We start from the raw sequence: 57,671 nt of genomic DNA, 5'->3' as shown, positions 1-57,671 counted from the left end.
TCGACGTCGCGATCCTGAACGCGAACGGCGATCCGCTGCCGCCCGGCGAGGTGGGCGAAATCGCGTGCCGAGGCCGTTTTCCGTACGTGATGAGCGAGGGGTATATCGACTCCGACGGAACGGTCCAGTCGCACCCTGAGTGGTTTCGCACCGGAGACCTCGGCGTGCTCGATGAGAACCACAACCTGACTTACCTGGACCGGCTGAAGGATTCGCTGCGCCGGCGCGGCGAGAACATCTCGTCGGTCGAAATCGAAACCACGGTCATGGCCCACCCGGTAATCGCCGAGGCCGCCGCGGTCGGGGTGCCCAGCGAGCTGGGCGAGGACGACATCCTGCTGATCGTGAGACTGGAACCACAGTCGTCGTTGGATTACACCGAACTGCTGGACTTCTGCTCGGTGCGGATGCCGTACTTCTGCATACCGCGCTACGTCGAGGTCGTCGACGACATCCCCAAGACCATTATCGGGCGGGTACGCAAAGACGTACTGCGCGCCCGAGGTCTGCGGCCCGGGGTCTGGGACCGCGAAAGCCACGGATACATCGTCAGCCGATGACATTGGGAGAACCACGATGACTATGACCTATCAGCAACAGTATGTACTGGACGGTGTTGCGGGTCGCGCCGCGATATTGGATCTCACCGCACGCCACAACCGGTGTTATTCCGACGGCGACCGCCATGGCTGGATTGCGACGTTCCGCCATTCCGGGGCAAGTTTCACTCGCAGCGGTGAACAGTTCAACGATCTAGCCGCTGGTTTCGACGGTGGTGGCGGGCAGCGACTGGTCTGCGTAGACCACGAGATCAATGTCGATGGCGTCGAGGCAACCCAGCGCTGCGTCGCGCTGCTGTTCGCGGTGGGCGACGATGGTGTCAGCACGCTGCTGGCCACCGGCACCTATCGCGACCGACTGGTCTACGAGCGCGGTGGCTGGTACTTCGCTTCCCGTGAGCTGCAATGGGATTCGACGCCCGCCCACGTGTGATGATCCCCCAACTCGCCTTTGGCAGCTATGAGGACGCGCTGCGGATGGTGGGCACGTCAGCCGAGCCACGCACGGCAGAAGCCGTGATCAGTGCCGCGCGAATCCAGTTGTTCGCCTCGATGGTCCGTGACGGTAATCCGTCGTACTGGGACACCGACTTCGCCGGCGAGACCTGGGGAGGGCTGTTGGCTCCACCGGGGCTGCTGATGGGATGGTTGACCCCACCGCCATGGGAACCCACCGACGGACCGCGAGTGTCAGCGATTGCGCTACGGGTACCGCTGCCGGGCACCACGTTCATCAACGCCGCCAACGAAGGTGAGTTTTTGCTGCCGATCGTCGAGGGGGATCGATTGACCGTCGTCGAGCAGGTGGTATCGGTGTCGCCGGAAAAGCGGACCAGGCTCGGCGTCGGCCATTTCGTCGAGACGCTCGACACTTTCAGCCGGCAGGACGGTGCGGTGGTGGCCCGCAACCGAAACACATTGTTCCGCTTCACCCCTGAGCGGACGCCGTGAGTGTGCAATGGCAGCAACTCAGCGTCCCGCTCGAGCTGCCGGAGGTGGTCGACGAGATCGACTACCAGCGTGTGGTGATGAACTCCGGTGCGACCTGGGATTATTTCCCCGGCCACTTCGACCCTGGCTACGCCAAAAGCCACGGTCACCCAACAATTTTCGTCAACACCATGCACCTCGCCGGCTTCGCCGACCGGATGGCCACCGATTGGGCCGGCCCGCACAGCCGGGTGGTGCGCCGAAAGATGACGCTGACCGGTTCCATCTATGCGGGGGACAGCATGGTCGGGCGCGGTCGCGTCGTCGCCAAGCGCTGCGACACCACCGTAGACCCGCCCCGCTACCTGGTGGATCTACAGATCGACGTGATCAACCAGAACGGTGAGCTGTGCTGTCCGGTCGAACTCACGTTGCAGGTACCGGGATAACCGAGATGGTCCATGGCGGAGGAAACCTGCATTTAGCGGTGTGTCGTAGATTTGGCGAGGCGGTTCGCGCTGCGGACGGTAATTGGGATCGTCGCACCCCGTGTGATGCCTGGGATGCCAGACGAGTGCTCGAGCACGTCATCGGTTTTCACGACGCGCTACTGCTACGGCCACTGGGCCTGAAGCCGGAGCGGCCGCGGAACGACCCGCAGGTTCGGTGGGCGCTGACCTACGACCACCTGGAACAGGCGTTTGCTGCCGGGCTGTTCCAACGCGTCGTTGACGTACCCGCGGTGGGCAGCAATCCGGCGACGCGGTTGGACGCACGCGCGCTGGTGCCGAACCTGACCCGCGATGTCGTGGTGCACACCTGGGACCTCGCTCGCGCCGTAGGAGCCGATGACCGGCTCGACCTTCGCTGGTGCGAGCACTTCTACGCGGAACTGCCGGATGATCCCGAGGCTTTGACCGCATCAGGGATGTTCAATGCACCAGTTGATGTCAACGATCAGGCCGATGCGCAGTCGAGACTTCTTGCTCGGCTCGGCCGCGATCCCGCGTGGCAACCGATGGACTAAGACGCGGACAGCGGCGGCATCACCCCCTTGCTGACCACCGTCTGCAACTCGACGTATTCGGCCAGACCCTCCGGACCGAACTCACGTCCGATGCCGGATTGCTTGAAACCGCCGAACGGAGCGCCAATGTCGAGCGTGTACATGTTGATTCCGTAGGTGCCGGTGCGCACACCTGCGGCGATTTCCAAGCCGTGGGCGACATCGGCGGTCCACACCGATCCGGCCAGCCCGTAGTCGCTGTCGTTGGCGATACGCAGCGCGTCGTTCTCGTCGCGGTAGGTCAGCACCGTCAGCACCGGACCGAAGATCTCTTCACGCGCGATGCGCATGTCGTTGGTGGCGTCGGCGAACAGCGTTGGTTGCACATACCAGCCGCGATCGCTCGGGCTGTCCTTGCCGCCGAGCACCATGCGGGCGCCCTCTTCGATTCCCGAGCGGATGTAGTCCTGCACCCGATGTTGTTGGCGTTGAGCCACCAGCGGGCCGACATCGGTCGTCTGATCGGCCGGATCGCCGACCTGCAGACCCGACATCATTTCGGCCAACGCGTCGAGGACGTCGTCGCGGCGCCGCTCGCTCACCAGGATGCGGGTCTGCGCCACGCAAGCCTGTCCGTTGTTCATCAGGCCGGCGGTTTTGAGTCCGGCGACGGTTTTGCCGATGTCGGCGTCGTCGAGAATGATCGCCGCCGATTTGCCGCCCAACTCCAGGCTGACGCGTTTGAGTTGCTCGCCGCAGATCGCGGCAATGCGACGGCCGATGGCGCTCGACCCGGTGAACGCGATCTTGTCCACGCCGGGATGACGAACCAGCGCCTCGCCGACGTCGCGGCCGCCGGTGATCACCGACACCACACCCTCAGGCAGCTCCACCTGCTCGAGCATCTCAGCCAACCACAGTGCGTCCAAGGGCGTTTCCGGCGCCGGTTTGACGACGACGGTACAGCCCGCGATCAGGGCGGGAATCAGCTTGGGCATGATCAAGAACTGCGGCACATTCCAGGGCACGATCGCGCCCACCACCCCGACCGGCGCCCGGCGCAGATGTACTTCGCCGAGCACACCTTGGCGGCGCTCGGCCCACGGAAAGTCGCGCGCGGCCGCCAGCGCGAGGTGCATCATCGACGCCGCCCCGGCCGCCTGGCCCAACCGGCTGAAGCTGCGCGGCGAACCCATCTCGGCGGTGATCAGATCGGCCATCTCGTCGATGTGGCCGGCATAGATTGCGGCGAGTTGCTCGACTTTGGCCATCCGCTCACCCGGGTCGAGCCGCGGCCACGGCCCATGGTCGAAGGCCTGCCTGGCCGCGGTCACCGCCGCGCCGACATCCTCTGGGCCGGCGCACGGAGCCTGGCCGACCGGCTCTTCGGAATGCGGCGAGATGACCGTCAGCCGCTCTCCGGTCGCGGGTTTGCGCCAGCGCCCGCCGATGAAAAGCTCGTCATACGAACGGTGTTCCGTCATCGGGCACCACCTCGGGGAGGTCAAATCTGCTATTGCTGCTAACATAGCAAAAAAACAGACCAACAGGCGATCGTGCGTGCTGCGAAGCCGGGTGCAGCGGGGCGCCGCAAGAACCGAGTGAGGCTGCCGTGAAATCCGACTGGCGTGGCTACCCGTTCCAGTTGGTGCCCGACGACAGCATGCTGGAATTCCCCGCCGCCGAAGGGCAGCACACTGACCACGAGTCGGATACTTGGTTCATCGCCGGGGAACTGACCGCGGCAACTGGGCGATCATTTGCGTTTCTGACCATCTTCAACAAGAACCGTCCCGGTGGGACGGTGGTCGCCGACTTCTACACCATGGCGCTGTTCGACTGTGACGCAGGGACATACGGAACCTATACCGACTACGACATGCCGCCGGCCAACGTGAATACGGACGCGCCCCCCAAGTTGTCGGCCACCGCCGGGTATCTCGACGTTCAATACCGAAGCAGCGCCGGCGCCGCGGCGTGGACGAGTTGCCGCGGCGACGACGGTGAACTGTTGCCCTACACCTATCGACTGAATTTGGTCGGCACGGACCAGGCGGGTCAGACGATGGCGCTGGATTTGACCGTCACACCGACCCGAGCGCCGGTTCCGCTGGGCGCGTCAACATACAACGGGCGCATCGCCTGTTTCGGCCAGCACGACACGTATTCGTATTTCCAGACCCGGATGGCGATGACCGGAAGCCTGCGCTGGGGCGACGTTCGCGAACAGGTCACCGGCAGCGCCGGTCACGTCGATCGACAATGGTTTCCCCGCTACGCGGGCGGAGGGGGGACCGGCGGAGATCCACGCGCCCGCTCACACGAATGGCGCACGATCAACCTGGACAACGGTGTGGATTTGAGCATCTGGCGACAGTTCGACCGCATCAACAACAATGCCCTGCAACCGTTCTCGGGCGTGACGGCCAGCTATCCAGAAGATCAGCCGCAGTGCGCCGAGGATGTCGAGGTCGTCGTCGAGAGTTATGTGCGCTGGCCGGATTCAGTTCGCCCACTGGTCCCGCCGCTGGCCACCGACCGGTTCATGCCCGATCGCCACCGCCTCAGCTGCGCCACACTGCAACTGGATCTGGTGGGCGAGCCGCTGGTGGCCGCCCCGGCGCATGCCTTGCCGATCGAATACATGGAGGGGCCATACCGCTATCACGGCACCTTCCACGGAGAGCCGGTGAGCGGCTTCGGGTTCTACGAGCGCTCGCTGGCGCTCTACCGCGACTGGGAACTGACCGAGGTTCACGCCTAGAACGAGGCGAGCGCCTCCGCCCAGTTGAGGTGACGATGTTGCAGGCCGGGCTCGTTGCGGCCGAACAACACCTGATCGCGTACACCGGACTCGAGGTTGGCTTGCAAGCCTTCCACAAGTCGGTAGTCCTCGTCCCGCACCGTGGCGTGTGCGTAGTCGAAGACAGCTTGCGCGCCGGCGGCAACGGATTCGTCGGCGAGGTCCAGCGGTGTCGAGTTCTGGTGAACGGTAATCGATCTGCCCGGTTTGTCACCTGGGTAGATGCGAAACAGCTCGCCATTGGCGATGGTCACCGACAACACGATGTTGGGAAACAGCGCATAGATCACCACCATGTTCTGGAACGGGTCCCACTGGTCTTCGGGAACGTTCTCCAGATCGAGGATTGAGTTGAGCGGAAAAATCAACCGGTGGTGCGGGCCGAACGCATCGAACACCGTGCAGTTGCTGCGTGCGATGGTGGCGAACGTCTGGCGGTGCACGGTGGCGAAATGGTAATTCTCCGAAAAGGTGTCGACAGCCAGCTTCCAGTTGATCGGCGAGTCGAGCACCTTTTCGCCCAACGGGGACCACCGTCCGATGCCCCACGAGTCGAGTTCCTCGGCCAGTGAACCCAGATGTCCGGCGACATCTAGCGTTGCGCCCGGCTCGAGTGATACCCAAAGGAATCCGGCAAACTCGGTGGCCGCCAACTCGGTGAGCCCGTCCGACTTCACATCCACAGTTGGAAAGCCTTCGCGACCGGGCACCGCTACCAGCCGCCCGGCGTTGTCATAGGTCCATGCATGGTAGGGACAGGTGAACCGTTTCGCGGTACCGCAGCCACTCGCCACCTGCGACTGCCGGTGTAAGCAAACGTTGTTGAACGCCTTGACCGTTCCATCAGAGATCCGCGTCAGCAAGATTGAGCGCCCCATCACGGTCTTGGTGCAGTACGAGCCCGGGGACGGCAACTCGGAGACATAACCGACCAGCTGCGGGCTGGCCAGCAGCATCGCAGTGTCGCGCTCGTGACGGTCGCTCGAGGTGTAATCGCGTGCCTCGACGGTATGTACGGCCGGCGCAAGGTCGGTGGTCTTGTCCCGGGCCAACTTCACCGCACGCCGGGTCAGGTCGATGAGCTGGTCACGGTCCATACCCTTAGTACACACCTTCCGATGGTCGTAGGGTCGGCGGACTGACCTACTTGAGCCGTAGGCCCGGCTCGTGTGATGGCAATGGGGTGGGCGTAGCGGTAGAAGCAGGGGAGGGTGTCACCGACGACGGGGGCTGTTGCTCACCTGGGAAGAGCCACGTCACGAAGATGAAGGTTGCGGCCACCGCCAGTGTCAAGACGACCAAGGTGAGGACGACTGCCCTCCGTATTGGGTGACGTCGACGCAGCTGCCGCCGCTGCCACGGGGCTGGCATCTCCTGCGTTGGGCGCCAAGAGTCAAGCCAGCCCGCATCGCGCGCACCCGATAGATGTCGGACCGGCCGCGTAGGGAGGGCCTCGGGGGGCTGTCGTGCAGTGACGGGGTTGGGCGCCGCGCGCGCCTGCCTGGTGGCCGCATCAGTGTGCGCTTTTGTGGGAGCAGATGAAGCGACATAGCAGGGATCGAGCGCGTTGGCGAAGTCCTGACAACGCGGGAATCTGTCGGCGGGGTTCTTGGCGAGGGCGCGGAAAAGGGCGGCGTCGAAACCGGCGAGCTCCGGCCTGATCTCACTCATCCGCGGCGGTGGCTCGTTGAGGTGCTTGCCGATCATTACGGCCGGGTTGCTGCTTTGGAACGGTGGCGACCCGGTCAACAGGTGAAACGCTGTCGCGGCCAATGCATATTGGTCGGCCCGCTCATCCATTGGATGGCCCATCAGCTGCTCGGGTGCGGCGTAGCTGACAGTGCCGACAGTGGTGTCCGTCTGCGTCAATCCGCTGATGTCGTCGAGGCGACGCGCGACACCGAAATCCGCCAGCAGTATTCGTCGTTTCCCACATTTGGGCCGGCTCAGAAGAATGTTGCCCGGTTTGACATCCCGGTGGCACAACCCGTGACTGTGGGCATAGTCGAGAGCCTCGCCGATCGCGCAAATGATCTCGACAACCTCGCTAGGCGGCATCCCGGTCGGATAGCTGTCGCGCAACAGTCGAGCGGTGTCGGCGCCGTCGACGTAGTCCATCGAAATCCACAGCCGACCGTCGGACTCGCCCCGGTCATGCAGGCCCACGATGTGTGGGTGCCACAGTGTCGCCGCCAAGTCGGATTCTCGGTTGAACCGCTCGCGGAACTCGGGGTCAGCCGATACGTCTGCCGCCAGAACCTTGAGTGCTTCCCGGCGCGGTAACCTCGGGTGCTCGGCCAGGTAGACCTCACCCATTCCGCCGGTGCCAATCAGCCGGATAATCCGGAATCCAGCAGCCGTTGCGCCATTCGTTAACGCCACGGGCAGATTTCCATCAGTTGGCGTGCTCTCCATCCGCTGTCTGCAGGTAGGGGACAGCACCATGCGCTGGTATCGGCCGTTGGTGCACGCCTCGTGACCTCGACCCCCAAGGAACAGTTCCGAAGCCGTCCAGAAAAGGTTCCTAAGCGGCGCGCCGCCCCCGCAACCGCTGTTGTATACCCGCCGCCGGCGGGTTAAACCCAGGCTGGCAGCGAATCCGACGGCCACACGCTCACCGACACCCAGATACAGCTGTGACCCGTGGCGTCAGTGTGGTTAATGATGCATTTGTCGTACTCTGTGACTCGTGTCAATATCTCGGCGCGACGTGCTCAAATACGCGGCCGCGACGCCGGCTCTGCTCGGTTTGGGCGCCGGCGGCTCCGCAGTGTGCGCCGCCGTCGCCTCGGCGAGCCCGCTGGGCATCCTGCTCGACTATGCGGCCGGGGTCATCCCGGCCAGCGACATCAAGGCCGCCGGTGCGGCCGGGGCCATCCGCTACGTCTCGGATCGCCGGCCCGGAGGCGCCTGGATGCTGGGCAAGCCGATTCAGCTGCCCGAGGCACGTGACCTCTACCAGGGCGGTCTGAAGATCGTGTCGTGCTACCAGTACGGCAAGCAGGACACCGCCGACTGGCTGGGCGGCCAAAACGCCGGCGTCACTCATGCCAAGCGTGGATGGCAGTTGCACACCGCCGCCGGGGGGCCGGTGGGCGCTCCGATCTACGCCTCAATCGACGACGACCCGTCCTATGAACAGTACAAACAGCAGGTCGCACCGTATCTGCGCGGCTGGGAATCCGTGCTCGGCCGCCAGCGCGTCGGCGTCTATGCCAACTCCAAAACGATCGACTGGGCCCTGCAGGACGGCCTGGGCTCGTATTTCTGGCAGCACAATTGGGGCTCGCCGAAAGGCTTCACCCATCCGGCCGCCAACCTCCATCAGGTCGAGATCGACAAGCGCAGCGTCGGCGGCGTCGGGGTGGACATCAACAACATCGTCAAGCCGCAATTCGGGCAGTGGAACTGAGCCTGGTCACTGGCGCCGCAACACTGTGGGCAAAGCTGACTCGCGGGTAAGTTCCAGCAAACTTCCGCCGCGCTCTCGGGTTCCGCTGATCGCCAGACGACCAGACAACCGGCGCAGTCACAAGCCGACGCCGCAGCTCAGATTTTGCGCATAACGATTTAATAACAATACTGCCGTGATCTGCACTGTTGTGCCTACTCGACCGTAACCACCTGCATGCAGCAGGTTTGGTCCGGACGCTTCCGGGCGCGGTTCGACGGCGTGTTACCCACGTAACCATTACCCGCGCGTAGAACTCGCTAGTAACCGATCGGCACAGGAAAACGCACCGGTTCTTATGACACTCTTATTGCAGCCGACGCTCGATTTCGGCGCCCCGGTGATGGGCGAGTCAGTCGAGTAGGGCCGGGGATTCCGACGGGGACTCAACGACACCCAGGGCAGCGCCGCTCTGACACCGCAGCGATACGAGCATTACAGGGAGATTGGCAACGTGACGATCCACGAGCATGACCGGGTGTCCGCCGACCGCGACAAGATGACCGCGCAGGCCACGCAGGGCGCTCATGCTCTCGTCGATCGTCTGACCGCCGGCGAGCCCTTTGCCGTCGCGTTCGGCGGCCAGGGCAGCGCCTGGCTGGAGAGCCTGGAAGAGCTGGTGTCCTCGGCCGGTATCGAGTCGGAGTTGACGACGCTGGTCGGCGAGGCGCATCTGCTACTCGAACCGGTCGCCGATGAGCTGGTGGTGGTGCGTCCGATCGGCTTTGAACCGCTGCGTTGGGTCCGCGCGCTGGCCGCCGAAGATCCGATTCCTTCCGCCAAGCATCTGACCTCGGCGGCAGTCTCGCTGCCCGGCGTGCTGCTCAGCCAGATTGCCGCCGTGCGCACGCTGGCGCGCCAGGGCCTGGACCTGTCCGGCAATCCGCCAGTGGCGCTGGCCGGACACTCGCAAGGCGTGCTGGCGGTTGAGGCGCTGAAGACCGCGGGTGCACGTGATATCGAACTGCTGGCGCTGGCGCAGTTGATCGGTGCGGCCGGCACGTTGGTAGCTCGCCGGCGCGGCATCTCGGCGCTGGGGGACCGCTCGCCGATGGTGTCGGTGTCCAATGCTGATCCCGACCGCATCCAGCGGTTGCTCGAAGAGTTCACCCGAGACGTCCGGACCGTGCTGCCGCCGGTGCTGTCCATCCGCAACGGCCGGCGCGCCGTCGTCATCACCGGGACTCCCGAGCAGCTGTCACGGTTCGAGCTGTATTGCAAGCAGATCTCGGAGAAAGAGGAAGCCGACCGCAAGAACAAGATTCGCGGCGGCGACGTCTTCGCCCCCGTCTTCGAGCCGGTGCAGGTCGAGGTGGGTTTCCACACGCCGCGGCTGGCTGATGGCATCGACATTGTCGCCGACTGGGCCGAAAAAGTAGGCCTGAATGTCGACTTGGCCCGCGCCATGGCCGAGTCCGTGTTGGTGAAGCCCGTCGACTGGGTGGAGGAGGTCGCTTCGATCCACGACGCCGGGGCTCGCTGGATTCTCGACTTGGGGCCGGGCGACATCTTGACCCGCTTGACCGCCCCGGTCATCCGCGGCCTGGGCATCGGGATCGTGCCCGCGGCCACCCGCGGGGGTCAACGCAATCTGTTCACGGTCGGCGCCGTCCCCGAGGTGGCGAGGGCTTGGTCGAGCTACGCGCCTTCGGTGGTCAGCCTGCCCGACGGGCGAGTCAAGCTCTCAACGAAGTTCACCCGGCTGACCGGCCGCTCGCCGATCCTGCTGGCGGGTATGACACCGACCACCGTCGACGCCAAGATCGTCGCTGCTGCCGCCAACGCGGGGCACTGGGCCGAGCTGGCCGGCGGTGGCCAGGTCACCGAACCGATCTTCGACGACCGCATCGAGGAGCTCACCGGCCTCTTGGAGCCGGGCCGCACGTTCCAGTTCAACGCGCTGTTTCTCGACCCGTATCTGTGGAAGCTGCAGGTCGGCGGAAAGCGGTTGGTACAGAAGGCCCGTCAGTCCGGCGCACCGATCGACGGACTGGTCGTCAGTGCCGGCATTCCCGAACTGGAAGAAGCCGTCGAACTGATCGACGAGCTCAACGAAATCGGGATCACTCACGTGGTGTTCAAGCCGGGCACCGTCGAGCAGATCCGCTCCGTGATCCGCATCGCCACCGAGGTGTCGACCAAGCCGGTGATCATGCACATCGAGGGCGGCCGCGCGGGCGGTCACCACTCCTGGGAAGACCTCGACGACCTACTGTTGACCACCTACTCCGAGCTGCGGTCGCGGCCCAACATCACCGTCTGTGTGGGCGGCGGGATCGGCACCCCCGAGCGGGCAGCCGAATACCTGACCGGGCACTGGGCCGAGTCCTACGGCTTCCCGTTGATGCCGGTCGACGGCATCCTGGTCGGTACTGCTGCGATGGCGACCAAGGAGTCGACCACCTCGCCGTCGGTCAAGCGGATGCTGGTCGAGACGCAGGGCACCGACCAGTGGATCAGCGCCGGAAAAGCGCAGGGCGGCATGGCGTCCAGCCGTAGCCAGCTCGGCGCGGACATCCACGAGATCGACAACACCGCCTCGCGGTGCGGCCGACTGCTCGACGAGGTCGCCGGAGACGCCGAAGCGGTGGCCGCCCGCCGCGACGAGCTCATCGCCGCGATGGCCAACACCGCCAAGCCGTACTTCGGTGACGTCGCCGAGATGACGTATCTGCAGTGGCTGCAGCGTTACGTCGAATTGGCGATCGGCGACGGCGATTCGACCGCCGACACCGCGTCGCCGGGCAGTCCGTGGCTGGCCGACACTTGGCGTGACCGTTTCGCACAGATGCTGCAACGAGCCGAAGCCCGCCTCCACACGCAGGACTACGGCCCCATCGAGACTTCGTTCAACAACGATCGGCTCCTGGAAAACCCCAACGAGGCCATCGCCGTTCTTCTTTCGAGCTACCCCGACGCCGAGACCGTCCAACTGCACCCGGCCGACGTGTCGTTCTTCGTCACGTTGTGCAAGACGCTGGGCAAGCCGGTCAACTTCGTGCCGGTCATCGACAAGGACGTACGGCGTTGGTGGCGCAGCGATTCGCTGTGGCAGGCACACGATGCCCGCTACGACGCCGACCAGGTCTGCATCATCCCGGGCACCGCCGCGGTGGCCGGTATCACCCGGCTCGACGAGCCGGTCGGCGAATTGCTGGACCGCTTCGAGCAGGCCGCCATCGACGAGCTGGTCTCGGCTAACGGGCAACCGGAGTCGGTGACCGCGCGCCGCCAGGGCCGCGCCGATGTGAGTGGGCCGTTGGCTGTTGTGCTCGACGCCCCCGACGTGCTGTGGGCAGGCCGCGCTGCCACCAACCCGGTGCACCGTATCGCCGATCCGGGCGAATGGCAGGTGCACGAAAACCGCACTGCCACACATTCCTCCACCGGAGCGCGGCTGCACACCGACGGTGATCAGGTCGTGCTGAGCGTGCCGTTATCTGGCACTTGGATTGACATCCGGTTCACCTTGCCGGCCGCCACCGTCGACGGCGGCACCCCGGTGGTCGAGACCGACGATGCGGCGAGCGCGATGCGGTCGGTGCTGGCCATCGCCGCGGGGGTCGACGGGCCCGACGCGCTGCCGCCGGTGCAGGACAGGACGGCCACCGTCACCGTGGGCTGGGACCCCGAGCGAGTGGCCGACCACACCGGCGTCACCGCCACCTTCGGCGAGCCGCTGGCGCCCGGGTTGACCACCGTGCCCGACGCACTGGTCGGCAGTTGCTGGCCCGCGGTGTTTTCCACCATCGGCTCGGCCGTTACCGACACCGGGGTGCCGGTGGTGGAGGGTCTGCTGAGTCTGGTGCATTTGGATCATGCCGCGCATTTGGTCGGGCAGCTGCCCACCGTTCCGGCCGAATTAACCGTTACTGCAACGGCTTCAGCGGCCACCGACACCGAGGTCGGTCGGGTGGTTCCGGTCTCGGTGACTGTCGCGAGTTCAGACGGCACGGTGCTGGCGAAACTCGAGGAGCGGTTCGCGATCCGCGGCCGCACCGGAGCGGTCGAGCTGACCGACCCGCAGCGGGCCGGTGGCGCGGTCTCCGACAACGCCACCGACACCCCGCGGCGCCGTCGCCGCGACGTCGCGCTGAGTTCGCCGGTCGACATGCGGCCATTCGCGGTGGTCTCCGGTGACCACAACCCGATTCATACCGACCGGGCCGCCGCGTTGTTGGCGGGCCTGGAATCGCCGATCGTGCATGGCATGTGGCTCTCGGCCGCGGCGCAGCACGTGGTGACCGCTACCGACGGGCAGGCCCGGCCACCGGCCCGGCTGATCGGCTGGACCGCGCGTTTCCTGGGCATGGTGCGCCCGGGCGACGAGGTGGACTTCCGGGTCGACCGGGTCGGAATCGACCAGGGTGCAGAGGTTGTGGAGGTCAGTGCAAAGATTGGTCCGGATCTCGTCATGTCGGCGACGGCCCGGCTGGCCGCGCCCAAGACGGTCTATGCGTTCCCCGGCCAGGGTATTCAGCACAAGGGCATGGGCATGGACGTCCGGGCCCGATCCAAGGCCGCCCGCAAGGTGTGGGACGAGGCCGACAGGTTCACCCGTGACACGCTGGGCTTCTCGGTGCTGCACCTGGTCCGCGACAACCCGACCAGCATCATTGCCAACGCCGTGCACTACCAACATCCCGACGGCGTGCTGTTCCTGACGCAGTTCACTCAGGTGGCGATGGCGACGGTGGCAGCCGCCCAGGTTGCCGAGATGCGTGAGCAGGGCGCATTTGTCGAAGACGCCATCGCGTGCGGCCACTCGGTCGGGGAGTACACCGCGCTGGCCTGCGTCAGTGGCGTGTTTGAACTCGACGCGCTGCTGGAGGCCGTGTTCCACCGCGGCTCGAAGATGCACGACATCGTGCCGCGTGATGAGTTGGGCCGCTCCAACTACCGGCTGGCCGCCATCCGCCCGTCGCAGATCGATCTGCCCGACGCCGACGTGCCTGGGTTCGTCGCCGACATTGCGGCGAATACTGGTGAGTTTCTTGAGATCGTCAACTTCAACCTGCGCGGCTCGCAGTACGCGATCGCCGGCACGGTGCGTGGTCTCGAAGCGTTGGAAGCCGAAGTGGAGCGGCGCCGCGAGATCACCGGCGGCAAGCGCTCGTTCATTCTGGTGCCGGGCATCGACGTGCCGTTCCACTCGCGTGTGTTGCGAGTCGGTGTGGCCGAATTCCGCCGGTCGTTGGAGCGGCTGCTGCCGCGCGACAAGGATCCCGACCTGATCGTCGGGCGCTACATCCCCAACCTGGTGCCGCGGCCGTTCACCCTGGACCGCGACTTCATTCAGGAGATCCGGGATCTGGTGCCCGCCGAGCCGCTGGACGAGATCCTCGCCGACTACGACGTCTGGCGGTCCGAGCGGCCCAGCGAGATGATGCGCACGATCTTCATCGAGTTGCTGGCCTGGCAGTTCGCCAGCCCGGTGCGCTGGATCGAAACGCAGGACCTGCTGTTCACCGAAGAGGCGGCCGGCGGTCTGGGTGTAGAGCGGTTCGTCGAAATCGGGGTGAAATCTTCGCCGACCGTCGCCGGATTGGCCACCAACACCCTCAAGCTGCCCGAATTTGCCCACAGCACAGTGGAAGTGCTCAACGCCGAGCGCGACGCCCCGGTGCTGTTCGCCACCGACACCGACCCCGAGCCGGAAGAAGCGGACGAGGCGGTTGCGGATTCCGAGGTGGCCGCACCGGTGACCGCAGAGGCGACGCCCGTTCCCGCCGCCCCAGCGCCCGCGACCTCGAGTGGCCCGCGGCCCGACGACCTCTCGTTCGATGCCGCGGACGCCACACTGACGCTGATCGCGCTGTCAGCCAAGATGCGCATGGACCAGATCGAAGCGCTCGACTCCATCGAGTCGATCACCGACGGTGCGTCCTCACGACGTAACCAGCTGCTGGTCGACCTGGGCTCGGAGCTGAACCTGGGCGCCATCGACGGCGCCGCCGACGCCGACCTGGCCGGGCTGCGATCACAGGTCACGAAGCTGGCCCGCACCTACAAGCCTTACGGGCCAGTGCTTTCCGACGCGATCAACGACCAGCTACGCACGGCGTTCGGCCCGTCGGGCAAGCGGCCGGCCGCGATCGGCGAGCGGGTGAAAAAGACCTGGGAACTCGGCGACGGTTGGGTCAAGCACGTCACAGTGGAGGTCGCGCTGGGCACCCGCGAGGGAACCAGTGTCCGCGGCGGCGCGCTGGGCGACCTGCATGAGGGCGCGTTGGCTGACGCCGCGTCCGTCGACAAGGTCATCGACGCCGCGGTCGCCGCGGTGGCTGCGCGGCAAGGAGTTGCAGTGGCGCTGCCATCCTCCGGTGCCGGCGGTGGCGCGACAGTCGACGCGGCTGCGCTGAGCGAATTCACCGACCAGATCACCGGCCGCGACGGCGTGCTGGCGTCGGCGGCCCGTCTGGTGCTCGGTCAGTTGGGCCTCGACGACCCGGTCAGCGCGCCCGCGGCCGCTACCGACGCCGAACTCATCGATCTGGTCACCGCCGAACTGGGTTCCGACTGGCCGCGGTTGGTGGCGCCGGTATTCGACGCCAAGAAAGCCGTCGTCTTCGACGACCGCTGGGCCAGCGCACGTGAGGATTTGGTCAAGCTGTGGCTGGCCGATGAGGACGAAATCGATGCCGACTGGACCCGGCTGTCCGAAAGGTTCGAAGGCGCCGGGCATGTCGTGGCAACTCAGGCCACCTGGTGGCAGGGCAAGTCGCTGGCCGCCGGACGTCAGCTGCACGCCACGCTGTATGGGCGGATCGCCGGCGGCGCGGAGAATCCCGATAAGGGTCGCTACAGCAACGAGGTTGCCGTGGTCACTGGCGCCTCGAAGGGCTCGATCGCCGCATCGGTGGTTGGACGGTTGCTCGACGGCGGCGCTACCGTCATCGCGACCACATCGCGGCTGGACGACGAACGGCTGGCTTTCTACCGCCAGCTGTATCGCGACCACGCCCGCTACGGCGCTGCCCTGTGGGTGGTGGCCGCCAACATGGCCTCCTACTCGGACATCGACGCGCTGGTCGATTGGATTGGCACCGAGCAAACCGAAAGCCTTGGGCCGCAGTCGATTCACATCAAAGACGCACAAACCCCGACATTGCTGTTCCCGTTCGCGGCACCCCGCGTCGCCGGTGACCTGTCGGAGGCCGGGTCGCGCGCTGAGATGGAGATGAAGGTGCTGCTGTGGGCCGTGCAGCGGCTCATCGGTGGCCTGTCGAGCATCGGCGCCGACCGGGACATCGCGTCACGGCTGCACGTGGTGCTGCCCGGCTCACCGAACCGCGGCATGTTCGGTGGTGACGGCGCGTACGGCGAAGCGAAGTCCGCGCTGGACGCCGTCGTCACTCGTTGGCACGCCGAATCGTCGTGGGCGCAGCGAGTCAGCTTGGCGCATGCGCTGATCGGCTGGACCCGCGGCACCGGTTTGATGGGCCACAACGACGCCATCGTCAGCGCCGTCGAAGAGGCCGGCGTGACAACGTATTCCACCGACCAGATGGCCGGCATGCTGCTGGGGCTCTGCGACGTCGAGTCCAAGGCCGCTGCCGCCCAGTCGCCGATGAAGGTGGACCTGACCGGCGGTCTCGGGGACGTCGAACTGGACATGGCCGAACTGGCCGCCAAAGCTCGCGAAGAGACAGCCACCGACGCCACGGCCGACGACACCACGCCCGAGGGCACCATCGCCGCGCTGCCATCACCGCCGCGCGGCTACCGCCCGGCGCCGCCTCCGGAATGGCACGACCTCGACGTCGACCCGGCCGACCTGGTGGTGGTCGTCGGTGGCGCCGAGCTCGGCCCGTACGGTTCGTCGCGCACCCGGTTCGAGATGGAGGTCGAAAACGAACTGTCGGCGGCCGGAGTGCTGGAACTGGCCTGGACCACCGGACTGATCCGTTGGGAAGACGATCCGCAACCGGGTTGGTATGACACCGAATCCGGTGATCTCGTCGATGAAGCTGAACTCGTCGAGCGCTACCACGACACCGTGGTGGAACGGGTCGGGATCCGCGAGTTCGTTGACGACGGCGCGATCGACCCTGACCACGCCTCACCGCTGTTGGTGAGCGTGTTCTTGGATAAGGACTTCGCGTTCGTGGTGTCCAGCGAGGCCGACGCTCGCGCGTTCGTCCAGTTCGACCCAGACCACACCGTCATCCGGCCGGTGCCCGACTCCTCCGACTGGGAGGTGATCCGCAAGGCGGGCACCGAAATTCGGGTGCCACGCAAGACCAAGTTGTCCCGGACGGTTGGTGCGCAGATCCCGACCGGCTTCGACCCGACGGTGTGGGGCATCAGCCCCGACATGGCGACGTCGATCGACCGGGTGGCGTTGTGGAACATCGTGGCCACAGTCGACGCGTTTCTGTCTGCCGGGTTCACCCCGGCCGAGCTGATGCGTTACGTGCACCCGACACTGGTGGCCAGCACTCAGGGCACCGGGATGGGCGGCATGACGTCCATGCAGACGATGTACCACGGTAATCTGTTGGGCCGCAACAAGCCGAATGACATTCTGCAAGAGGTATTGCCGAATGTTGTTGCAGCCCATGTGATCCAGTCCTACGTCGGCAGCTACGGCTCGATGATCCACCCCGTCGGCGCGTGCGCGACCGCGGCGGTGTCGGTCGAGGAGGGTGTCGACAAGATCCGGCTGGGCAAAGCCGAATTGGTCGTCGCCGGCGGGTTCGACGATCTGACGCTGGAAGCAATCATGGGGTTCGGCGACATGGCGGCCACCGCCGACACCGGCATGATGCGCGGCCGGGGCATCAGCGACGCGAAGTTCTCCCGGCCGAACGATCGGCGCCGGCTGGGCTTCGTGGAAGCCCAGGGCGGCGGCACGATCCTGCTGTCCCGTGGCGATCTCGCGGTCAAGATGGGGCTGCCTGTGCTGGCCGTGGTCGGTTACGCGCAGTCGTTCGGGGACGGGGTGCACACCTCGATTCCGGCACCAGGGCTCGGCGCGCTGGGCGCCGGGCGTGGCGGCAAGGATTCGCTGCTGGCCCGTTCGTTGGCCAAACTGGGCGTCGGCGCCGATGACATCGCGGTGATCTCCAAGCACGACACCTCGACACTGGCCAACGACCCCAACGAAACGGAACTGCATGAGCGGCTTGCTGATTCGCTCGGACGGTCCGACGGGGCACCGCTGTTCATCGTGTCGCAGAAGAGCCTGACCGGACACGCCAAGGGTGGCGCGGCGGTCTTCCAGATGATGGGGTTGTGCCAGATCCTGCGTGACGGGGTCATTCCGCCCAACCGCAGCCTGGATTGCGTCGACGACGAGTTGGCCGGCGCCGCGCACTTCGTGTGGGTGCGAGACACCTTGCGGCTCGGCGAAAAGTTCCCGCTCAAGGCTGGCCTGGTGACCAGCCTCGGATTCGGGCATGTGTCGGGTGTGATCGCGCTGGTGCACCCGCAGGCTTTCCTGGCGGCGTTGAGCCCCGAGCAGCGTGTGGAGTATCAGCAGCGCGCTGACGCTCGGGTATTGGCCGGCCAGCGCCGACTGGCGTCGGCGATCGCCGGTGGCCCGCCGATGTATGAGCGGCCCGCCGACCGTCGCTTCGACCACGCGGTGTCCGAGAAGCGGCAGGAGGCGGCGATGCTGCTCGACGCGGCGGCCCGCCTGGGCGATGACGACATCTACATCCGATAGCCTCGGCGCCTATGAGCATCGTCGGAGTGGGGATCGACGTGGTGTCCATTCCGGAGTTCGCCGACCAGGTCGACCAGCCCGGCACGGTGTTCGCCGAGACGTTCACACCGGGTGAGCGGCGCGACGCCTCCGACAAGAGCTCCTCGGCGGCGCGGCACTTAGCCGCACGCTGGGCCGCCAAGGAGGCGGTGATCAAGGCGTGGTCGGGCTCGCGGTTCTCCCAGCGGCCGGTGCTGCCGGAAGGTATCCACCGCGACATCGAGGTGGTCACCGACATGTGGGGGCGACCCCGAGTGCGGCTGACCGGGGCCATCGCCAAACACTTGGCCGAGGTGACGATCCACGTGTCGCTGACCCACGAAGGCGACACCGCCGCCGCGGTAGCGATCCTGGAGGCTTAGTAGTCCTGGGCGCGAGCGTGCGTGTTTGTACACGACACGCCGAAGAAGCGCGTACAACTGCGCACGCTCGCGACTCGCTGGCCGCGCACTAGCCTCGAGGCTATGAGCGAACTGGTCGAACAGGTCCGCGCCGTCCTGCCGTCGGTGCGCCGTGACCTGGAGAACCTGATGCGCATCGAGTCGGTGTGGGCCGACCCGGCGCGGCGCAGCGAGGTCCACCGCAGCGCGCAAGCTGTCGCGGACTTGCTGTCGCAGGCCAGTTTTGGCGATGTGCAGATCGTCAGCGCCGACGGTGCACCTGCCGTCATCGCCCGGCACCCGCCGCCGCCGGGAGCACCCACCGTGCTGCTGTACGCCCACCACGACGTCCAGCCCGAGGGTGATCCCGCCCAGTGGGTATCGCCGCCGTTCGAGCCGACCGAACGCGATGGCCGACTCTACGGACGCGGCAGCGCCGACGACAAAGCAGGCATCGCAACACATTTGGCGGCATTTCGGGCGCACGACGGCAACCCGCCAGTTGGAGTGACGGTGTTCGTCGAAGGCGAAGAAGAGTCGGGTTCGCCGTCGCTGGGGCGGCTGCTGGCCGACCACCGCGACGTATTGGCCGCTGACGTGATCGTGATCGCCGACTCGGACAACTGGAGCACTGACGTCCCGTCGTTGACGGTGTCGCTGCGCGGGCTCGCCGACTGCGTGGTCGAAGTCGCCACCCTCGACCACGGGCTGCACTCTGGGCTGTGGGGCGGTGTGGTTCCCGACGCGCTAAGCGTGCTGGTGCGCCTGTTGGCCAGTCTGCATGACGACGACGGAAATGTCGCCGTGTCCGGACTGCACGAAAGTACTGCGGCCGCAGTCGATTATCCCACCGAGCGAGTACGCGCCGAAACCGGCTTGCTGGATGGTGTGACCGAAATCGGATCCGGTTCGGTGCCACACCGGCTGTGGGCCAAACCGGCGATCACGGTAATCGGCATCGACACCACAACCGTTGCGGCGTCGTCGAATACCCTGATCCCGCGCGCTCGGGCCAAAGTCAGCATGCGGGTCGCCCCCGGCGGTGACGCCGCCGCGCACCTCGACGCGCTAAGCACGCACCTGGAACAGCATGCGCCGTGGGGCGCTCAGGTGACCGTCACCCCCGGCGATGTCGGCCAGCCTTATGTCGTCGATGCGGACGGGCCGGTCTATGACGTCGCACGCGCGGCATTCCGCCAGGCATGGGGCGCCGAACCGGTCGAGATGGGAATGGGCGGCTCGATTCCGTTCATCGCCGAGTTCGCCGCCGCCTTCCCGAAGGCGACGATCCTGGTCACCGGCGTCGAAGACCCGGCCACACAGGCGCACAGCGTCAACGAGAGCCTGCACCTCGGGGTGCTGGAGCGGGCCGCGACCAGCGAAGCGCTGCTACTGGCCGCACTGGGCGATCTACACCGATAGGTCGCGGCGCAGCTTGGCTACGTGGCCGGTGGCCTTCACGTTGTACTGCGCGACGGCGATCTTGCCCTTCTCGTCGACGACGAACGTCGAGCGGATGACACCTTGGACGGTCTTGCCGTACATCTTCTTCTCGCCGTAGGCGCCCCAGGCGCTCAAGACCTCGCGGTCGGGATCGGACAACAACGGAAACGTCAACCCCTCGGCGTCGCGGAACTTGGCCAGCTTGGCCGGCTTGTCGGGGGAGATGCCGACGACGTCGAGTCCCGCGCTGTTGAGCTCCCGCAGATTGTCGCGGAAGTCGCAGGCCTGTTTGGTGCAGCCGGGGGTCGACGCCGCCGGATAGAAGTAGACGACGACGCGACGGCCCTTGTAGTCGGCCAGCGACACCGTATTGCCGTCGGCGTCGGGCAGGCTGAAGGCGGGCGCTTGGTCGCCGGGCTGCAGGCGTGCGGTGTCGGTCAACGCGATCCCTTTCTTTTCACCAGCGCATCGACGTCGGCGCCGGCTGCTCGGGTCACCGCGTGGCGACCCGCTGCGCCCGGCTTCGCCGCGCTTGCGATCGCCACTAGGGTAGTTCGGTAGCACCCGGGCCAGGCCGGTGGTGCGGGAGGACAGGGAGGACAGCGTGGCGGACCGGGATCCCGACACCATCAAGCAGGAGATCGACCAGGCCCGCGACCAACTGGCGTCGACCGTCGATTCATTGGCTGAGCGGGCCAATCCCCGCCGCATCGCCGACGACGTCAAAGCCGGAGTGGTCGCCTTCGTCAAGAAACCCGCGGTCGCGGTTTCGCTGGCCGGGATTGGGGCGCTCGCCGTCGTGCTGGTGGTCCGCAAAATCCGCGATCGCTGACCGGAGCAGAAGCCGCAGCGCTACAGGGCCGTTCGCAATAGCCCGTAGTGGTTAAGCCGACCGCCTCGGCGGAAATTCAGCACGCTTGTGGACGGCATCGAGATAGGCATGCGCCCGTCCTGGGATCGTTGCCAGCACTGCGATGGTGCGACCGCCTCGCCCGTATGCCGCGACGAATTCCCATGCATCGGGATCGCCTTCAACAATCTCGAATGCATCGTAATCGGTTGTTACACCCAGCATCTGAAGCTTGACGTCATACTGATCGGACCAGAAATAGGGCACCTCATCGTAGGTCTCGGCGCCTTCGGGGCCTGCCAACAGCGTGCGAGCGGCCGCTGCGCCCTGACGTCGCGCGTCGTCCCAGTGTTCCGTACGCAGGTAGCGGTCATATAGCGGATGCCACCATCGCGCTACGTCACCCGCAGCGACGACGTCTTTGGCGTCTTCGGCGGCGCCTGTGGCATCGCAGACCACCCCGTCGTCCACACGCAATCCCGAGCCGCTGAGCCAGTCGGTGGCGGGAGTCACGCCCAGGCCGATGATGACCAGATCGGCCGGGACCTGCGACCCATCAGTGAGCCGAACCGCCTCCACTCTGCCGTTACCGACGATTTCGTCGACACCGACGCCGACCCGCAAGTCCACGCCATGTCCGCGGTGCAGTTGGGCCCAGCGAGCTGCCATCTCGTTGCCCAGCGCGGCCAGCAACGGGCCGGCGGCTTTTTCGACGAGCACCACGTCCAGCCCTAGCGATCGGCAACTCGCGGCGACCTCGGCACCGATAAATCCGCCGCCGACCACGACTAACCGGGGACGTGAATCCAAGCGTTCCCGAATCGCCAGGCAGTCGTCGACCGTGCGCAGCATCAACACCCCATCGGGAACCGGACCGCCCGGCCATTGGCGCGGGAGCGCGCCGCTGGCGATCACCAGTCCGTCGAATTCCAACGACAAGTCTTGGTTCTCGTCGCGCAGATGGACGGTGCGGGCCGACATGTCCAACTTGATCGCCGACGCGCCTCTCAGCACGCGCGCTTCCAGTTCGAATTGAGGTGCAAGGTCGACGCCCGCCCTATGCACCTTTCCGGTGAGCAGCTTCTTCGAGAGCGGCGGCCGATGGTAGGGAGCGTGCCGCTCGGCACCCACGATTGTCAGGGCGCCGTCGTAACCGTCCTGTCGGAGGGTCTCCGCCGCTCGTGTCCCCGCCACGCCGGAGCCGACAACAACAACCTGCCTCAGCTGGCGACCGGGCATCGGGTCAGTCCTTCACTGTGATCGCCTGGGTGGGGCAAGACACCTCGGCACCTATCAACTGTTGGCGCAGCTCCGCGCGCGGTTCCTCCTGGAGGAGGTGCAGTCCGTCTTCTTGTACGTCGAACACTTCGTGGCAGATGCTCATGCACACGCCGTTGCCGTCGCAGGTGTCGAGATCCACCGAAACCTTCATCGAACCGTGGTCCTTTCCGGCGACTCTTCGGAACCGGTGATGCCCCGGGGGCTGTCGGGTCCCTCTAACTTTCCTTGCGAGCGCGCTCGCTCGCGCGCGGCTTTCGCCGCCGGCGAGTAGTTCAGGTAGTCGACCGCCATCTGGGTGGACGCCTCGTCGTTTGGATGATGACTGGGCCGCATATACCGGCCGGGCGTCGTTACGAGAAGCTTCCATGGCCCCGGCAACCGGTATTCGCGGGCAGCCCAGAGCCAGTCCCGCCAACGCCACTTGCGATCGATGGTCGGGTCCTGGGCCATCAGGTAACGAGCTCCCGCAATCCACCAGCCTATGAACAGCGGCGCGGTGAACAACATCGAGAACGCCCTGATCCAATAGTTCCCGCAGACGTGCTGGTAGACATCGAATACCAGCGAGCGATGCTCCACCTCTTCAGCGCCATGCCAGCGCAGCAAGTCGAGCATCATGGGGTCGGTACGCGCATAGTCCAGACCCCGGTTCGTCAGCACCCACTGGCCCAGCATCGCCGTGAAATGTTCCAGCGCCGCCACATCGGCCAGGCGCCGGTACAGCCACCATCGCTTCAACGCCGGCGGGAAGAACTTGGGCGGATCACCTAACATCACCGACAACGTCTTGCCCAGCCGATCGGTATACGGCTTGGTCTCGATGCCTTGTTCGGCTAAATGGTCCAGCACTACTTGGTGCGCCCAGGCATGCCAGGACTCCTGCTGGATGAACGGTTTGATGGCCGCTTCCAACTCCGGATCGTCCACTAGCGACGATGCCTCCAAGACCGCCTTGATGAAGTGCCGCTCGCCCTCGGGGAGCAACAAATGCAAGACGTTCATCATGTGCGTCGAGAACGGGTCATCGGGCACCCAATGCAGCGGCGTCTCCGACCAGTCGAAACGCACCATCCGGCGATACTTCGGGTGTCCCTCGTGGTGGAGTTCGACCTCCGGCATCAGAAGCTCCTCCCGCCGGTCGATGGCAACCTCGGTCCCTTCGTTCTCTGAAGGCACGGTCGAGCTGAGGGAAATGCGCCGGGGCGGATCTCCGAATTGCACCGTCCGCATTGGGCACGGCGCTGCTTGGACCGTTCCACCCGCCGTCTACCCGCCCGGGCGGGCGGTTATGCGTACCGGTTGATGCCGGATTCCTGGGAGCTCTCTATTGAGACGGATGACTGCGAGCGATAGCTGTTGATATCGCGATCGACACGGGAGTAAGTGCGCCTGTTCAGAGTCGGTTGATCCTTGACGTTTCTATGTCGGTTGATCCTTGACACTCGTGTTGTGGTTTAGGTCCTGGTGCTTGTGCGCAGGGCCCGTTTGTTTCGTACCTCTCCGCGGCTGGTGCGGGCGGCGGTTTTGACTAGTTCGTCGCCGATCCAAAACCTCAACAGTTCGCCGTCAACATGAACGTCGCAGGCCTTCCCGGCGTGGTGTCGACCCACGCAGACCTGTTGCCAGGACACGCAGACGATCCCGTTGGAGCCCACCCGGCGACTGACCCAATCCCCGCCGGTGTGATCGCGGCCAGCCGGTGGAATCTTCGTCGACGCTAGTTGTGCCCCGGGCGCAGGGCTGAACCGTTGCGCCGGAGTGGCCATATCCAGCGACTGATGCGGGCGGTCGTTGTTGTAGTAATCGACCCACTCGTCAACAGCCTGCTGAGCGGTCTTGAGATTGGTGAAAGGCTTTTGGTCGCTGAGGAATTCAGCCCGCAAACTGCGATGGAACCGCTCGATCTTGCCGGTAGTGGTCGGGCTGCGTGGCTGGGTCAACAGATGCTCGATGCCATGCTCGCGGCAGATCGCATCAAAGAGCACTTCCACCGGCGGATGGTTGTACCGCCCGGTGAATACTTTGCCGTTATCCGTCAGTGCTTGATCGGGCGCCCCGTAGGTGGCCAGCGCCAGACGGAACCCATCACACACCGCCCGGGTGCGCTCGCGGGCCATCAACCGCGCCGACACACACATCCGGGAATGGTCATCAAGGCCGGTCAATGCCTTCGCCGATGTTCCATCGGCGATCGGGAATCCGCCCACCACGTCGAGCTGCCACAGCTCCATCGGCGCGCCGCGCTCCCAGCGTTTCCACTTCCGTGAGCGCCGGTCGCGGTCGGCTGGATCGATCATGCCCGCTCGCACCAAGGCCCGATAAGCCCCGGATTCCGAGGGCACCGGCGCCACCCCACGCTTGGCCAACTCATGGACTAGCCGGCGCGGACCCCAATACGGGCGCGACCGGCGCAACTCCAACAGCGCCGCCTCCACCTCGGCGGGCATTTGATGCGGACAATGCGCGGGCCGATGCGAGCGATCGTTGAGCCCTTCCAGGCCCTCGCTCTCATAGCGCCCCAACCAGGTGTGCAGCGTTTGCCGCGACACACCCACCTTGTCAGCGACCAGCGACACCTCCAACCCGTCGCTGATCACCGCCAACACAGCCTGATACCTCTGCTCAGCCACGCTCAACTCCCTCATTCAGGGAGTGTCAAGGATCAACCGAAGTACCTGTCAACAATCAGCCGAAACACTGTCAGGCATCAGCCGAAGACGAAACGTCAAGCATCAGCCGAGGTAATACACGCTTTGAAGTGCGCCGTCAGGGTTTCGAACCCCGGACCCGCTGATTAAGAGTCAGCTGCTCTACCAACTGAGCTAACGGCGCTTGGATCGTTCTAGACACGCCACAATAACAACTTGCCGCCGTCGGGTGAAATCGCCGACAGTAGGCACTGCGGTCGCGCGTGCAGCACCTAGACTACTGGGCAGTAGTACTGGGTCGGTGGGCCACAAGGGGACAAAGCCAGATGTCAGGTGATTCGATGACGCGCGCGCGTCGCCGTCGGCGCTGGGCGGCAGCGCTGATGGTGCCGCTGGCGGTATTCGGCGTCGCTGCCTGCAGCAGCGGCGGCAACACACCGCCGGCGAACATCATCTTCGACAAGGGCACACCTTTTGGTGACTTGCTGGTTCCCAAGCTGACCGCCTCGGTGACCGACGGCGCCGTCGGGGTGGCGGTGGATAACCCGGTGACGGTGAGCGCTGACGACGGCGTGCTGGCTTCGGTGACCATGGCCAACGAGAACGGCAGGTCGATCGGCGGTCAACTGAGCCCGGACGGCGTGCACTGGAAAACCACCGAGCCGCTCGGCTACAACCGGCGCTACACGATCACCGCCAAAGCGCGCGGTCTGGGCGGTGTGACGACTCGACAGCTGAGTTTCCAGACCCATTCACCGAAGAACTTGACGATGCCCTACGCCGTTCCGCGTGACGGTGAGGTGGTCGGCGTCGGCCAAACGGTGCACATCCGATTCGACGAGAACATCGCCAACCGGGCCGCCGCCGAGAAAGCCATCGCCGTGACGACCGACCCGCCCGTGGAGGGTGCGTTCTACTGGCTGAACAACCGCGAAGTGCGTTGGCGGCCAAAGGAATACTGGAAATCCGGCACCGCAGTCGACGTGGCGGTCAACACCTACGGCGTCGACTTGGGCGACGGCGTGTTCGGCGAGGACAGCATGAGCACGCACTTCACCATCGGCGACGAGGTCATCGTGACCGCCGACGACACCACCAAGATGCTGACCGTGCGGGTCAACGGTGATGTCGTCAAAACGATGCCGATCTCGATGGGCAAGGACAGCACACCAACGGCCAACGGCGTCTACATCATCGGCGAGCGGTTCGCGCACATGATCATGGACTCATCGACTTACGGCGTTCCAGTCAACTCGCCCAACGGCTATCGCACCGAGGTGGACTTCGCCACCCAGATGTCCTACAGCGGCGTCTACGTCCATTCCGCGCCATGGTCGGTGGGCGCGCAGGGCCACAGCAACACCAGCCACGGCTGCCTCAACGTCAGTCCCAGCAACGCCCGCTGGTTCTACGACCACACCAAGCGCGGCGACATCGTCGAAGTCCTGCACACCGTCGGCCCGACGCTTCCGGGCACCGAAGGACTGGGCGACTGGAACATTCCCTGGGATCAGTGGCACGCCGGCAACGCCAAGACCTGACGGCCGCTTGCCCAGTCAGTTACGGTACGGCGCTATCGGGCTCGCCCGTCTCGGTCTGCATGCCGAGGTAGGCGGACAACTCCTCGCGCAACTCGGACGTGATGATGCCGAGCTGCCGCCGTGACGCGCCGGCCCCGGCACGCGCATCGCGCTCGGCAGTCAGCGACTGACCCCACAGAGTCGCGCACGCGGTGATCATCGAGTCACGATCCAGCCCAAGTGCGGCGGCCGTCTGTCCGTCGGCGCGGGCATAGCCGGCAGCCGTGACGACTTCCGCGTCGCTGCGTCCAGCGAGAGCGAAGCGCGGGGGAGTGACCGGGGCGTCGGCGAACAGGCCGGCCGGTGGCACCCCGGCCAAGGCCTGCCGCACGCCATCGCCGTCGATCATCACGCCCTCGGCCAGCGATATCGGAGTCTCGGAAACGACCAGATCAGCCAGTGTGACGCGGCAGTCGGGCTGTGCGAGTCGGTCGAGTGCTGCGCAAATAATGAGGTAGAGCGCCAAAGACCCGGTTACCTCGCCTCGCTCAAAAGCCGCGACGCGCAGGTAACTCCAGGGAAAGCCCAGCGCCGTGACTTCCCTGGCCAGCTGGTCATGCGTCGCGCCCAGGACCTCGGAGCGGATGCGACGCACGTTTGCGCCGACGACGGCCACCAGCGGCCGGGCGGCGTCTGCGGGATCGGTTACGGCGATGGTCACGTCTCGAAACGTATCCAATCTGCGAGTCGTTCTAGACAGCCTGCGTGATTTCAGCTACCTTAGTACTGGATACGAAGACGTATCGGAATTCAGAGACATCCTGATTGTTTTCATGGGGTGCCTCAGCGCCAATGTTCGACGGACTTTTCGCCGGGCAGGGGGATTGGACGACAACACAAGCAGCATCGAACGGAAGGCGAATGGATGATGATTCCGACCAAGCAACCGCACACAACCCCACTCGGTCTGAACGTGATGGCCCTATTGCTCGTGTTGGCGGCCCTGGTGGTGGCATTCGGTTGCTGGTTCGACGACGAAATCCATCGTCATACCGAACGCAACGGCGCGGCGTACCACGGCCTGTCCGGCGTTGCCAATACCGGGCACGCGTTGGGAACGGTCGTCGCCCTCCCGTAGGTGAAGACGACCCAACGCGACAGTTTCGGGGTGGCTGACGGGACTCGAACCCGCGACACCCAGGATCACAACCTGGTGCTCTACCAGCTGAACTACAGCCACCATCGCCGCCAGCCCAGCTGGCAGCGACGTCGATACTAGCGGCTCGGGTGCTCGACGGCCGAATCGATTTCCTCTGGCGCGTCCGTCGCGGGCCCCAACGCGGCGGCCACCGCGGCGATGTCGCTGGTAGCGGGGCCCGGCGGCGCGACGAATGCGGTACGCCGGTAGAACTGCAGTTCGCGGATGGATTCATGGATGTCGGCCAGCGCGCGGTGTGCCAGCCCCTTGGCGGGCTGGCCGAAGTAGATGCGGGGATACCAGCGTCGGCACAGCTCTTTGATCGAGCTGACGTCGATCATCCGGTAGTGCAGAAACGAGTCCAGGGCGGGCATGTCGCGCGCGATGAACCCGCGGTCGGTGGCGATCGAGTTTCCCGCCAACGGCGCCGTCTTGGCTTGTTTGACGTGCTGGCGGATGTAGTCGAGCACCATCGTCTCGGCTGTGGCCAGGTCAACCGCGGAGGCGCGCACCTCGTCGATCAGGCCCGAGCGGGCATGCATGTCGGCGACGACGTCGATCATCGACGACAACGCCGCGTCGTCGGTGTGGATCACCACGTCGACGCCCTCGCCGAGAATATTGAGGTCAGCATCGGTCACGAGCACCGCGATCTCGATCAACTTGTCCGACGCCAGGTTCAGCCCGGTCATCTCGCAGTCGATCCACACCAGTTGGTCCCGCGCCGCATTCACCACGCACACGTTAGCCGTCGCCGCTGCCCGGCACCGTCAGGTGCCACTAATGTCATGGTTTGCCCGCATTACTGGGGACAACTGAGGAGGCATGCTGCACCATGGGCTCTCAAACAACCCCCGCACAGCAGATCGCGGCCGGTTATACCGTCGAGGGCCAGGCTCTGGAGTTGGGCACGGTCGTGGTCGACGGCACCGCCGACCCGACCGCGCAGATCCGTATCCCGCTGGCCACCATCAACCGCCATGGGCTGGTGGCCGGTGCCACCGGAACCGGGAAGACGAAGACGCTGCAGCTGATCGCCGAGCAGCTCTCGGCGGCCGGCGTCCCCGTACTGATGGCCGACGTCAAAGGCGACCTGTCCGGTCTGGCGCGCGCCGGCGAGGGCAACGACAAGACGGCCGCGCGCGCTAAGGACACCGGCGACGACTGGGCGGCAACCGGCTTCCCGGTGGAGTTCCTGTCGCTGGGCACCAACGGCATCGGCGTGCCGGTACGGGCCACCATCTCCAGCTTCGGTCCGATCCTGCTCTCGAAAGTGTTGGGGCTCAACGCGACTCAGGAGTCAACCCTCGGCCTGATTTTCCATTGGGCGGACCAGCGCGGTCTTCAGCTGCTGGACCTGAAGGATCTGCGCTCGGTTATCACCCACCTGACTAGTGATGAAGGCAAAAGCGAGCTGAAAGCCCTCGGCGGTGTGTCCTCGACGACGGCCGGTGTCATCCTGCGGGCCCTGGTCAACCTGGAAGCCGAAGGCGCCGACACCTTCTTCGGCGAGCCCGAGCTCAAGCCCGATGACCTGGTGCGCCTCGACGGCCAGGGTCGCGGCGTCATCTCGCTGCTCGAACTCGGCGACCAGGCGGCACGCCCGGTGATGTTCTCCACCTTCCTGATGTGGGTGCTGGCCGACCTGTTCACCTTCCTGCCCGAGGTCGGCGACGCCGACAAACCCAGGCTGGTCTTCTTCTTCGACGAGGCCCACCTGCTGTTCACCGATGCCTCCAAGGCGTTCCTCGAGCAGGTCGAGCAGACCGTCAAACTGATCCGCTCCAAGGGCGTGGGGGTGTTCTTCTGCACCCAGTTGCCGACCGACATCCCCAACGACGTGCTCTCCCAGTTGGGTGCCCGCGTCCAGCATGCCCTGCGGGCGTTCACCCCCGATGACCAGAAAGCGCTCACCAAGACCGTCAAGACCTACCCGAAAACCGATGTCTACGACCTGGAGTCGGCACTGACGTCGCTGGGAATCGGCGAGGCCATCGTCACCGTGCTCTCCGAGCGCGGCGCGCCCACCCCGGTGTCGTGGACCCGGATGCGGGTGCCGCGTTCGCTGATGGCCGCGATCGGCACCGACGGCATCAAGCAGGCGGCTAAGTCCAGCCCGCTGCAGGCCGAATACGGCGAGACCATTGACCGGGAGTCGGCATACGAAAAGCTGACCGCGGAAAAGGCAGCGCCGCAGGATGATTCGCCACCGGCCAAGGCCAAGGGCAAGCGCACGCCGGCACCCGAACCGCAGCCCGAGCGGCTCGGCTGGTGGAAGCGCTTCACCCGCTGGGTGAAAAACATCTTCGCCAGTCCGGCCGCCAAGAGCTTCGCGCGTTCAGCCGGCACCGCCATGGGCCGCGAAATCACCCGCGGCATGATGGGCACCGGCAAGCGGCGACGCTAGTGGCCGCGAAACAGCACCCAGGGCTGTGATCGTCGCCGGCAGCGCGACCCTGGCTTCTGTCTCGCGGCGCCGGTGCTCACTCGCCCAGCTTCTTGTAGAAGCTGCCGACGATCGGCGAGACGATTGCCCGCGGAGCATATTGGCTGGCCACCGACATGGCCTTCGACGTCACACCGGGGACAATGCGCATCTTGTTGCGCGCCAAAGCATCCAGCGAGACCCGCGCAGTATGCTCGGTGGAAATCCACAAGAAGTCCGGCACCAGCTTTTCGACGAGTGACTGCTCGGCTGGATCCGGAAGATCGGTGCGCACCGGCCCTGGCGCCAGCACCGTGACGTGTACACCGGAGCGGCGCAGCTCACCGCGCAATGACTCGCTGAACGTGTTCACGAACGCCTTGCTGGCTGCATAGGTGGCGTTGTAGGGAATCGGCGAGTTGCCCGCTGCCGAACCGGAAATCAGGATGCCGCCGGCGCGCCGTTCGACCATCCCCGGCAGCACCGCCAACGCAAGATCATGCACCCCAAGCACATTGAGCTGCACCTGCGCCTTCTCAGCGGCCGGATCGAGACCCGAAACCGCTCCGAAGGTGGCGGTGCCCGCGTTGGCACACAGGATCGAGATATTCCGAGTGGCCAGTTCGTCGCAGAGCTTGGCCCGGTCGGCGGGGTCGGCCAGATCGGCGGCACGCACCTCGACGGCAACCCCGTACTGGTCGGCCAAGCGCGCGGCAAGTCCGGCGAGCACATCCTCACGTCGCGCGGTGACGATCAAACTGTGGCCGCGCGCGGCCAGTTCGGTGGCCAACGCTTCGCCGATATTCTGCGAAGCCCCGGTGACAACGACACGAGCATCGGAGCTGGGAGCGGGTACGGGCATGCGGCCGACCGTAATTAAAGTGCGTTGCATGAGCAACCCGGTTGCGGGTTCGCGCCCCGCCGGGCGATCCACAGTGTTCGCGTGGGCGTTGTGGGACTGCGGTACCACCGGTCTGAGCGCGATCGTGGTGACGTTCGTGTTTTCCGTCTATCTGACCGGTACTGTCGGCGTCGGCATCGGCGGTGCTACCACGCCGGCGAGTTGGCTGGGCCGTTCACTGGCGCTTGCCGGGCTGACCATCGCGCTGCTGGCACCGGTCGTCGGCGTCTGGGTGGAAGCCCCGCGCCGCCGGCGCATTGCGCTGACCGCCCTGACCGGTCTTGCGGTGGTGCTCACCGCCGCGATGAGCCTGATCCGCGACCAACCCGGTTACCTGTTTGCCGGATTAGCCCTGTTGGCAGCCACCGCGGCCTGCGGCGATCTCGCCAGCGTGCCCTACAACGCCATGCTGCGGCAGCTTTCCACCCCGCGGACATTCGGGCGGATCTCGGGATTGGGCTGGGCTTCCGGGTACGCCGGCAGCGTGGTGTTGTTGCTGGTGGTCTACCTGGCGTTCATCTCCGGTACCGGCGAGACCCGCGGATTGTTGCACCTGCCCACCGCCGGCGGCATGAATGTTCGCGCCGCGATGCTGCTGGCCGCCGCCTGGCTGGCGATCCTGGCCCTGCCGTTGCTGTTCACCGCGCACCGGTTGCCGGCGACCAACGCTGCCGACACGGCGGCGCCGGGCGGTTACCGCAAGCTGTGGGCGGACCTGAGGGCCGAGTGGCGCCGCGACCACAACCTGGTGTATTTCCTGGTGGCCAGCGCGATCTTCCGGGACGGGCTGGCCGGGGTCTTCACGTTCGGTGCGGTGCTGGGCGTCAACGCCTACGGAATCTCGGCGGCCGATGTGCTGATCTTCGGGGTGGCCGCCAGCGTGGTGGCTGCGCTGGGTGCGGTGGCCGGCGGGCTGGTCGACGATCGGATCGGATCCAAGCCGGTGATCGTGGGCTCACTGGCGGCGATCATCGCGACGGGACTCACCTTGCTGACGTTGTCGGGCCCTCGGGCGTTCTGGATCTGCGGATTGCTGCTGTGCGTGTTCATCGGGCCGGCTCAGTCGTCGGCGCGCACCCTGCTGCTGAGGATGTCGACACACGGCAAGGAAGGCGTGGCCTTCGGCCTGTACACGATGACCGGGCGGGCGGTGTCGTTTTTGGCGCCGTGGCTGTTCTCCGTCTTCGTCGACGTGTTCGGCGCCGTCCGTGCCGGCATGGGCGGATTGTGTCTGGTGCTGGGTACCGGACTAGTGGCCATGCTGGTGGTGCGCGCTCCGCGCCGTGATGCCGCCGCGAATCTGCCGCGAACCACCTAATCCGGTGCGTCGCAGACGGTCACGCCCATACCGGTCTTCTCGCGTACCTGAACACCAGCCACCGTCAGAGTGCAGGTGACGTCGTGGCCGATATTGACGATCGTGACGCTGGCTTTCTGGTTGCCGGACTTCGACAGGCTGACTTCCTTGCTCCACGGCAGTGGCACGTTGAACTCGGTCTGGTGCATGCCGCCGTTGTCCACATAACTGATGCTGATCGCCCGGCCGTCGCCGTTGACGTTGTAGACGACGGAGTCGGTACCGGCCGCGCCGGTCGTCTCACTTGGTTCGGCAGACTGGCTGGGCGCGGCGGCGCTGCTGCTCGGCGATCTCGACGTGGCCGAGGACGGCGCCTTCGAGCCGGACATGGTGGGCAGCGGTGCGACGGTGGTCTGGTTCTTGGCCGAGCCGTTGGCGATCACCAACGCGATCACCATAGCGATGACCAGCAACACCGCTGCGGCGGCGGCAATCCATAACCAGCGCGGCGCTTTCGGACGCTGCGGCGGCTGGTCCTGCGGCGGCTGACCCTGTGACCACTGGTCTTGCATCCAGTACTGCGGCAGCTTCTCGGTGGGATTGGTTTCGGTCGGTCCCGGGCGATGCGAAGGCCCGTAGGACGATTGACCGCCGTAACCGGGATCGCTGTACGGCGGATAAGGCTGACGCAGCCGTTCGGTCGGTTCGGCCTCCTGGCGTGACCCGCGGAAGTGCCCGGGTCGACGTGGATCGTTCATGCCCACCTCATGGTGGCAGGGTACCTGCAGAACGATGCAGGCTATCGACGCACCTGAGCGTCCCGCGTCACTGGCTCTCACCACCGGCAGACAGCGCGGCGACCGTCATCGACCGCATCACCGCGCGGGAGCGCGCGGCCCGGGTGTCGCGTTTCATGCTGTGCGGAGTCGAGTTCAACAGGCCGAACACCGCGTGAGCCATCAGCCGTGCGTCGGCTTCGGGCAGGCCGGGCGCCAGCTCGCGCAGCACGCCCACCCAGACCTCGACATACTGCCGCTGCGCGCTGCGCACTTGCCGCTCGGCGCTGGCCGGTAGGTGCGCCAGGTCGCGGTCCTGGATACGGATCAGATCTTGCTCGCCCAGCGCAAAGTCGAGGTGAAAATCGATGAGGCCGTCCAGCGCCTCGGCGGTGTCGCCGCTCGCGGACCGCACTGCCCGCGCCCCGGCGAGCAACCGGGTACTAATCCCCACCAACAGTTCGACCAGCAGCGACTCCTTGTTGGGGAAGTGCCGGTAGATGGCCGGACCGCTGACACCGGCCGCCGCGCCGATGTCCTCCAGCCGCACCGCCAGAAACCCGCGTTCGGCAAACAGCCGCTCGGCCGCCGACAACAGTTGCGCGCGCCGGTCGGACTTCAACTGGCTGCGACGATTCGGGACCTCGGGGTCGGCCGGGGCAGACGCTGCCATAACGGCCTCCTGGACAGTTCGGTTAATCGCCACTAACATAACACGAGTTAGTCGTCATTAACCGAAATCGGCGGAAGATACATGACCTCTGCGGCGGCCAATCGCGAGGCGCACCGTGCGCTGGTGGCGCAGTTGCACGACAAGCTGGCCGCCGCGGCCCTGGGTGGTTCGCAGCGCGCTCGGGCTCGTCACGTCGACCGGGGCAAACTGCTGCCGCGCGATCGCGTCGACGGCCTGCTCGACCCCGGCAGCCCATTGCTGGAACTAGCGCCGCTGGCCGCCGATGGCATGTACGACGACGAGTGCCCCGGCGCGGGCATCATCACCGGCATCGGTCGAATCTCCGGCCGCGAGTGCATGATCGTGGCCAACGACGCCACCGTCAAAGGCGGCACGTACTACCCGATCACCGTCAAAAAGCATCTGCGGGCGCAAGAAATCGCCGGGCAGAATCACTTGCCCTGTATCTATCTCGTCGACTCCGGCGGCGCGTTCCTGCCGCGTCAGGACGAGGTGTTTCCCGACCGGGAGCATTTCGGCCGGATTTTCTACAACCAGGCCAAACTCAGTGCCGAGGGCATCCCGCAGATCGCCGCGGTGCTCGGATCCTGTACGGCCGGTGGCGCTTACGTGCCGGCGATGAGCGACGAGGCCGTCATCGTGCGCAACCAGGGCACCATCTTCCTGGGCGGGCCGCCGCTGGTGAAGGCCGCCACCGGCGAGGTGGTCACCGCAGAAGAGCTCGGGGGTGGTGATTTGCACTCCAAAACCTCCGGTGTCACCGATCATCTCGCGCACGACGACCGCGATGCGTTGCGCATCGTCCGGCGCATCGTCTCCACGCTGGGCCCGCGGCAACCGCGAGCCTGGGACGTCATGCCAACTGCGGAACCGGTCGCCGATCAGTCCGAGCTCTACGACGTGGTGCCCGTCGATCCGCGGATTCCGTACGACGTGCACGACGTCATCACCCGCGTCGTCGACGGCGGCGAATTCAGCGAGTTCAAGGCGGAGTACGGCAACACGTTGGTCACCGGATTCGCCCGCATCCACGGCCATCCCGTCGGCATCATCGCCAACAACGGCGTGCTGTTTTCCGAATCCGCGTTGAAGGGTGCACATTTCATCGAGTTGTGCGACAAGCGGATGGTGCCGCTGCTGTTCATGCAGAACATCTCCGGGTTCATGGTGGGCCGTGACTACGAGGCGGGCGGTATCGCCAAAAACGGCGCGAAGATGGTGACCGCGGTGGCATGCGCTCGGGTGCCCAAGCTGACCGTGGTGATCGGCGGTTCCTACGGTGCGGGCAACTATTCGATGTGCGGTCGCGCGTATTCACCGCGCTTCCTGTGGATGTGGCCGAACGCCCGGATCTCGGTGATGGGCGGCGAGCAGGCCGCCTCGGTGCTGGCGACAGTGCGTGGCGAGATGACGGCCGAAGAGGAGGACACCTTCAAGGCCCCCATCCGCGCGCAGTACGAACACCAGGGCAACCCGTACTATTCGACGGCTCGACTCTGGGACGACGGGGTGATCGATCCAGCCGATACCAGAACCGTTGTGGGCTTGGCTCTTTCGGTGGTGGCGAACGCGCCCGTGGAGCCGGTTTCCTACGGCGTATTCCGGATGTGAGGGTGATGAGCTTCGATACTGTTTTGGTCGCCAACCGCGGTGAAATCGCCGTCCGGGTGATTCGTACGTTGAAGGCCATGGGCATCCGCGCGGTGGCCGTGTACAGCGAGGTCGACGCCGCCGCCCGCCACGTCGCCGAAGCGGACCTGGCCGTGGCGATCGGACCGGCACCCGCCCGGGACAGCTACCTCAACATCGCCGCCGTCGTCGACGCAGCACAGCGCACCGGGGCACAAGCGGTGCATCCCGGGTATGGGTTCCTCTCCGAGAACGCCGATTTCGCAGCCGCACTGACCGCGGCAGGAGTGACCTTCATCGGCCCGCCGGTGGCGGCCATCCAGACGATGGGCGACAAGATCGCCGCCAAGGCCACCGTGGCGGCGTTCGGCGTCCCGGTGGTCCCCGGTATCGCCCGGCCGGGCCTGACCGACGCCGAGCTGATCGCCGCCGCCGACGACATCGGCTACCCCGTGCTGGTCAAGCCGTCGGCCGGCGGGGGAGGCAAAGGCATGCGGCTGGTCGAGCGGCCCGCCGACCTGCCCGCCGCATTGGCGAGCGCGCGCCGCGAGTCGGCCGCCGCGTTCGGCGACGACACCCTCTTTCTGGAGCGATTCGTGTTGCGGCCCCGGCATATCGAAGTCCAGGTCATGGCTGATGGCTACGGCAACGTGGTGCACCTGGGCGAGCGGGAGTGCAGCCTGCAGCGACGGCATCAGAAAGTCATCGAGGAAGCACCGTCGCCGCTGCTGGACGCCGAGACCCGGGCCCGCATCGGCGCAGCGGCCTGCGACACCGCGCGCAGCGTGGACTACACCGGCGCCGGCACAGTGGAGTTCATCGTCTCGGCTGACCGGCCCGACGAGTTCTTCTTCATGGAGATGAACACCCGGCTGCAGGTCGAGCATCCGGTCACCGAGATGGTGACCGGCTGGGACCTGGTCGAGTGGCAGGTCCGCATCGCCGCCGGGGAAAAGCTGACCGCAGGACAACCGGATATCGCCATGCACGGGCACGCCATCGAAGCCCGGGTTTACGCCGAGGATCCCGCCCACGGCTTTTTGCCCACCGGCGGCGAAGTGCTGGAGCTGGTCAAACCCAACGGTTCTGGCGTGCGGGTGGACTCGGGCTTGCGCACCGGAATGGTCGTCGGCAGCGACTACGACCCGATGCTGGCCAAAGTCATCGCCCATGGCACAGACCGGCCGGCCGCGCTGCGCACACTCGACCGGGCGCTATCGGAGACCGCGGTGCTCGGTGTGGTCACCAATGTCGAGTTCGCCCGGTTTTTGCTGGCCGACCCCGACGTCGCAGCGGGTCGACTCGACACCGGGCTGCTGGACCGGCGGGCCGGCGATTTCGCCGCGGCGCCGCCCACCGACGACCAGTTCATCGCCGCGGCGGCCTGCCGGTGGTTGCGGCTCTGGCCGGCGCCGGTCGCCGATCTGTGGGAGGTGCCGTCCGGCTGGCGCGTCGGGGCGGCCGCGCCGGTGAGCATTCGGCTACGCGCCGGTGACCGCACCGACCACGTCCACCTCACCGGAAGTCCCGCCGGCGCCACGGCGCGCATCGAAGACGGCGAAAACCGTTCGCTGCGGGCAGAATTCAGCGGAAGCCGGCTGGCGATCACCCTGGATGGGATGCGGACCGAGTACACCGTCGCCGAAGCAGACCACCACATTTGGTTGGCCGGCAGCGGCGCTACCGTGGTGCTCGAGGAGGTGCGCGAAGCACCCGTACGCCCTGACGACGCGCACAGCGGTGACGCCGAATTGACCAGCCCGATGCCTGGGTCCGTCGTCGCGGTGGGCGTCGAGGACGGCGCCGAAGTCACGGCGGGGACCGTCGTCGTCACCGTCGAGGCGATGAAGATGGAGCATGCGCTGTCGGCCCCCGTCGACGGCGTCGTGCAGCTTCTGGTCGGGGTCGGCGACCAGGTGAAGGTGGGCCAGCCGTTGGCCCGAATCACGGTGGATACCACAGCAATAACAAAGGATGACCAATGACTGATTTTCTGGCGACCGGGATGCTTCCCGACGAGTATCAACAGCTGGCCAAAACCGTGCGCGATTTCGCGCAGAGCGTCGTCGCGCCGGTCGCGGCCCACCACGACGCCGAGCATTCATTTCCCTATGAGGTCGTCTCCGGGATGGCCGACATGGGTCTGTTCGGCCTGCCGTTTCCCGAGGAGTGGGGCGGCATGGGCGGCGACTACTTCGCGCTGTGCCTGGCCCTGGAGGAACTGGGCAAGGTCGACCAGAGCGTGGCGATCACCCTCGAGGCCGGTGTGTCATTGGGCGCCATGCCGATCTACCGGTTCGGCAGCGATGAGCAGAAGCGGGAATGGTTGCCGCAGTTGGCCAGTGGGCGTGCACTGGGCGCGTTCGGCCTGACCGAACCCGGTGGCGGCACCGATGCCGGCGCCACCAAGACCACCGCGCGCCTCGACAACGGCGACTGGGTGATCAACGGGTCCAAACAATTCATCACCAACTCTGGCACCGACATCACCAAACTGGTCACGGTCACCGCGGTCACCGGTGAACGGGATGGGCGAAAAGAGATATCGTCGATCCTGGTGCCGCGGCCCACCAAGGGGTTCACCGTCGAACCGGCCTACGACAAGGTCGGTTGGAAGGCTTCCGACACCCACCCGCTGACCTTCGAGGACGTGCGGGTGCCCGAGGAAAACCTGCTTGGCGAACGCGGCCGCGGGTATGCGAACTTCCTGCGCATTCTCGACGAGGGCCGGATTGCGATCGCCGCGCTGTCCACCGGCGCGGCCCAGGGCTGTGTGGACGAGAGCGTCAAATACGCGCGGGAGCGTGAGGCGTTCGGCCAGCCGATCAGCCGCTATCAGGCCATCGAGTTCACCATCGCGCGGATGGAGGCGCGCGCCCACACCGCCCGCACCGCCTACTACGACGCCGCCGCGCTAATGCTGGCCGGCAAACCGTTCAAGAAGCAAGCCGCGATCGCCAAGTTGGTGGCCAGCGAGGCGGCGATGGACAACGCCCGCGACGCCACCCAGATCCACGGCGGCTACGGATTCATCAACGAGTTCCCGGTGGCCCGTCACTACCGGGACAGCAAGATCCTGGAAATCGGCGAGGGCACCAGCGAAGTGCAGTTGATGCTGATCGCCCGAGAGGTGGGCCTGTGAGTTCGCATGAGCGCGAAGTGATCCAGCGCGGATTGTGGTTCGAGGAGTTCGAGACCGGCGTGCGCTATCTGCACCGCCCCGGCCGGACGATTACCGAAGCCGACAATGTGTTGTTCACGACGTTGACGATGAACACCCAGGCGCTGCACCTGGACGCCGCGTTCTCCGACGCGCTGCCGCCGTTCAATCAGCGGCTGGTCAACTCGATGTTCACGCTGTCGACGCTGGTCGGATTATCGGTCGCACAGCTGACCCAGGGCACGATCGTCGGCAACCTGGGATTCTCCGAAATCGCGTTCCCCAAACCGCTGTTCCACGGTGACACGTTGTATGCCGAAACCGTGATCACCGAGAAACGGGAATCCAAGAGTCGGCCAGGGGAGGGCATCGTGACGTTCGCGCACACCGGGCGCAACCAGCACGGTGATGTCGTGGCCACCGCGTCCCGCAAGACTATGGTGCGGATGCGCCCGGCCGAGGCCGCCGGCTGATGGGCCTGCAGAATCCCGGACCGGCGTGGCTGTTTTGTCCGGCCGATCGCCCGGAGCGGTTCGAAAAAGCCGCGGCGGCAGCCGATGTCGTGATCCTCGATCTCGAGGACGGGGTCGCTGCGGCGGACAGGCCGACCGCGCGCCAAGCGCTCGTCGACGTCCCGCTCGACCCCGCGCGCACCGTGGTGCGGGTCAACCCATTCGGCACCGCCGACCAGCAGCCCGACCTGGAAGCATTGGCACGTACCCGCTACGACACCGTGATGTTGCCCAAATGCGAAGCGCCCGAACAGGTCGCTGCGCTGGCGCCGCGCGATGTCATCGTGCTGGTCGAGTCACCACTGGGCGCGCTCAGGGTCACCGAGAACGTCCGCGCCGGCAATGCTGTCGCGGTGATGTGGGGTGCCGAAGACCTGTTCGCCGTGCTCGGCGGCACCAATAACCGCTACCCGGACGGTAGCTACCGCGAAGTGGCGCGTCACGTCCGTTCGCAGTCGCTGCTGGCGGCCAAGGCCTACGGCCGCCTCGCGCTCGACTCGGTCTATCTCGACATCAAAGACCTTGACGGGCTGCGCGGCGAGGTCGACGACGCCGTCGCGGTCGGCTTCGACGCTAAGGTTGCTATCCATCCCAGCCAGGTCCCGGTGATCCGCGCCGGCTACGCGCCCTCGGCCGACCAGGTGCAGTGGGCGCGTCGCGTGCTGGCCGCCGCCGCCGATAACCGCGGCGTCTTTGCATTCGACGGCGTCATGGTGGACGCACCGGTGTTGCGGCGAGCGCAGCGGATCGTGAAGCTGGCGGCCGACTCTGGCGCGTAGCAGTCCCAGTCAGTCAGCGTCGGCTTGCAGCACCACCATCGCCCGTGCCTCCACGCGAACGGTGCCGCCAGCGGTGATGGGTTCTTGCTCTTCGCCATTCGCGGCCAACTCGGCAGTGTCGACGACCGGCATCCAGGCCTGGCCGAATTCCGCTGGCGGCAGCGTGAACTCGATCGGCTCGTGGTGCGCGTTGAAGCACAGGAAAAATGAGTCATCGGTCACCCGCTGCCCACGGCTGTCAAGGTCGGGCAGACCCAAGCCGTTCAGGTAGACGGCGATCGACTTACCGAATCCGGACTCCCAGTCCTCGTCGCTCATTTCCGACCCGTCGGGCTGCAGCCAGGAGATGTCGGGCAGCCCTTCGGCGCCGCGGCGCCGTACCGGCAACCCGTTGAAGAAGCGGCGGCGGCGAAACACCGGGTGAGCGGTGCGCAGCGCGGAAACCTGACGCGTGAAGTCGACCAGCTCGGTGTCCGCCTTATCCCAATGAACCCAGGTGAGCTCATTGTCCTGGCAGAATCCGTTGTTGTTGCCGTCCTGAGTACGGCCCAGCTCGTCACCGTGGGAAATCATCGGAACACCTTGCGACAACAGCGTTGTCGCCAGAAAGTTGCGCTGCTGACGAGCACGTAGCACGTTGACGTCGGGATCGTCGGTCGCGCCTTCGACACCACAGTTCCAGGACTTGTTGTTGCTCTCGCCGTCGTTGTTGTCTTCTTTGTTGGCTTCGTTGTGTTTCTCGTTGTAGGAGACCAGGTCCCGAAGCGTGAACCCGTCGTGTGCGGTGACGAAATTGATCGAGGCCACCGGGCGCCGGGCAGTGTGTTCGTAGAGATCCGCCGAGCCGGTCAGCCGGGAAGCGAACTCGTCGAGCGTCGCCGGCTCGCCGCGCCAGTAATCGCGAACCGTGTCGCGGAATTTGCCGTTCCACTCGGTCCATTGCGGCGGGAAATTACCCACCTGGTAGCCGCCCGGTCCGACGTCCCACGGCTCGGCGATCAGCTTGACCTGACTGACCGTCGGATCCTGTTGGACGAGTTCGAAAAACGCCGACAGCCGGTCGACGTCGTAGAATTCGCGGGCCAGCGTCGAGGCCAGGTCGAATCGGAAACCGTCGACGTGCATCTCAATGACCCAGTAGCGCAACGAGTCCATTATCAGTTGCAGCGTGTGCGGATGTCCCACGTTGAGGCTGTTACCGGTTCCGGTGTAGTCCATGTAATACTGCCGGTCGTCGTCGACCAACTGGTAGTAACCGGCGTTGTCGATTCCGCGCATCGACAGCGTCGGACCCAGATGGTTGCCTTCGGCGGTGTGGTTGTAGACGACGTCGAGTATCACCTCGATACCGGCTTCATGCAGGGTGCGCACCATGGCTTTGAACTCCTGCACCTGACCGCCGGGGGTGGTGCTGGAGGTGTACTTGAAATCAGGTGCGAAAAACCCGATCGTGTTGTAGCCCCAGTAGTTTGACAGTCCCTTGTCGACCAGCGTCGAGTCGTTCGCGAAGTGGTGTACCGGCATCAGCTCGATAGCGGTAATCCCCAGACTCTGCAGGTGCTCGATGATCGCCGGGTGCGCGATGCCGGCGTAGGTGCCGCGCATCCGCTCCGGGATATCGGGATGCAGTTGGGTCAGGCCCTTGACGTGGGTCTCGTAGATGACTGTGTCGGCGTACTCGTGGCCCGGCGGCCGATCGGCGCCCCAGTCGAAGAACGGGTTGATCACCACCGCCTTCGGCATGTGCGGCGCGGAGTCGTCGTCATTGCGGCTGTCGGGATCGCCGAAGTTGTAACTGAACAGCGACTGGTCCCACTCGAAGTTGCCGTCGATCGCCTTGGCGTACGGATCGATCAGCAGCTTGTTCGGATTGCACCGGTGCCCGGCGGGCGGGTCATACGGCCCGTGCACCCGATAGCCGTAGTGCTGACCCGGCTCGACTTCGGGCAGGAAGCCGTGCCAGACGAATCCGTCCACTTCGAGCAACGCCACTCTGGACTCAACGCCGTCGGTGTCAAACAGGCACAGCTCCACCTTCTCGGCGACCTCGCTGAACACCGCGAAATTGGTACCCGACCCGTCGTACGTTGCGCCCAGTGGATACGCCTTGCCGGGCCACTGTTCCCATGCGTTGGCCGCCGCCTGCTGGCCGACTGAGTCGACAGTTTCGGTCATGACGCCCCTCCCGGTTGTTCCGAAAGCGGTTACCCGCGCCGCGCCGCGGCCAACCTTGCGGCGAATTCCGGCGACCGAATGGATTTGGCCTGCGGGCCGAGCTCGGTGCGCTTGGCCGACTCGTGCTGCTCGTCGTCGACTGAACCTGGGTTGGCGGTGGCGCGCATCGTGGCCTTGGTCTCCAGCACGACCTCGCGCGGGGCAGACGCAGGTCCGGCGGCCAACTCCAGCGCGGCGGCCACCGGATCATCGGCAATGCTGAGCGCCAACCCGTGGCGCACAGACGATTCCGCGTCAAACCGCATACCGAAGAGCAAGGCAGCGCGGGCGACCTGCGGACCGACCGCCCGTTGCAGCATCCAGGTGGCACCGCCGCCGGGGTGCAGTCCCAGCTTCTGGAACCGGGCGTCGAACACCGCGGCGGGCCCCGCGATGCGCACGTCGGCGGCCAGCGCCAGGTTCAGCCCGGCGCCGACAGCCGCGCCGTTGACCGCCGCGATCGTGGGCAACGTGCACTTGCCGACGGCCATGAAGCCGTCGTAGATCTGCAACAGTCCTTCCTCGGCCGCCTCACCCAGGGCGGTCAGATCAGCTCCGGCGCAAAACGCCTTGCCGGCGCCGGTGACAACGACGGCGTGCACGTCCGGATCGGCCTCGGCCCGCTCGACGGCGGTCCGCAGCTGCGCGGACATCGCGGCGGAGACGGCGTTGCGCCGGTCAGGATCGTTGACGGTGATCAGCGCGACGCGATTGTCGACGGCGTAACGCACGAGATCGGGCACAGGGCACCTCCGTGGGTTGGATCTGGGCGCCTCAAATGCCCCAGCTGTCACATCAGTGTCAGGTCGGCGCCCCCGGCAGGACTCGAACCTGCGACCACAAGATTAGAAGTCATGCGCTCTGTCCAGCTGAGCTACGGGGGCCGGAAAAGTTTTATGCCCAGGTCAGTGTATCCAACGACGCGAAACGCTCAGCCCGGACACGCAACGCCGCGCGAAATCCCCTGGGCCGGAACGACGATTCGCTAGTGTGTGAGCCGCGACACACGTACGCTACCGAAGGCCGAAAGCAGCACGCGGCAGCGACGCGTGTGGCCAATTGCGAGGAGCGGCGGTGTTATGAGCATGGCCATGACGGTGACGACTCGGTGCTCGCGGGCGGGTGCCGAAGCGCTGCGACAGGGACGCGAGTTGGCGGCCGTCCCGATCGACGCCTATCGCACCGGAGCGCTGCTGTTGCGCGGGTCCCCATCGCTGTTGGGCTGGTTCGCGGGCTGGTTGTCGGCGGAATTTCCCCCACACGTAGTGACCGGGCACGCGCTGTCCGGGGTGACTCCCCTCTCGGTAGGCCGGGTCGCGACGACCTGGGCGGCCCAGCGGGCCGACCACATCCTGGGCGCGGCGCTCGAGGAGTCCTTCGGACCGAATTTCCGCGACCTGGTGGCCCACCCCGTCACCGACCGGCCCGAATGTGCCCGCCGTGGCGTGCTGCACGTCGCCGGGCATCGCCGCCGCTACGCGGCCAAGACGTCGAATATCGCCTACGGGCCGGGAGGCCGTCACAACCTGCTGGACATCTGGCGTCATCCCGACTTGGCGGAAGGATGTCAGGCCCCGGTCCTGATCCAAGTCCCAGGCGGCGGGTGGGCCATCAACGGCAAACGGGGCCAGGCCTATCCGCTGATGGGCCGGCTGGTCGAACTCGGCTGGATCTGCGTGTCGATCGATTACAGCAGGAGCCCGGGCAAGGCGTGGCCGGCCCACATCGTCGACGTCAAGCGGGCGATCGCGTGGGTCCGCGACAACATCGCCGACTACGGCGGTGACCCGAACTTCATCGCGGTCACCGGTGGCTCGGCAGGCGCCCACCTGGCTTCGTTGGCGGCGCTCACCGCTAACGACGGCCGGCTGCAGCCCGGATTCGAAGAGACCGACACCACCGTTCAGGCCGCCGCACCCTATTACGGCGTCTACGACTTCACCGACACCGCGAAAATGCACGAGCTGATGCTGCCGTTCCTGGAGCGCTTCGTGATGCAAAAGCGCTATGCCGACGACCCGGGACTGTTCGAATCGGCGTCGCCGATTTCACACGCGCACAATGGCGCTCCGCCGTTTTTCGTCTTGCACGGCGAGAACGATTCGTTGATTCCGCGGGCGCAGGCCCAGACTTTTGCGACCGCGCTACGCGACGCGGGCGCGCACACTGTGTGCCACGCCGAGCTGCCCAACGCTCACCACGCCTTCGACACGGTAGGAACCGTCCGGTCACAGCTGGTGGCCGATGCCGTCGCCGACTTTTTCGGTGTTGTATATGGGCGTTATCTCCGCTCCCGCAGACGTGTTTTGCGCAAACGGGTTACATCGGCGACCCCAATTGCCCGCCGCGCGACCGGCTGAATTACCAATTCCTCCGCCCGCCAGGCTATTTCGCTTGCAATTCCATCGGTGTTCATTCCAGTGAGCCGATCCGCACATTCGGCTACCGCCGCCGCGTCAACCAGACTAGCGTTGTGTGAGCGTGCGAAACGGAGGGCGGAGTGGCGAAGTCAGGGCTGACGCGTCGAGCTGGGGGTGGCCAGGATGGCTGAGTCCGTCGACGCGGCCGGATTGCCCATCGCGCTGGGAGCGGTCGATTATCTGCTGCACCGCGGAGAAGCCAACCCACGGACCCGCTCGGGGATCATGGCACTGGAAATTCTGGACACCACCCCGGACTGGGAGCGTTTTCGGACCCGATTCGACAATGCATCCCGGCGCGTGTTGCGGCTGCGGCAGAAAGTCGTCGTGCCGACGCTGCCGACGGCTGCACCGCGCTGGGTCGTCGATCCGGACTTCAACCTGGACTTCCATGTGCGACGGATGCGCGTCGCGGCGCCGGGCACCCTACGCGAAGTGGTCGACCTCGCCGAGGTGATGCTGCAGTCGCCGATGGACATCGCGCGCCCGCTGTGGACCGCCACCCTGATCGAGGGGCTCGCCGACGGACGGGCAGCCACCCTGCTGCACTTGTCGCATGCCGTCACCGACGGTGTCGGCAGCGTGGAGATGTTCGCGCACATCTACGACCTCGAGCGGGATCCACCGGCCGTGCCCGCGCCGCCGCAACCCATTCCGCAAGATCTGTCTGCCAACGATTTGATGCGCGAAGGCATCAACCAGCTGCCCGGAGCGGTGGTCGACGGCGTGCGGGGCGCGGTGTGGGGAGCGGCGTCGGCGGTCGGCCGGACGATGCTGCGCCCGGCATCGGCGCTGGCCGGAGCGCTGAGCTACGCCCGCTCGGGGGTCCGGGTGATGAGCCGGGCCGCCGAACCGTCGCCGCTGCTGCGCCGGCGTAGCCTGGCCACCCGCACCGAGGCGCTCGACATCCCGCTGTCGGATCTGCACCGAGCCGCCAAGAGCGGCGGCGGATCGATCAACGACGCCTATCTGGCCGGGCTGTGCGGGGCGCTGGGCCGCTACCACGATGCCCTCGGTGTGCCGATTGCCACGTTGCCGATGGCGGTACCGGTGAATTTGCGCGCCGAAGCCGATCCCGCCGGCGGCAACCGGTTCACCGGCGTCAACCTGGCCGCGCCGCTGGGAACGGCCGATCCGGTGGCTCGGATGCGCAAGATCCGCGCGCAGATGACGCAGCGCCGCGAAGAGCCGGCCATGGACATCATCGGGTCCATCGCACCGGTGCTCAGTGTGCTGCCCGCGCCATTGCTGGAGTCGATGACCGGCTCGGTGGTCAGCGCCGACGTGCAGGCCAGCAACGTGCCCGTCTATCCGGGTGACACCTACATCGCCGGCGCAAAAGTCCTGCGCCAGTACGGCATTGGCCCCTTGCCCGGCGTGGCGATAATGGTCGTGCTGATATCGCGGGGCGGGATGTGCACGATCACCGCGCGTTACGACCGGGCCGCCGTCCGGCATGAGGAATTGTTCGCCCGCTGTCTGTTGGAGGGTTTCGACGAGATCCTCGCGCTGGCCGGCGAGCCTGCGCCGCACGCGGTGCCCGCGTCCTTCGCCGCCGTGTCCGCTGAGTCGACCCGATCGGCATCGGGCTCATGACGGCCGCTGAGGAGCGCTCGCCGCGAAAGACGCCCCGTGATCTTCGGTTGCCCGGCTCGGTGGCCGAGATCATGGCCAGCCCGCCCGGCCCCAAGATCGGCGCGTTCTTCGACATGGACGGAACCCTGGTCGCGGGATTCACCGGGGTGATCTTGACCCAGGAGCGTTTCCGCCGTCGCGAGATGGGCGTAGGTGAACTGATCGGCATGATCCAGGCCGGCCTGAACCACCAGCTCGGCCGCATCGAGTTCGAGGAACTCATCCTCAAGGCCTCCTCGGCGCTGCGCGGACGCCCGATGAGCGATATGGAAGAAATCGGCGAGCGGTTGTTCGCCCAGAAAATCGAGAGCCGGATCTATCCGGAGATGCGGGAATTGGTGCGCGCGCATCAAGCTCGCGGTCACACCGTGGTGCTCAGTTCCTCGGCGCTGACCTTGCAGGTCGAGCCGGTGGCCCGGTTCCTCGGCATTCCCAACACGTTGACGAACAAGTTCGAGACCGACGAGAACGGGGTGCTCACCGGCGGCGTGGTGAAACCGATTCTGTGGGGACCGGGCAAAGCCACGGCCGTGCAGGGCTTTGCCGCCGAGCACGACATCGACTTGACGGACAGCTACTTCTACGCCGACGGCGACGAGGATGTCGCGTTGATGTATTTGGTCGGCAACCCGCGACCGACCAATCCGGAAGGCAAGATGGCCGCCGTCGCGCGTCGGCGCGGCTGGCCCATTCTGCGATTCACCAGCCGCGGCGGCGGCGGGATCACCGGGCCGCTGCGCGCGGCGGTCGGCATCGGCTCGATGGTTCCGGTCGCCGCCGGTGCGGTCGGGATCGGTCTGCTGACCCGCAGCCGGCGCCGCGGCGTGAACTTCTTCACCTCAACCTGGTCGCAGCTGTTGCTGGCCGCCAGCGGTGTACACCTCAAGGTCGTCGGCGGCGAGAACCTGACCGTGCAGCGGCCGGCGGTGTTCATCTTCAATCACCGCAACCAGGCCGACCCGGTGATCACCGCGGCGCTGGTGCGCGACAACTGGGTCGGCGTCGGCAAGAAGGAACTGGCCAGCGACCCGGTCATGGGCACGCTCGGCAAGCTGCTGGACACCGTCTTCATCGACCGCGACGATCCGAACGCTGCGGTGGAGATGCTGCACGAGGCCGAAGAGCGCGCCAAAAACGGGCTTTCGATCGTGATTGCGCCCGAGGGCACCCGGCTGGACACCACAACCGTCGGACCGTTCAAAAAAGGCGCCTTCCGCATGGCGATGGCAGTGGGGATTCCCATCGTCCCGATCGTGATCCGCAACGCCGAGGTCGTCGCCGCCCGGAACTCCAGCACGATGAACCCCGGCACCGTCGATGTCGCTGTCTTCCCGCCGATTTCGGTGAGCAACTGGACGCTGGACGCGCTGCCGGACCGGATCGCCGAAGTTCGCCAACTGTATCTGGACGCGCTAGCCGACTGGCCCGTCGACGAACTCCCCGAAGCCGCGTTATACAGCCGGGTCACCAAGTCCGCACCGCGCAAACGCGCGACAAAGTCCCGTAAAGCGCCTGCCAACAAGGCGGCGAAGGCCGAGCCTCAACGACGCGCACCACGGCCGAAAGGACGATCGTGACGTCGGTTGCCGCCGATCCCAGCGCATTCACCACGACCGACGACACCCTGGTGTTGGCGTCGGTGTCCTCACCGGTCGAAGCGGATCTGCTTGAGCGCTGGCTGGACGGACAGCGCACCCGCCACCCGGAGACCAAAATCGTGGTGTTGCGGCTACCGCCGCGCCACGCGCAGCCCGCCGACTTCGCGCAACTCGTCGAGCAGCTCGAGATCGACGAGGACCGGTCGATCGTGCCGGTGCGGGTATTCTGGATGCCGCGTGCCGACGCGTCGGCATTGAGTCGCGTGTCGGCGCTGCTGCCGGGACGGGACCCGTATCACCCCAGCGAGCGCCAGCAGCGGCAGATCGTGCGCTCCGAGCCTTCTCGGGCCCGAGTGGTGGCCGGCGAATCGGCGAAGGTCTCCGAGCTGCGTCAGCAGTGGCGGGACATCACGGTGGGCGAAAATCCACGGGATTTCGCGCACTTCGTCACCCGTCGCGCGCTGTTGGCGATGGAACGCGCCGAATACCGAATTCTGGGACCGCAATACAAATCGCCGCGACTGGTGCGGCCGGAGATATTGGCATCCGCGCGTTTTCGCGCCGGGCTGGAGAAGATCCCGGGGGCCACTGTCGAGAAAGCCGGCGAGATGCTGGATGAACTCGCCACTGGGTGGAGCCGGGTGTCCGTCGACATGGTGTCCGTCCTGGGCCGAATGCTCAGCCGAGGATTCGAGCCGGAAATCGACTACGACGAGTACCAGGTAGCGGCGATGCGCACCGCGCTGGAAACCCATCCGGCGGTGCTGCTGTTCTCGCACCGGTCCTACATCGACGGTGCGGTGATGCCGGTGGCGATGCAGGAAAACCGGCTTCCCCCAGTGCACGTCTTCGCCGGCATCAATCTGGCATTCGGTGTGATGGGCCCATTGCTGCGTCGCTCCGGCGTCATCTTCATCCGGCGCAACATCGGCAACGACCCGCTGTACAAATACGTGCTCAAAGAGTACGTCGGCTACGTCGTCGAGAAGCGATTCAACCTGAGCTGGTCAATCGAGGGCACCCGCTCGCGCACCGGCAAGATGCTGCCGCCCAAACTTGGACTGATGAGTTATGTGGCCGACGCGTATCTGGACGGTCGCAGCGACGACATTCTGCTGCAAGGGGTTTCGATCAGTTTCGACCAGTTGCATGAAACCGCCGAATATGCCGCCTATGCACGCGGCGGCGAAAAGCGGCCCGAGGGCTTCAGCTGGCTGTACAACTTCATCAAAGCGCAGGGCGAACGCAACTACGGCAAAATCTATGTCCGCTTTCCCGAGGCCGTCTCGATGCGCCAGCACCTTGGGCCGCCGGGCGGCTCGATAGCGCAAGACGAAGCCGCCAGACGCCTTGCCCTGCAGAAGATGTCGTTCGAGGTCGCGTGGCGGATCCTACGGGCAACCCCGGTGAACGCCACCGGGCTGGTGTCTGCGCTACTACTGACCACCCACGGCGTGGCGTTGACGCTTGGCCAGCTGCACCACACCCTGCAGGATTCGCTGGACTACCTCGAGCGCAAACAAACCCCGGTGTCTACCAGTGCGCTGCGGCTACGCACCCCGGAGGGTGTTCGCGCGGCGGTGGATGCGCTGTCCAATGGGCATCCGGTCACCCGCGTGGACGGTGGCCGAGAACCGGTGTGGCGCATCGCACCCGAAGACGAGCACGCCGCAGCGTTTTACCGAAACTCGGTGATCCACGCCTTTCTGGAGACCGCGATCGTCGAACTGGCGCTGGCCCATGCCGGGCACGCCGACGGCGATCGGGTGGAGGCGTTCTGGAAACAGGCGATGCGGCTGAGAGACCTGCTGAAATTCGACTTCTACTTCGCCGATTCAGCGGCGTTCCGGGACAACATCGCCGAAGAGATGGCGTGGCATCAGGATTGGGAAGCTCACGTCGCAGCGGGCGGCGACCGGATCGACGCGATGCTCTTCGAGAAGCGACCGTTGATGTCAGACGCCATGCTTCGGGTTTTTTTCGAGGCGTACGAGATTGTCTCCGACGTCCTGCGCGACGCCCCGGCCGATATCGGTGAGAAAGAATTGACGCAGCTGGCGCTCGGCGTCGGCCGCCAATACGTCGCGCAGGGCCGGGTCAGCAGCAGCGAACCGGTGTCGACGCTGTTGTTCGCCACCGCCCGCCAGGTGGTCGCCGACCAGCACCTGTTGGAGCCTGCCGCAGACCTGGCTGAGCGGCGCAACGCGTTCAGGCGCGAGCTGCGAGAGATTCTGCACGATTTCGACCACGTGGCGCAGATCGCGCGCCACCAGTTCGTCGCCCGTGAAGTCGAGGCCCGGCGGCGCGCGGCAAGCTAGCCACCCGCTTCTACCCTGTATCCATGACGGATGCGGCGATTGCCAGCCGGCGGCGCGCTGGGGTGTGGCCGCTGCTGGCCGGCGTCGCTGCACTGGCCGGTTGCACGGCCGCCGGTATTGCGGCGTTGTCGCTGGCCGATGCGCTGATCGCTACCGGACTGCCCAATCCGGGCCCGGGCACCACGCTGGGATTACCGTTCGTACGCGCCGCCGGCGAGATCGCCGCAGTGCTGGCGGTCGGGTCGTTTCTGTTCGCGGCATTTCTGGCGCCACCGCAAGACAACGGGGTGCTCGACGCGGACGGCTATCGCGCGTTGCGGCTGGGCACCATAGCGTCCGGCGGGTGGGCGGTGTGTGCGGCGCTGCTGGTCCCACTGACCATTTCCGACGTCTCCGGTCAGCCGCTGTCTGCCCACCTCAACCCGGTGACACTCTGGTCGCTGGCCGGCCTGATCAACACGGCGGACGCCTGGCGGTGGACCGCAGTGATCGCCGCCGCGGTGATGATTGCCAGTTTGACGGTGCTGCGCTGGTCGTGGACGCCGCTGCTGCTGGCCGGGTCCCTGGTGACGCTGGTGCCCCTCGGCCTGACCGGCCACTCCTCGGCGGGCGGGTCGCATGACCTGGCCACCAACAGCCTGCTCATCCACCTCGTCGCCGCCGGTCTGTGGGCCGGGGGCCTGCTGGTGCTGTTGGCCCATGCCACGCGCGGCGGGGGACACGCCGCGCTGGTGGCGCGGCGGTTCTCCGCCCTGGCCCTGTGGTGTTTCGCCGCGATAGCCCTCAGCGGCGTCGTCAACGCCCTGGTGCGGGTTGTTCCGTCGGATCTGATGACCACCGCCTACGGGCGGCTGGTGATCGCCAAATTCGTCGCCTTGTGCCTGCTCGGTGTCGTCGGCTACCGGCAGCGACGCACCGGAGTCACTGCGCTGCAAAAAGATCCGAGCGCGCGACGCGTTCTGATCCGGCTGGCGCTGATCGAGGCCGCAATATTCGGCGTGACCTTCGGGATCGCCGTCGGGCTGGGCCGCACACCGCCGCCACCGCCGCCGATCATCAGGCCGTCGATTCCCGAGGTGGCGATCGGATACGACTTCGCCGGACCGCCCACTGTCGTCCGGGTGTTGTTCGACTGGCGCTTCGACCTGATCTTCGGCACCGCGGCAATCGTGGCCGCGGCGCTGTATGTGGCCGGCGTGCGTCGACTGCGCCGCCGCGGCGACAGTTGGCCGCGCGGCCGGACGTTGACCTGGCTGCTGGGCTGCGGCGTGCTGCTGTTCGTGACGTCCTCGGGGGTGGGCCGCTATATGCCGGCCATGTTCAGCATGCACATGGCAGCCCACATGGTGCTGTCGATGCTGATTCCGATTCTGTTGGCGCTGGGCGCTCCGGTCAGTCTCGCCCTGCGGGCGCTGCCGGCTGCCGGGCGTGGCGAGCCACCCGGTATGCGGGAATGGCTGTTGGCCGCGCTGCACAGCCGCTTGTCGCGGTTCCTCACCAACCCGGTCGTCGCCACCGTGTTGTTCGTCGCCGGGTTCTACGGGCTGTACTTCGGCGGCATCTTCGACGCCGCAGCCGGCAGCCATGTCGGCCACGTCTTGATGAACGTGCACTTCCTGCTCACCGGCTACCTCTTCTACTGGGTGGTGATCGGCATCGACCCCACACCGCGGCCGATCCCGCCGCTGGCCAAAGTGGCGGTCGTGTTTGCGTCGTTGCCGCTGCACGCCTTCTTCGGGGTGGTCCTCATGGGCACCCGCGACATCCTCGGCGAAAGCTTCTACCGCTCGCTGCAGCTGAGTTGGCATACCGATCTGCTTGGCGACCAACGACTCGGTGGTGGAATCGCTTGGGCAGCAGGTGAAATGCCGCTGGTGATCGTGATGATCGCGTTGTTGGTGCAGTGGAGCCGCAGCGATCAGCGCACCGCCAAGCGGCTGGACCGCGCCGCCGAACGAGACGACGACGCCGACCTGGCCGCCTATAACGCGATGCTGGCCGAACTGGCCCGCCGCGACACGTCGGGCCAGCGCTAGCCGGCTACTCCCGCAGCCCTGCCTCGACGATGGCGTGCGCCTCCTGCTCAGTCTCGACCGACGGTCCGGAACCGGGTAGGCGCTTACCGGCCACCTCCGGGGTAAACCACACCGCGACCACGCCCACCACACCGGCGGCCATCAGGATGTAGGCCGGCACCATCACTCTGCCGGTGCCGGATACCAGGGCCTCGGCGATCAGCGGGGTGGTACCGCCGAACGCCGATACCGAGATGTTGAACCCGATGGCCACCGCGAAGTTACGCACATTGGTGGGAAAGAGCGCCGGCAGCGTCGACGGCGTGACGCTGCTGAAGCACAGCAGCATCATCCCGATGAGCATCACCCCGATAAGCCTTTCCGCGTAGCCCGTGCCATGGCGGATCAGCAGGAATGCCGGGATCGAGGCCACGATGAGCAGGCCACACCCGGTCCACAAGATCGGTTTGCGGCCGATGCGGTCGGATAGCTTCGCGACGGACACCACCGCCACCAGCATCATGACCAGCACCGCCACGATCATCAACAGTCCACTGCTGCCGCTGATGCGGCCCACTTGCTTGAAGTACGTAGGCAAATACCCAGTGAGCATGTAGTTGGTGACATTCTCCGCCAGCACCAACCCCATGACGATCAGCAGCGCCTTCCGATGCTGCACGACCGTCTGCTCGAATTGCTGCCAGCCGCCCTTGCCGGTTTCGCTCTCGCTCTCGCTCATCTGCTCGTAGGCCGGCGATTCCTCGATCCGCAACCGCATGAACAGCGCGACCAGGGCCAACGGGACGCCCAGCAGATATGGGACGCGCCAGCCCCAACTCGCCATCTCGGCGATGGGCAGCTGCGTCTGCAAGCCCGTCACCACTGCCGCTCCCACCACATACCCGCTCAGCGTGCCCAGCGGCAGAAACCCGGCCAGCGTGCCGCGGCTGCGGTCCGGGGCGTGTTCGCTGACGTAGGTCATCGCGCCGACATACTCGCCGCCGGTAGAGAAGCCCTGCAGGACTCGGGTGACGATGAGCAGGACCGGCGCCCAAATGCCGATGTTCTCGTAGCCGGGGAGCAAACCGGTCACCGTGGTGCCTACCGCCATCAGCGTGACCGTCATGACCAGAACCTTTTTGCGGCCAATCCGGTCACCGAGCGAACCGAAGACAACCCCGCCGAACGGCCGCACTGCGAACGCGGCGGCCAGGGTGCCGAAGGTGGCGATCAGACCAACGGCGCTGGAGCTGTCGGTGGGGTAGAACACCCGCGCGATCGTGGTGGCCAGGAAGCCGTAGATGCCGAAGTCGTACCACTCCATGAAGTTGCCGATCGCGGTGCCGGCAATCGATCGACGCATGGCTGCCGGATCAGAAACCCGGATCTCGTCGCGTGCCCACTTCCGGTGGTGAGTGTGTTCATCGCTGTCTCGTCGGCTTGTGGTAGCCACCGCAAGACGGTATATCACACGCCTGGCTCACCCAATTCCTCGACATTCCAGGTGAATACCGCACCGACCAACGCGGCCGGCGTGGCGGGAGCGGTGCCCCCTACGATGTCTGGCATGTCCAGGCTTCTAGCCGTACCGGCCGTTGCAAGCGTCCTTGTTGCCCTTGTCGCCGGCTGCGCTCCCGCGTCCCCGCCGCCGCCGTCGTCGTCAACGTCGTCGGCGCCGTTGTCGTCATCAGCGTCATCGTCGACTTCGCCGTCGAAGCAGGCCGACGAGCCGCTGCCGGACCCGGCGGCATTGCTCAAGGAGTCCAGCACGACGACCAAGGACCTCAAGAGCGTGCACGTGGTGCAATCTGTGGCCGGCAAAATTGCGGAAATGCCGGTCAAGAGGTTGGAGGGCGACCTGTCCAGGGAACCCGGTCCCGCGGCCAAGGGCACCGCCAAGATCATGATCATGGCCGCCGAAGTCGAGATCGCATTTGTCGAATTCGACGGCCGCCTGTATGTGGCGCTGCCCGGTGAGGGCTTCAAAGATTACGGGCCTACGTCCAACGTCTATGACGTTGCGGCGATGCTGAACCCGGACACTGGGCTGGCCAACATGATGTCGGACTTCATCGATCCCAAAGTCGAAGGCCGGGAAACCGTCGGCGGCCAGCAGACAATTCGGGTTTCCGGCAAGGTCACCGCGGACGCGGTGAACAAGATCGTGCCGCTGGACACCACCAAGCGGATGTCGACCACCGTCTGGATCCAGGAAAGCGGAGACCACCAACTCGTGCAGGCCATGTTCGGGCCGAGCAAGGACGACTACATCGAGATGTTTTTCTCGAACTGGAACGTACCGGTCATTGTCGACAGGCCTGCGCTGGCGTGATCGCCGACTAACGGTCGGCGCTTTCGCCGCTGCGCCGCTGCTAGCGGAGCCTTATCCCCAGACAGCAGTTTCTCCACCGCTGCCACCAATTGCGGAGTCTGAGCCGGCCGGAGTGTCGCGCCGCCGGTGCTCAATGTGAGCACACGGGCGGATCACACCGAAGCGACCGCCGCAGCCAGGAAGGGATGAGCAATGTTCGAAACGCCGCTGACCGTAGTCGGAAACATCGTCAATGACCTACAACGCCGCCAGGTCGGCGACCAAGAGGTGATCAAGTTCCGCGTCGCGAGCAACTCGCGCCGACGTGGCCCCGACGGCACCTGGGAGCCCGGCAATTCGCTATTCGTCACCGTCAACTGCTGGGGTCGGCTGGTCACCGGCGTGGGGGCGTCGCTACGCAAGGGCTCGGCAGTAATCGTGGCGGGCCACGTGCACACCAGCGAATACGAGGACAAAGACGGCATCCGACGGTCGTCGCTGGAGATGCGCGCCACCGCCGTCGGCCCCGATCTGTCACGCTGCATCGCGCGGGTGGAGAAGACGGTTGCCGCAGAAACCGACGCGTCATCGCAGCCTGAGGCCGCTGCGGAAGTCGAGACCGGGCTGCCGCTATCGGCCTAAACAGCCCCGCCGCAGCGTTGCCTAGGATGGGCCACGAGCACTTTCGGAAGACCAGAGAGGTAACACTGCTGCATGGCTGAGTTCATCTACACGATGAAAAAGGTCCGCAAGGCGCACGGCGACAAAGTCATCCTCGACGACGTCACACTGAGCTTTCTGCCCGGCGCCAAGATCGGTGTCGTGGGCCCCAACGGGGCCGGCAAGTCGAGCGTCTTGCGGATCATGGCCGGCCTGGACAAGCCCAACAACGGGGACGCTTTCCTGGCCACCGGCGCCACCGTCGGCATCCTGCAACAGGAGCCGCCGCTGAACGAGGAGAAAACCGTTCGCGGCAATGTCGAAGAAGGTCTCGGCGAACTGAAAGTCAAGCTCGACCGGTTCAACGAGGTCGCCGAGCTGATGGCCACCGACTACACCGACGAGCTGATGGAGGAGATGGGCCGGCTGCAAGAAGAGCTCGACCACGCCGGCGCCTGGGACATCGACTCCCAGCTCGAGCAGGCCATGGACGCACTGCGCTGCCCGCCGCCCGACGAGCCGGTCACCCACCTGTCCGGCGGCGAGCGGCGTCGGGTCGCGTTGTGCAAGCTGCTGCTGTCCAAACCCGACCTGCTGCTGCTCGACGAGCCGACTAACCACCTCGACGCGGAAAGCGTGCAATGGCTCGAGCAGCACCTGGCCAGCTACCCGGGGGCGATCCTGGCGGTCACCCACGACCGCTACTTCCTCGACAACGTCGCCGAATGGATCCTCGAACTCGACCGGGGCCGCGCGTACCCGTATGAGGGCAACTACTCCACCTATTTGGAGAAGAAGGCCGAGCGGCTGGCGGTGCAGGGCCGCAAGGACGCCAAGCTGCAAAAGCGCCTGCAAGACGAGCTGGCCTGGGTGCGTTCCGGCGCCAAGGCACGGCAAGCCAAGAGCAAGGCTCGATTGCAGCGCTATGAGGAGATGGCCGCCGAGGCGGAAAAGACCCGCAAGCTCGACTTCGAGGAGATCCAGATCCCGCCCGGCCCGCGGTTGGGAAACGTGGTGGTCGAGGTCGAACACCTGGACAAGGGCTTCGAAGGCCGCCCGCTGATCAAGGATCTGTCGTTCACGCTGCCCCGCAACGGCATCGTCGGCGTCATCGGACCCAACGGGGTCGGCAAGACCACGCTGTTCAAGACCATCGTCGGCCTCGAACCACCCGACAGCGGCACCGTCAAGGTCGGCGAAACCGTCAAGATCAGCTACGTCGATCAGACCCGCGCCGGGATCGACCCCAAAAAGACCGTGTGGGAGGTCGTCTCCGATGGCCTCGACCACATCCAGGTCGGGCAAAGCGAGATCCCGTCGCGCGCCTACGTCTCCGCCTTCGGTTTCAAGGGACCCGACCAGCAGAAGCCGGCCGGGGTGCTGTCCGGTGGCGAACGCAACCGACTCAACTTGGCGCTGACGCTCAAAGAAGGCGGCAACCTGATCCTGCTCGACGAGCCCACCAACGACCTCGACGTGGAGACGTTGAGCTCGTTGGAGAACGCGTTGGAGAAATTCCCCGGCTGCGCGGTGGTGATCTCACACGACCGCTGGTTTTTGGACCGCACCTGTACGCACATCCTGGCGTGGGAGGGCGACGCCGACAACGAGGCCAAGTGGTTCTGGTTCGAAGGCAACTTCGGTGCGTATGAAGAAAACAAGGTCGAACGACTCGGCGTCGAGGCCGCCCGTCCGCACAGAGTGACCCACCGCAGGCTCACTCGCGACTAGTGTCGGCGGCAGCAGCGCTGGTAGGCGTGCTGAGTCAGGAGCCGTCGGCATGACGATTGACCCAGGGGGAAGACCGGAACATCCGGGCCCCGGCAATCGGGGCTATCCCCACCCCGGGTCTCCGGCACGTCCTGCACCGTCGTCAAAGCACGACTTCCAGCTGCCGGCCGGCTGGATCGAATTCGCCGGGGCTGACGACATTCCGTACTGGATTCCGAAGGCTTACACCGCTACCTATCGCGGCCCGCACGGCGACGCGCCCGACACCGACCGGCAGTTCGCTGATACCGCTGTTATCAACCGCGCCGCTGCCGGGGCGGTGACACCGGCGATGCTGAGCGCCCATTTCCGCCTGGCGCAGCACCGCCGCCCCGGCGACACCCGGGTGGCGGTTTATCCGGCCGACGACAGTGCGGGCATCGGCCCCGCGATGCAAGTTGTCACCGAGTACGGCGCCATGCTGATGGACTCCGTCGCGGTCCTGCTGCACCGGCTGGGGGTGGCTTATGTCGGCATCATGAATCCGGTATTCGCGGTGCGCCGCAATCCCTCCGGTGATCTGGTGAGCGTCGGACCGAACAGCGCCGGTGCCGCGCCGGGCGATGGCCACCAGATCATTGAGATGTGGATCCACGTGCAGCTCTCACCGTCGGCACACCGCAAAGCGCTCGCCGAGGCCGAACGACTGCTGCCCAACGTGATGGCCGACGTCCGCCAGGTCGCAGCCGATTCCACCGCGATGACCGCGACCCTCAACGGACTGGCCGACAACGTCGAAAACGACCGGGACGGACGCTTTTCGGACCCGGACCGACGT

At 65.9% G+C, this 57,671-nt stretch carries 43 protein-coding genes, 3 tRNA genes and 2 pseudogenes (2 of these 48 only partly in view); 29 read left to right on the top strand and 19 right to left on the bottom strand.

Annotation, left to right across the window (positions count from 1 at the left end; genetic code table 11):
• The 5 genes in view from AC5Y49_RS03950 to AC5Y49_RS03930 are tightly spaced (at most 16 nt apart) and all read left to right on the top strand, a layout consistent with a single transcriptional unit that may run on beyond the window.
• Positions 1-560 carry the 3' end of an AMP-binding protein gene (locus AC5Y49_RS03950; protein WP_499884449.1) on the top strand. 1,003 nt of this gene lie to the left of the window's left edge, so only the last 560 of its 1,563 coding nucleotides appear in the window; its start codon lies off the left edge, out of view; its stop codon occupies positions 558-560.
• A 16-nt stretch (positions 561-576) separates the two neighbouring features.
• Positions 577-993, top strand: coding sequence for a nuclear transport factor 2 family protein (locus AC5Y49_RS03945; protein WP_499884448.1), 417 nt, complete (start codon positions 577-579; stop codon positions 991-993).
• On the top strand, positions 966-1,511 hold the full coding sequence (locus AC5Y49_RS03940) for an FAS1-like dehydratase domain-containing protein (protein ID WP_499884447.1): 546 nt from the start codon (positions 966-968) through the stop codon (positions 1,509-1,511). Before AC5Y49_RS03945 ends, AC5Y49_RS03940 begins: the two co-directional genes overlap by 28 nt.
• Entirely contained in the window at positions 1,508-1,939 is a 432-nt protein-coding gene (locus AC5Y49_RS03935) for a MaoC/PaaZ C-terminal domain-containing protein (protein WP_499884446.1), read from the top strand. Before AC5Y49_RS03940 ends, AC5Y49_RS03935 begins: the two co-directional genes overlap by 4 nt.
• A gap of 5 nt (positions 1,940-1,944) precedes the next feature.
• Positions 1,945-2,517, top strand: coding sequence for a maleylpyruvate isomerase family mycothiol-dependent enzyme (locus tag AC5Y49_RS03930; protein ID WP_499884445.1), 573 nt, complete (start codon positions 1,945-1,947; stop codon positions 2,515-2,517).
• On the opposite strand, the gene AC5Y49_RS03925 is transcribed toward AC5Y49_RS03930, so the two are convergent.
• Positions 2,514-3,980 (bottom strand): aldehyde dehydrogenase, encoded by a 1,467-nt coding sequence (locus tag AC5Y49_RS03925; protein ID WP_499884444.1) that lies wholly within the window; start codon positions 3,978-3,980, stop codon positions 2,514-2,516. The genes AC5Y49_RS03930 and AC5Y49_RS03925 overlap by 4 nt on opposite strands.
• 128 nt (positions 3,981-4,108) lie before the next feature.
• Between AC5Y49_RS03925 and AC5Y49_RS03920 the strand changes: the two genes are divergently transcribed.
• A complete protein-coding gene (locus AC5Y49_RS03920) occupies positions 4,109-5,260 on the top strand; it encodes a lipocalin-like domain-containing protein (RefSeq protein ID WP_499884443.1) in 1,152 nt (383 codons plus the stop codon).
• Here AC5Y49_RS03920 and AC5Y49_RS03915 read toward each other — a convergent pair.
• A complete protein-coding gene (locus AC5Y49_RS03915; RefSeq protein ID WP_499884442.1) occupies positions 5,257-6,396 on the bottom strand; it encodes an aromatic ring-hydroxylating oxygenase subunit alpha in 1,140 nt (379 codons plus the stop codon). The two genes, AC5Y49_RS03920 and AC5Y49_RS03915, sit on opposite strands and share 4 nt — an antisense overlap.
• 463 nt (positions 6,397-6,859) lie before the next feature.
• A pseudogene (locus tag AC5Y49_RS03910) lies at positions 6,860-7,714 on the bottom strand (serine/threonine-protein kinase); the annotation flags it as partial.
• Positions 7,715-7,988: 274 nt separating this feature from the next.
• Here AC5Y49_RS03910 and AC5Y49_RS03905 point away from each other — a divergent pair.
• From AC5Y49_RS03905 to AC5Y49_RS03890, 4 genes and pseudogenes are all read left to right on the top strand, one after another.
• A complete protein-coding gene (locus tag AC5Y49_RS03905) occupies positions 7,989-8,711 on the top strand; it encodes a glycoside hydrolase domain-containing protein (RefSeq protein ID WP_499884441.1) in 723 nt (240 codons plus the stop codon).
• A gap of 493 nt (positions 8,712-9,204) precedes the next feature.
• Positions 9,205-18,420 carry a fatty acid synthase subunit beta domain-containing protein gene (locus AC5Y49_RS03900; RefSeq protein ID WP_499884440.1) on the top strand — a complete coding sequence of 3,072 codons (9,216 nt, stop codon included), beginning with the start codon at positions 9,205-9,207 and terminating at the stop codon, positions 18,418-18,420.
• A gap of 11 nt (positions 18,421-18,431) precedes the next feature.
• Positions 18,432-18,821 (top strand): holo-ACP synthase AcpS, encoded by a 390-nt coding sequence (acpS, locus tag AC5Y49_RS03895; RefSeq protein WP_499884439.1) that lies wholly within the window; start codon positions 18,432-18,434, stop codon positions 18,819-18,821.
• Between the two features lie 102 nt (positions 18,822-18,923).
• Positions 18,924-20,275, top strand: a pseudogene (locus AC5Y49_RS03890) (dipeptidase); the annotation flags it as partial.
• Here the strand turns inward: AC5Y49_RS03890 and bcp are convergent.
• On the bottom strand, positions 20,250-20,723 hold the full coding sequence (bcp, locus tag AC5Y49_RS03885; RefSeq protein ID WP_499884438.1) for a thioredoxin-dependent thiol peroxidase: 474 nt from the start codon (positions 20,721-20,723) through the stop codon (positions 20,250-20,252). The pseudogene AC5Y49_RS03890 and the gene bcp sit on opposite strands and share 26 nt — an antisense overlap.
• Positions 20,724-20,886: 163 nt before the next feature.
• Here bcp and AC5Y49_RS03880 point away from each other — a divergent pair, with 163 nt between their 5' ends.
• A complete protein-coding gene (locus tag AC5Y49_RS03880; RefSeq protein ID WP_499884437.1) occupies positions 20,887-21,114 on the top strand; it encodes a DUF3618 domain-containing protein in 228 nt (75 codons plus the stop codon).
• A gap of 51 nt (positions 21,115-21,165) precedes the next feature.
• Here the strand turns inward: AC5Y49_RS03880 and AC5Y49_RS03875 are convergent, their stop codons facing one another.
• From AC5Y49_RS03875 to AC5Y49_RS03855, 5 genes are all read right to left on the bottom strand, one after another.
• A complete protein-coding gene (locus tag AC5Y49_RS03875; RefSeq protein WP_499884436.1) occupies positions 21,166-22,371 on the bottom strand; it encodes an NAD(P)/FAD-dependent oxidoreductase in 1,206 nt (401 codons plus the stop codon).
• Positions 22,372-22,375: 4 nt separating this feature from the next.
• The gene (locus tag AC5Y49_RS03870; protein WP_499884435.1) at positions 22,376-22,564 is read right to left on the bottom strand and encodes a ferredoxin; all 189 of its coding nucleotides are present in this window, start codon (positions 22,562-22,564) and stop codon (positions 22,376-22,378) included.
• Positions 22,561-23,532 (bottom strand): metal-dependent hydrolase, encoded by a 972-nt coding sequence (locus tag AC5Y49_RS03865; protein ID WP_499884434.1) that lies wholly within the window; start codon positions 23,530-23,532, stop codon positions 22,561-22,563. The genes AC5Y49_RS03870 and AC5Y49_RS03865 overlap by 4 nt, the downstream gene beginning before the upstream one ends.
• A 335-nt stretch (positions 23,533-23,867) precedes the next feature.
• Entirely contained in the window at positions 23,868-25,058 is a 1,191-nt protein-coding gene (locus AC5Y49_RS03860) for an IS481 family transposase (protein WP_499884433.1), read from the bottom strand.
• Positions 25,059-25,172: 114 nt separating this feature from the next.
• A tRNA-Lys gene (locus tag AC5Y49_RS03855) sits at positions 25,173-25,245 on the bottom strand.
• A 142-nt stretch (positions 25,246-25,387) separates the two neighbouring features.
• On the opposite strand from AC5Y49_RS03855, the gene AC5Y49_RS03850 reads away from it, so the two are divergent.
• Positions 25,388-26,602, top strand: a complete 1,215-nt coding sequence (locus AC5Y49_RS03850; RefSeq protein WP_499884432.1) for a L,D-transpeptidase — start codon at positions 25,388-25,390, stop codon at positions 26,600-26,602.
• A gap of 19 nt (positions 26,603-26,621) precedes the next feature.
• Here AC5Y49_RS03850 and AC5Y49_RS03845 read toward each other — a convergent pair whose 3' ends face one another.
• Complete coding sequence (locus tag AC5Y49_RS03845) at positions 26,622-27,302, bottom strand: hypothetical protein (RefSeq protein WP_499884431.1); 681 nt, start codon at positions 27,300-27,302, stop codon at positions 26,622-26,624.
• A gap of 204 nt (positions 27,303-27,506) precedes the next feature.
• Here AC5Y49_RS03845 and AC5Y49_RS03840 point away from each other — a divergent pair, with 204 nt between their 5' ends.
• Positions 27,507-27,719: a hypothetical protein gene (locus AC5Y49_RS03840; RefSeq protein ID WP_499884430.1), complete on the top strand. Its 213-nt coding sequence runs from the start codon at positions 27,507-27,509 to the stop codon at positions 27,717-27,719.
• Between the two features lie 29 nt (positions 27,720-27,748).
• Here AC5Y49_RS03840 and AC5Y49_RS03835 read toward each other — a convergent pair.
• Both AC5Y49_RS03835 and orn read right to left on the bottom strand, forming a co-directional pair.
• A tRNA-His gene (locus tag AC5Y49_RS03835) sits at positions 27,749-27,821 on the bottom strand.
• 35 nt (positions 27,822-27,856) lie between these two features.
• Positions 27,857-28,513, bottom strand: coding sequence for an oligoribonuclease (orn, locus tag AC5Y49_RS03830; RefSeq protein WP_499884429.1), 657 nt, complete (start codon positions 28,511-28,513; stop codon positions 27,857-27,859).
• A gap of 71 nt (positions 28,514-28,584) precedes the next feature.
• Here orn and AC5Y49_RS03825 point away from each other — a divergent pair, with 71 nt between their 5' ends.
• Positions 28,585-30,186 carry a helicase HerA-like domain-containing protein gene (locus AC5Y49_RS03825; RefSeq protein WP_499884653.1) on the top strand — a complete coding sequence of 534 codons (1,602 nt, stop codon included), beginning with the start codon at positions 28,585-28,587 and terminating at the stop codon, positions 30,184-30,186.
• Positions 30,187-30,262: 76 nt separating this feature from the next.
• Here AC5Y49_RS03825 and cmrA read toward each other — a convergent pair whose 3' ends face one another.
• Positions 30,263-31,066, bottom strand: a complete 804-nt coding sequence (cmrA, locus tag AC5Y49_RS03820; protein WP_499884428.1) for a mycolate reductase — start codon at positions 31,064-31,066, stop codon at positions 30,263-30,265.
• Positions 31,067-31,094: 28 nt separating this feature from the next.
• On the opposite strand from cmrA, the gene AC5Y49_RS03815 reads away from it, so the two are divergent.
• The gene (locus AC5Y49_RS03815; protein WP_499884427.1) at positions 31,095-32,423 is read left to right on the top strand and encodes an MFS transporter; all 1,329 of its coding nucleotides are present in this window, start codon (positions 31,095-31,097) and stop codon (positions 32,421-32,423) included.
• Here AC5Y49_RS03815 and AC5Y49_RS03810 read toward each other — a convergent pair.
• Together AC5Y49_RS03810 and AC5Y49_RS03805 are read right to left on the bottom strand one after the other, a co-directional pair.
• The gene (locus AC5Y49_RS03810) at positions 32,420-33,160 is read right to left on the bottom strand and encodes an MmpS family transport accessory protein (protein WP_499884426.1); all 741 of its coding nucleotides are present in this window, start codon (positions 33,158-33,160) and stop codon (positions 32,420-32,422) included. The genes AC5Y49_RS03815 and AC5Y49_RS03810 overlap by 4 nt on opposite strands.
• 67 nt (positions 33,161-33,227) lie before the next feature.
• The gene (locus tag AC5Y49_RS03805; RefSeq protein ID WP_499884425.1) at positions 33,228-33,851 is read right to left on the bottom strand and encodes an SACE_7040 family transcriptional regulator; all 624 of its coding nucleotides are present in this window, start codon (positions 33,849-33,851) and stop codon (positions 33,228-33,230) included.
• Positions 33,852-33,932: 81 nt separating this feature from the next.
• Between AC5Y49_RS03805 and AC5Y49_RS03800 the strand changes: the two genes are divergently transcribed.
• From AC5Y49_RS03800 to AC5Y49_RS03780, 5 genes are read left to right on the top strand one after another with little or no spacing between them, the layout of a single operon-like run.
• Positions 33,933-35,483 (top strand): carboxyl transferase domain-containing protein, encoded by a 1,551-nt coding sequence (locus AC5Y49_RS03800; protein ID WP_499884424.1) that lies wholly within the window; start codon positions 33,933-33,935, stop codon positions 35,481-35,483.
• A 5-nt stretch (positions 35,484-35,488) separates the two neighbouring features.
• A complete protein-coding gene (locus tag AC5Y49_RS03795; RefSeq protein ID WP_499884423.1) occupies positions 35,489-37,486 on the top strand; it encodes an acetyl/propionyl/methylcrotonyl-CoA carboxylase subunit alpha in 1,998 nt (665 codons plus the stop codon).
• Positions 37,483-38,643, top strand: a complete 1,161-nt coding sequence (locus tag AC5Y49_RS03790; protein ID WP_499884422.1) for an acyl-CoA dehydrogenase family protein — start codon at positions 37,483-37,485, stop codon at positions 38,641-38,643. The genes AC5Y49_RS03795 and AC5Y49_RS03790 overlap by 4 nt, the downstream gene beginning before the upstream one ends.
• The gene (locus AC5Y49_RS03785; protein WP_499884421.1) at positions 38,640-39,134 is read left to right on the top strand and encodes a MaoC family dehydratase; all 495 of its coding nucleotides are present in this window, start codon (positions 38,640-38,642) and stop codon (positions 39,132-39,134) included. Before AC5Y49_RS03790 ends, AC5Y49_RS03785 begins: the two co-directional genes overlap by 4 nt.
• Positions 39,134-39,952 (top strand): HpcH/HpaI aldolase/citrate lyase family protein, encoded by an 819-nt coding sequence (locus AC5Y49_RS03780; RefSeq protein WP_499884420.1) that lies wholly within the window; start codon positions 39,134-39,136, stop codon positions 39,950-39,952. The genes AC5Y49_RS03785 and AC5Y49_RS03780 overlap by 1 nt, the downstream gene beginning before the upstream one ends.
• Positions 39,953-39,961: 9 nt before the next feature.
• Here the strand turns inward: AC5Y49_RS03780 and glgX are convergent, their stop codons facing one another.
• The 3 genes from glgX to AC5Y49_RS03765 form a co-directional block, all read right to left on the bottom strand.
• Complete coding sequence (gene glgX, locus AC5Y49_RS03775) at positions 39,962-42,127, bottom strand: glycogen debranching protein GlgX (protein ID WP_499884419.1); 2,166 nt, start codon at positions 42,125-42,127, stop codon at positions 39,962-39,964.
• Positions 42,128-42,156: 29 nt separating this feature from the next.
• Positions 42,157-42,909 carry an enoyl-CoA hydratase gene (locus AC5Y49_RS03770; protein WP_499884418.1) on the bottom strand — a complete coding sequence of 251 codons (753 nt, stop codon included), beginning with the start codon at positions 42,907-42,909 and terminating at the stop codon, positions 42,157-42,159.
• 67 nt (positions 42,910-42,976) lie between these two features.
• Positions 42,977-43,050 (bottom strand) — tRNA-Arg (locus AC5Y49_RS03765).
• Positions 43,051-43,245: 195 nt separating this feature from the next.
• Here AC5Y49_RS03765 and lipQ point away from each other — a divergent pair.
• From lipQ to AC5Y49_RS03740, 5 genes are all read left to right on the top strand, one after another.
• Entirely contained in the window at positions 43,246-44,526 is a 1,281-nt protein-coding gene (lipQ, locus tag AC5Y49_RS03760; RefSeq protein ID WP_499884417.1) for an esterase LipQ, read from the top strand.
• Between the two features lie 183 nt (positions 44,527-44,709).
• Complete coding sequence (locus tag AC5Y49_RS03755; RefSeq protein WP_499884416.1) at positions 44,710-46,182, top strand: wax ester/triacylglycerol synthase family O-acyltransferase; 1,473 nt, start codon at positions 44,710-44,712, stop codon at positions 46,180-46,182.
• On the top strand, positions 46,179-47,798 hold the full coding sequence (locus AC5Y49_RS03750) for an HAD-IB family hydrolase (RefSeq protein WP_499884415.1): 1,620 nt from the start codon (positions 46,179-46,181) through the stop codon (positions 47,796-47,798). The genes AC5Y49_RS03755 and AC5Y49_RS03750 overlap by 4 nt, the downstream gene beginning before the upstream one ends.
• Entirely contained in the window at positions 47,795-50,137 is a 2,343-nt protein-coding gene (locus AC5Y49_RS03745; RefSeq protein WP_499884414.1) for a glycerol-3-phosphate 1-O-acyltransferase, read from the top strand. The genes AC5Y49_RS03750 and AC5Y49_RS03745 overlap by 4 nt, the downstream gene beginning before the upstream one ends.
• A 23-nt stretch (positions 50,138-50,160) precedes the next feature.
• The gene (locus tag AC5Y49_RS03740; protein ID WP_499884413.1) at positions 50,161-52,173 is read left to right on the top strand and encodes a bifunctional copper resistance protein CopD/cytochrome c oxidase assembly protein; all 2,013 of its coding nucleotides are present in this window, start codon (positions 50,161-50,163) and stop codon (positions 52,171-52,173) included.
• A gap of 4 nt (positions 52,174-52,177) precedes the next feature.
• On the opposite strand, the gene AC5Y49_RS03735 is transcribed toward AC5Y49_RS03740, so the two are convergent.
• Positions 52,178-53,515: an MFS transporter gene (locus AC5Y49_RS03735; protein ID WP_499884652.1), complete on the bottom strand. Its 1,338-nt coding sequence runs from the start codon at positions 53,513-53,515 to the stop codon at positions 52,178-52,180.
• Positions 53,516-53,719: 204 nt separating this feature from the next.
• Here AC5Y49_RS03735 and AC5Y49_RS03730 point away from each other — a divergent pair, with 204 nt between their 5' ends.
• From AC5Y49_RS03730 to AC5Y49_RS03715, 4 genes are all read left to right on the top strand, one after another.
• Positions 53,720-54,484 (top strand): LppX_LprAFG lipoprotein, encoded by a 765-nt coding sequence (locus AC5Y49_RS03730; protein ID WP_499884412.1) that lies wholly within the window; start codon positions 53,720-53,722, stop codon positions 54,482-54,484.
• Positions 54,485-54,676: 192 nt separating this feature from the next.
• The gene (gene ssb, locus AC5Y49_RS03725; protein WP_499884411.1) at positions 54,677-55,105 is read left to right on the top strand and encodes a single-stranded DNA-binding protein; all 429 of its coding nucleotides are present in this window, start codon (positions 54,677-54,679) and stop codon (positions 55,103-55,105) included.
• 72 nt (positions 55,106-55,177) lie between these two features.
• On the top strand, positions 55,178-56,854 hold the full coding sequence (gene ettA / locus AC5Y49_RS03720; RefSeq protein ID WP_499884410.1) for an energy-dependent translational throttle protein EttA: 1,677 nt from the start codon (positions 55,178-55,180) through the stop codon (positions 56,852-56,854).
• Positions 56,855-56,903: 49 nt separating this feature from the next.
• Positions 56,904-57,671 carry the beginning of an NAD-glutamate dehydrogenase gene (locus AC5Y49_RS03715; RefSeq protein WP_499884409.1) on the top strand. The gene runs 4,185 nt beyond the window's last position, so only the first 768 of its 4,953 coding nucleotides appear in the window; its start codon is at positions 56,904-56,906; its stop codon lies off the right edge, out of view.

Source organism: Mycobacterium sp. NGS62 (genome assembly GCF_059812285.1).
This window is presented reverse-complemented; position numbering and strand designations above follow the sequence as displayed.

Coding starts and splice junctions, on each gene's coding strand:
- AC5Y49_RS03945 (WP_499884448.1), top strand. CDS start 577: ATGACTATGACCTATCAGCAACAGTATGTACTGGACGGTGTTGCGGGT.
- AC5Y49_RS03940 (WP_499884447.1), top strand. CDS start 966: ATGGGATTCGACGCCCGCCCACGTGTGATGATCCCCCAACTCGCCTTT.
- AC5Y49_RS03930 (WP_499884445.1), top strand. CDS start 1,945: ATGGTCCATGGCGGAGGAAACCTGCATTTAGCGGTGTGTCGTAGATTT.
- AC5Y49_RS03925 (WP_499884444.1), bottom strand. CDS start 3,980: ATGACGGAACACCGTTCGTATGACGAGCTTTTCATCGGCGGGCGCTGG.
- AC5Y49_RS03915 (WP_499884442.1), bottom strand. CDS start 6,396: ATGGACCGTGACCAGCTCATCGACCTGACCCGGCGTGCGGTGAAGTTG.
- acpS (WP_499884439.1), top strand. CDS start 18,432: ATGAGCATCGTCGGAGTGGGGATCGACGTGGTGTCCATTCCGGAGTTC.
- AC5Y49_RS03875 (WP_499884436.1), bottom strand. CDS start 22,371: ATGCCCGGTCGCCAGCTGAGGCAGGTTGTTGTTGTCGGCTCCGGCGTG.
- AC5Y49_RS03870 (WP_499884435.1), bottom strand. CDS start 22,564: ATGAAGGTTTCGGTGGATCTCGACACCTGCGACGGCAACGGCGTGTGC.
- AC5Y49_RS03865 (WP_499884434.1), bottom strand. CDS start 23,532: ATGCCGGAGGTCGAACTCCACCACGAGGGACACCCGAAGTATCGCCGG.
- AC5Y49_RS03860 (WP_499884433.1), bottom strand. CDS start 25,058: ATGAGGGAGTTGAGCGTGGCTGAGCAGAGGTATCAGGCTGTGTTGGCG.
- AC5Y49_RS03850 (WP_499884432.1), top strand. CDS start 25,388: ATGTCAGGTGATTCGATGACGCGCGCGCGTCGCCGTCGGCGCTGGGCG.
- AC5Y49_RS03840 (WP_499884430.1), top strand. CDS start 27,507: ATGATGATTCCGACCAAGCAACCGCACACAACCCCACTCGGTCTGAAC.
- cmrA (WP_499884428.1), bottom strand. CDS start 31,066: ATGCCCGTACCCGCTCCCAGCTCCGATGCTCGTGTCGTTGTCACCGGG.
- AC5Y49_RS03815 (WP_499884427.1), top strand. CDS start 31,095: ATGAGCAACCCGGTTGCGGGTTCGCGCCCCGCCGGGCGATCCACAGTG.
- AC5Y49_RS03810 (WP_499884426.1), bottom strand. CDS start 33,160: ATGAACGATCCACGTCGACCCGGGCACTTCCGCGGGTCACGCCAGGAG.
- AC5Y49_RS03805 (WP_499884425.1), bottom strand. CDS start 33,851: ATGGCAGCGTCTGCCCCGGCCGACCCCGAGGTCCCGAATCGTCGCAGC.
- AC5Y49_RS03800 (WP_499884424.1), top strand. CDS start 33,933: ATGACCTCTGCGGCGGCCAATCGCGAGGCGCACCGTGCGCTGGTGGCG.
- AC5Y49_RS03795 (WP_499884423.1), top strand. CDS start 35,489: ATGAGCTTCGATACTGTTTTGGTCGCCAACCGCGGTGAAATCGCCGTC.
- AC5Y49_RS03790 (WP_499884422.1), top strand. CDS start 37,483: ATGACTGATTTTCTGGCGACCGGGATGCTTCCCGACGAGTATCAACAG.
- AC5Y49_RS03780 (WP_499884420.1), top strand. CDS start 39,134: ATGGGCCTGCAGAATCCCGGACCGGCGTGGCTGTTTTGTCCGGCCGAT.
- glgX (WP_499884419.1), bottom strand. CDS start 42,127: ATGACCGAAACTGTCGACTCAGTCGGCCAGCAGGCGGCGGCCAACGCA.
- lipQ (WP_499884417.1), top strand. CDS start 43,246: ATGAGCATGGCCATGACGGTGACGACTCGGTGCTCGCGGGCGGGTGCC.
- AC5Y49_RS03755 (WP_499884416.1), top strand. CDS start 44,710: ATGGCTGAGTCCGTCGACGCGGCCGGATTGCCCATCGCGCTGGGAGCG.
- AC5Y49_RS03750 (WP_499884415.1), top strand. CDS start 46,179: ATGACGGCCGCTGAGGAGCGCTCGCCGCGAAAGACGCCCCGTGATCTT.
- AC5Y49_RS03740 (WP_499884413.1), top strand. CDS start 50,161: ATGACGGATGCGGCGATTGCCAGCCGGCGGCGCGCTGGGGTGTGGCCG.
- AC5Y49_RS03735 (WP_499884652.1), bottom strand. CDS start 53,515: ATGCGTCGATCGATTGCCGGCACCGCGATCGGCAACTTCATGGAGTGG.
- AC5Y49_RS03730 (WP_499884412.1), top strand. CDS start 53,720: ATGTCCAGGCTTCTAGCCGTACCGGCCGTTGCAAGCGTCCTTGTTGCC.
- ssb (WP_499884411.1), top strand. CDS start 54,677: ATGTTCGAAACGCCGCTGACCGTAGTCGGAAACATCGTCAATGACCTA.
- ettA (WP_499884410.1), top strand. CDS start 55,178: ATGGCTGAGTTCATCTACACGATGAAAAAGGTCCGCAAGGCGCACGGC.